Origin of the sequence: Eubacterium aggregans, assembly GCF_900107815.1 — a bacterium.
Classification (GTDB): Bacteria; Bacillota; Clostridia; order Eubacteriales; family Eubacteriaceae; genus Eubacterium_O; species Eubacterium_O aggregans.
Window position 1 is genome coordinate 1 of sequence record NZ_FNRK01000019.1, and the last position, 44,206, is coordinate 44,206.

Annotated in this window: 36 protein-coding genes and 1 tRNA gene; 23 read left to right on the plus strand and 14 right to left on the minus strand. The window is 49.7% G+C overall.

Going from position 1 to position 44,206, the window contains the following annotated elements; genetic code table 11:
• From BLW33_RS10355 to BLW33_RS10375, 5 genes are all read left to right on the plus strand, one after another.
• The coding region (locus BLW33_RS10355) for a VanZ family protein (RefSeq protein WP_176966702.1) at window positions 1-540 on the plus strand (540 nt) is incomplete at its 5' end.
• A gap of 72 nt (window positions 541-612) precedes the next feature.
• A complete protein-coding gene (gene serC / locus BLW33_RS10360; RefSeq protein ID WP_090244990.1) occupies window positions 613-1,701 on the plus strand; it encodes a 3-phosphoserine/phosphohydroxythreonine transaminase in 1,089 nt (362 codons plus the stop codon).
• 120 nt (window positions 1,702-1,821) lie between these two features.
• The gene (locus tag BLW33_RS10365; RefSeq protein WP_090308513.1) at window positions 1,822-2,988 is read left to right on the plus strand and encodes a phosphoglycerate dehydrogenase; all 1,167 of its coding nucleotides are present in this window, start codon (window positions 1,822-1,824) and stop codon (window positions 2,986-2,988) included.
• A gap of 7 nt (window positions 2,989-2,995) precedes the next feature.
• Window positions 2,996-4,237 (plus strand): DUF1015 domain-containing protein, encoded by a 1,242-nt coding sequence (locus tag BLW33_RS10370; protein ID WP_090308516.1) that lies wholly within the window; start codon window positions 2,996-2,998, stop codon window positions 4,235-4,237.
• 102 nt (window positions 4,238-4,339) lie between these two features.
• The gene (locus BLW33_RS10375) at window positions 4,340-6,286 is read left to right on the plus strand and encodes a clostripain-related cysteine peptidase (protein ID WP_090308518.1); all 1,947 of its coding nucleotides are present in this window, start codon (window positions 4,340-4,342) and stop codon (window positions 6,284-6,286) included.
• A 68-nt stretch (window positions 6,287-6,354) separates the two neighbouring features.
• On the opposite strand, the gene BLW33_RS10380 is transcribed toward BLW33_RS10375, so the two are convergent.
• The 3 genes from BLW33_RS10380 to BLW33_RS10390 form a co-directional block, all read right to left on the minus strand.
• Entirely contained in the window at window positions 6,355-6,924 is a 570-nt protein-coding gene (locus BLW33_RS10380; protein ID WP_090308521.1) for a xanthine phosphoribosyltransferase, read from the minus strand.
• A 138-nt stretch (window positions 6,925-7,062) separates the two neighbouring features.
• Window positions 7,063-9,351 (minus strand): SHIRT domain-containing protein, encoded by a 2,289-nt coding sequence (locus BLW33_RS10385; RefSeq protein ID WP_090308524.1) that lies wholly within the window; start codon window positions 9,349-9,351, stop codon window positions 7,063-7,065.
• A 160-nt stretch (window positions 9,352-9,511) separates the two neighbouring features.
• Window positions 9,512-9,587: transfer RNA gene (locus BLW33_RS10390), tRNA-Ala, on the minus strand.
• 153 nt (window positions 9,588-9,740) lie between these two features.
• Here BLW33_RS10390 and BLW33_RS10395 point away from each other — a divergent pair.
• Window positions 9,741-10,514, plus strand: a complete 774-nt coding sequence (locus BLW33_RS10395) for a threonine/serine exporter family protein (RefSeq protein WP_090308526.1) — start codon at window positions 9,741-9,743, stop codon at window positions 10,512-10,514.
• A gap of 1 nt (window position 10,515) precedes the next feature.
• Complete coding sequence (locus BLW33_RS10400) at window positions 10,516-10,974, plus strand: threonine/serine exporter family protein (protein ID WP_242911656.1); 459 nt, start codon at window positions 10,516-10,518, stop codon at window positions 10,972-10,974.
• A 51-nt stretch (window positions 10,975-11,025) separates the two neighbouring features.
• Here BLW33_RS10400 and BLW33_RS10405 read toward each other — a convergent pair whose 3' ends face one another.
• Window positions 11,026-11,913, minus strand: a complete 888-nt coding sequence (locus tag BLW33_RS10405; protein ID WP_090308529.1) for a fructose bisphosphate aldolase — start codon at window positions 11,911-11,913, stop codon at window positions 11,026-11,028.
• Window positions 11,914-12,550: 637 nt separating this feature from the next.
• On the opposite strand from BLW33_RS10405, the gene BLW33_RS10410 reads away from it, so the two are divergent.
• The 7 genes from BLW33_RS10410 to BLW33_RS10440 all read left to right on the plus strand — a co-directional run bounded on the left by BLW33_RS10410 (window position 12,551) and on the right by BLW33_RS10440 (window position 20,776).
• Window positions 12,551-14,671: a glutamine synthetase III family protein gene (locus BLW33_RS10410; protein WP_090308532.1), complete on the plus strand. Its 2,121-nt coding sequence runs from the start codon at window positions 12,551-12,553 to the stop codon at window positions 14,669-14,671.
• 117 nt (window positions 14,672-14,788) lie between these two features.
• Complete coding sequence (locus tag BLW33_RS10415) at window positions 14,789-15,127, plus strand: P-II family nitrogen regulator (RefSeq protein ID WP_090308535.1); 339 nt, start codon at window positions 14,789-14,791, stop codon at window positions 15,125-15,127.
• Window positions 15,128-15,282: 155 nt separating this feature from the next.
• Window positions 15,283-16,530, plus strand: a complete 1,248-nt coding sequence (locus tag BLW33_RS10420) for an ammonium transporter (protein WP_207647827.1) — start codon at window positions 15,283-15,285, stop codon at window positions 16,528-16,530.
• Between the two features lie 136 nt (window positions 16,531-16,666).
• Window positions 16,667-17,149 (plus strand): nucleoside-diphosphate kinase, encoded by a 483-nt coding sequence (locus BLW33_RS10425; RefSeq protein ID WP_090308539.1) that lies wholly within the window; start codon window positions 16,667-16,669, stop codon window positions 17,147-17,149.
• Window position 17,150: 1 nt separating this feature from the next.
• On the plus strand, window positions 17,151-18,326 hold the full coding sequence (locus tag BLW33_RS10430) for an aminoacetone oxidase family FAD-binding enzyme (protein ID WP_090308542.1): 1,176 nt from the start codon (window positions 17,151-17,153) through the stop codon (window positions 18,324-18,326).
• Between the two features lie 11 nt (window positions 18,327-18,337).
• Window positions 18,338-19,912, plus strand: coding sequence for an NAD(P)/FAD-dependent oxidoreductase (locus BLW33_RS10435; RefSeq protein WP_090308545.1), 1,575 nt, complete (start codon window positions 18,338-18,340; stop codon window positions 19,910-19,912).
• A gap of 27 nt (window positions 19,913-19,939) precedes the next feature.
• On the plus strand, window positions 19,940-20,776 hold the full coding sequence (locus BLW33_RS10440; RefSeq protein WP_090308548.1) for an MBL fold metallo-hydrolase: 837 nt from the start codon (window positions 19,940-19,942) through the stop codon (window positions 20,774-20,776).
• A gap of 48 nt (window positions 20,777-20,824) precedes the next feature.
• On the opposite strand, the gene BLW33_RS10445 is transcribed toward BLW33_RS10440, so the two are convergent.
• From BLW33_RS10445 to BLW33_RS10485, 9 genes are all read right to left on the minus strand, one after another.
• Window positions 20,825-21,934 (minus strand): hypothetical protein, encoded by a 1,110-nt coding sequence (locus tag BLW33_RS10445; protein WP_090308551.1) that lies wholly within the window; start codon window positions 21,932-21,934, stop codon window positions 20,825-20,827.
• Window positions 21,935-22,130: 196 nt separating this feature from the next.
• On the minus strand, window positions 22,131-23,336 hold the full coding sequence (locus BLW33_RS10450; RefSeq protein WP_090308554.1) for an iron-containing alcohol dehydrogenase: 1,206 nt from the start codon (window positions 23,334-23,336) through the stop codon (window positions 22,131-22,133).
• 440 nt (window positions 23,337-23,776) lie between these two features.
• On the minus strand, window positions 23,777-24,430 hold the full coding sequence (locus BLW33_RS10455) for a GDSL-type esterase/lipase family protein (RefSeq protein ID WP_242911657.1): 654 nt from the start codon (window positions 24,428-24,430) through the stop codon (window positions 23,777-23,779).
• Window positions 24,431-24,491: 61 nt separating this feature from the next.
• Window positions 24,492-25,982, minus strand: a complete 1,491-nt coding sequence (gene glpK / locus BLW33_RS10460) for a glycerol kinase GlpK (RefSeq protein WP_090308559.1) — start codon at window positions 25,980-25,982, stop codon at window positions 24,492-24,494.
• A 27-nt stretch (window positions 25,983-26,009) separates the two neighbouring features.
• Entirely contained in the window at window positions 26,010-27,560 is a 1,551-nt protein-coding gene (locus tag BLW33_RS10465) for an amidohydrolase (protein WP_090308562.1), read from the minus strand.
• Window positions 27,561-27,710: 150 nt separating this feature from the next.
• A complete protein-coding gene (locus BLW33_RS10470) occupies window positions 27,711-28,376 on the minus strand; it encodes a Yip1 family protein (protein WP_090308564.1) in 666 nt (221 codons plus the stop codon).
• A gap of 155 nt (window positions 28,377-28,531) precedes the next feature.
• On the minus strand, window positions 28,532-29,821 hold the full coding sequence (locus tag BLW33_RS10475) for an ABC transporter permease (protein WP_090308567.1): 1,290 nt from the start codon (window positions 29,819-29,821) through the stop codon (window positions 28,532-28,534).
• A gap of 8 nt (window positions 29,822-29,829) precedes the next feature.
• A complete protein-coding gene (locus BLW33_RS10480) occupies window positions 29,830-30,741 on the minus strand; it encodes a COG1361 family protein (RefSeq protein WP_090308569.1) in 912 nt (303 codons plus the stop codon).
• A 21-nt stretch (window positions 30,742-30,762) separates the two neighbouring features.
• Entirely contained in the window at window positions 30,763-31,443 is a 681-nt protein-coding gene (locus BLW33_RS10485; protein WP_090246017.1) for an ABC transporter ATP-binding protein, read from the minus strand.
• A gap of 230 nt (window positions 31,444-31,673) precedes the next feature.
• On the opposite strand from BLW33_RS10485, the gene BLW33_RS10490 reads away from it, so the two are divergent.
• Together BLW33_RS10490 and ectB are read left to right on the plus strand one after the other, a co-directional pair.
• Window positions 31,674-33,155 carry a Mur ligase family protein gene (locus BLW33_RS10490; RefSeq protein WP_090308572.1) on the plus strand — a complete coding sequence of 494 codons (1,482 nt, stop codon included), beginning with the start codon at window positions 31,674-31,676 and terminating at the stop codon, window positions 33,153-33,155.
• A 34-nt stretch (window positions 33,156-33,189) separates the two neighbouring features.
• Window positions 33,190-34,434, plus strand: a complete 1,245-nt coding sequence (ectB, locus tag BLW33_RS10495) for a diaminobutyrate--2-oxoglutarate transaminase (RefSeq protein ID WP_090308575.1) — start codon at window positions 33,190-33,192, stop codon at window positions 34,432-34,434.
• A 74-nt stretch (window positions 34,435-34,508) separates the two neighbouring features.
• On the opposite strand, the gene BLW33_RS10500 is transcribed toward ectB, so the two are convergent.
• Window positions 34,509-34,850, minus strand: a complete 342-nt coding sequence (locus BLW33_RS10500; RefSeq protein ID WP_090308578.1) for a cupin domain-containing protein — start codon at window positions 34,848-34,850, stop codon at window positions 34,509-34,511.
• 187 nt (window positions 34,851-35,037) lie between these two features.
• On the opposite strand from BLW33_RS10500, the gene BLW33_RS10505 reads away from it, so the two are divergent.
• The 7 genes from BLW33_RS10505 to BLW33_RS10535 form a co-directional block, all read left to right on the plus strand.
• Window positions 35,038-36,309, plus strand: coding sequence for an adenylosuccinate synthase (locus BLW33_RS10505; RefSeq protein ID WP_090308581.1), 1,272 nt, complete (start codon window positions 35,038-35,040; stop codon window positions 36,307-36,309).
• Window positions 36,310-36,615: 306 nt separating this feature from the next.
• Window positions 36,616-37,734 (plus strand): glutamine-hydrolyzing carbamoyl-phosphate synthase small subunit, encoded by a 1,119-nt coding sequence (gene carA / locus BLW33_RS10510; RefSeq protein WP_090308585.1) that lies wholly within the window; start codon window positions 36,616-36,618, stop codon window positions 37,732-37,734.
• On the plus strand, window positions 37,725-40,925 hold the full coding sequence (carB, locus tag BLW33_RS10515; RefSeq protein WP_090308586.1) for a carbamoyl-phosphate synthase large subunit: 3,201 nt from the start codon (window positions 37,725-37,727) through the stop codon (window positions 40,923-40,925). The genes carA and carB overlap by 10 nt, the downstream gene beginning before the upstream one ends.
• A gap of 123 nt (window positions 40,926-41,048) precedes the next feature.
• On the plus strand, window positions 41,049-41,525 hold the full coding sequence (gene greA, locus BLW33_RS10520; RefSeq protein WP_090308589.1) for a transcription elongation factor GreA: 477 nt from the start codon (window positions 41,049-41,051) through the stop codon (window positions 41,523-41,525).
• 9 nt (window positions 41,526-41,534) lie between these two features.
• Complete coding sequence (gene lysS, locus BLW33_RS10525; RefSeq protein ID WP_090308592.1) at window positions 41,535-43,451, plus strand: lysine--tRNA ligase; 1,917 nt, start codon at window positions 41,535-41,537, stop codon at window positions 43,449-43,451.
• 318 nt (window positions 43,452-43,769) lie between these two features.
• On the plus strand, window positions 43,770-43,895 hold the full coding sequence (locus BLW33_RS10530; protein WP_479723644.1) for a helix-turn-helix transcriptional regulator: 126 nt from the start codon (window positions 43,770-43,772) through the stop codon (window positions 43,893-43,895).
• Window positions 43,896-43,958: 63 nt separating this feature from the next.
• Window positions 43,959-44,206: transposase (locus BLW33_RS10535; RefSeq protein ID WP_143032624.1), on the plus strand; the 248-nt coding region annotated here is incomplete at its 3' end.

Below are 44,206 nucleotides of genomic sequence, written 5' to 3' on the forward strand. Positions count from 1 at the left end.
GCGGAAGCCCCCAATGCGAAATGGCTGACTGATATTACCGAGGTTCCATGTTTTGATGGGAAGCTTTATCTTGCAGCGATTCTGGATTGCTATGATGGAACCAAGGTACAGCCCCGGGAACTTGCTGTTTTATTTGTATTGGCGGTTTACGTGGTGGGGGTGCTGTATATCACCCTCCTTTCCCGACGTGCCAAGGATTTGGATTATTATGATTTATCCTATTTGTTTGTCACGGTGTCCCGATCGGCGTATTCGGTGTCCCAGATGGTGGAGAATGTTTTGCTGTTCTTTCCGTTGGGCTGCTTGCTGCCCATGGCCCTGCCCCGGAAGTGGCGTAGGAGCTGGATGGTTGTGGGGGTAGGCTGTTTGTTTAGTATCGCCATCGAGTTAATCCAGCTGGTGACCCACCGGGGCGCCTGCCAAATTTTTGATGTAATGATGAATACTGGTGGAACCTGGGTGGGGTATTTATGCTGGTGGGTACTATGCTCCAAATCCTGCAAAGGATTTTCACCAAAAAACCCCCGGGGGTTCTTGTAAAGTTTCATTCTGTAAATTATAATGGAAACACCCCATAAAGGGGTGTAATTTTTTTCCAAGGAGGAATTAACTGTGGAAAGAGTCTACAATTTTTCTGCCGGCCCATCTGCTTTGCCGGTAGAGGTACTCGAACAAGCTGCGGCTGAAATGGTCAACTATCCTGGTGCGGGCATGTCCGTTATGGAAATGAGCCATCGTTCTGCGGCTTTTGCAGACATCTTGGCGGAAGCCAAGGCACTGTACAAGGAACTTATGGGAGTTCCGGACAATTATGAAATCCTGTTCTTACAGGGCGGGGCATCCACCCAATTCGCCATGGTGCCGCTGAACCTGATGAACAAGAACCACAAAGCGGACTATATCCTGACTGGGAACTGGGCCAAGAAGGCCTTCCAGGAAGGTAGCCGCTACGGGGATGCCCAGGCCATTGCATCGTCTGCGGACAAAACCTTTAGCTACATTCCGAAGTATACCCCGGAAATGCTGCGGAAGGACGCGGATTATCTGCACATCTGTGTGAATAATACCATCTACGGCACACGCTTCCGTCCGGACAATCTGCCGGAAACCGGTGAGATTCCACTGATTGGGGATATGTCTTCCAACATTCTTTCAGAAGTGTACGATGTCAGCAAGTTTGGTGTTATTTACGCTGGAGCCCAGAAGAATATGGGGCCAGCCGGTGTGTGTGCCGTCATCATCCGTAAGGATCTGGTGGGGGACGCCATGGACTTCACACCGACCATGCTGAACTACGCTACCCATGTGGAAAATGATTCCTGCTTCAACACCCCCCCCTGCTACAGCATTTATATCTGTAAGCTGGTGTACGAATGGGTGAAGAAGAATGGCGGCGTGGCCGGCATGGAAGCCATTAACCGTGAAAAGGCGGCGAAGCTCTACAATTACCTGGATAACAGCGCCCTCTTCACCGGGACTGTGGTGGCAGAGGATCGTTCCCTGATGAATGTGCCCTTCATTACGGGCAATGCGGATTTGGATGCGAAGTTTGTGAAGGAATCCAAGGCTGCGGGCTTAGAAAACTTAAAGGGCCACCGCTCTGTTGGTGGGATGCGGGCTTCCATTTATAATGCCATGCCCATGGCTGGAGTGGATACCCTCATCGACTTTATGAAGAAGTTCGAAACAGAAAACAAATAATAACATCAGGCTGAACACCAGGACCGGATGGCCGGTCCACATAATTCGCGCGTAGGAGAGACTGGGTTGTATCGAAGTTGGCCAGATCTGCTGCGGCGTTATGAAAGGATAACTACTAAAATGAATTACAATATTAAGACCCTGAACAATATCTCTAAACGAGGTTTGAAGCTTTTAACGGAAGACTACCAGGTGGGGGATGACATTCAGAATCCCGATGCCATTTTGGTGCGCAGCGCCAAGATGCACGATATGGAGATCCCGGAAACGGTGAAGTTTATCGGACGTGCCGGGGCGGGTGTCAATAACATTCCCCTGGAAAAATGCTCGGAACAGGGCATTGTGGTCTGTAACTCACCGGGGGCCAATGCCAACGCCGTTAAGGAGTTGGTAGCCTGTGGGATGCTCATGTCTTCCCGTAAGGTGGTGGATGGCGTCGAATGGGCCAAGGGCCTGACGGACAGCGAGGATGTCGGTGCTGACGTTGAATCCGGGAAAAAGGCTTTTGCAGGGCCAGAACTGTACGGCAAAAAAATGGGAGTCATCGGCTTGGGTGCCATCGGTGTACTGGTGGCAAATATGGCGGTTGACTTTGGCATGAAGGTGTATGGGTACGACCCCTTTATCTCCATCAAGCATGCCTGGGGGTTAAGCAGAAAAGTAAAACGGTCCTCCAGCATTGAAGCCGTGTTTAAAAATTGTGACTATATTTCCATCCATATCCCATATATGGAACAGACGAAGGGCTTTGTCAATGCCGATTTACTGGCCAATTGCAATAAGAACCTGCGTCTGCTCAACTTTGCCCGTGGCGGCTTGGTGGATAACAAGGCTTTGGCGAAGGCCTTGGAAGAAGGCCGGCTGGCTGCCTACGTAACGGATTTCCCCAGTGCGGAAACCTTGGCGATGAAGAATGTCATCAATGTGCCTCACTTAGGGGCATCGACTCCAGAAAGTGAAGAAAACTGCGCCACCATGGCGGTGGAAGAAATGCGAGATTTCTTAGAAAATGGGAACATCGTCAATTCGGTAAACTACCCGGATTGCACCATGGGTGAATGCAGCAGTGTACACCGCATCACCGTGGCCCATAAAAATATCCCTAATATGATCGGCCAGATTACCACTGTGCTGGCCAAGGAAAATATCAATATTTCGGATATGACCAATAAGAATAAGGGCGAATATGCCTACACCATGATCGATGTGGACAGTGAAGTCACCGATGTGGTGAAGCAGGAGCTGAAAGCCATCGAAGGCGTGACCCGGGTTCGGGTTCTGAAGTAGGCCCATCATGGCGACGATTAAACCCTTTAAGGCCCTTCGGCCTTACCCGGAGAAGGCAGCGGATGTCGCGGCCTTACCCTACGATGTGTATAACCGTGAAGAAGCGGCAGCGGCAGCCCGGGGAAGGTATGACTCCTTCCTCCGGGTGGACCGGCCGGAAACCACCATGGACCCAAGAATGGATCTATACGATCCAGCGGTGTATATCCAGGCGAAGAAGAACCTTCAGAAGCTCTTTGAGCGCAAGGCGATTTTTAAGGACGACGCCCCTTATCTGTACGTGTATGAGCTGACCATGGACGGGCGCAGCCAAACGGGCTTAGTGGCCTGTACCAGTATTGATGAATATCTCAATGATACCATCAAAAAGCATGAGCTCACCCGGGCGGATAAGGAGGCGGACCGCATCCGCCACGTGGATGCCCTGGATGCCAATACGGGCCCGATTTTCTTAACCTACCGCAGCCAGGCGGCCATTAACACCATCATTGATGGGGTGAAGGCGGGGGCACCGGTGTACGATTTTACCGCCGAGGATGGGGTAACCCATCGGGTGTGGGTCATCGACGATACGGATGCCATCACCACCTTGGTGGAAGCCTTTGGCGGGGTGGACAGCCTATATATTGCCGATGGCCATCACCGCAGTGCTTCTGCGGTAAAGGTTGGCCTGAAGCGCCGGGAGGAAAACCCCAATTATACCGGGGATGAGGAGTTTAACTACTTCTTATCCGTCCTCTTTCCGGATGAACAGCTGAAAATTATGGATTATAACCGTGTGGTGGCAGACCTGAACGGCATGACTTCAGAGGAATTTTTGGCGGCCATTTCGAATGCGTTCGAGGTGGAAAAGGTGGGGAAGACCCCGGTTCACCCCAGTGCTAAGGGGACCTTTGGAATGTTCCTGGGAGACACCTGGTACAAGCTGACGGCCAAGGAAGGCAGCTACGATACCGAAGATCCGGTGAAGAGTCTGGATGTGGCTATTTTACAGGATAATCTGCTTATTCCCATTTTGGGGATTGAAGATATCCGGACAGATAAGCGCATCGACTTTGTCGGTGGAATCCGAGGTCTTAGCGAGCTTGAACGCCGGGTAGAAACGGATATGGCCCTGGCCTTTTCCATGTATCCCACAGCCATTTCAGAGCTCATGGCCATTGCGGATGCCGGGTTGCTCATGCCCCCCAAATCCACCTGGTTTGAACCGAAGCTGCGCAGTGGATTGTTTATTCACACCTTATCTTAAGTCTTTTACACCCTTTTATCGTATTTTACGGTGAAAGGGTTTTCTTTTTGTCAGGGGGTCCGGTATAATGTAGAAAATTCAAATGAACAAAAGGGGTATTCGATGAAAAAACGATTAGGAATCTTAGGCAGCCTTCTCCTGCTGGCCGTATTGCTGGCTGGCTGTGGGAGTGGCGGAAGTGGAACCCTCTCCGCCGATGATGTGGGGACCAAAAAGCCCACGGGCGAGAAGAGCAAATGGGCGGTGTATTGGTACTGCTGCGGCAGCGACCTGGAAAGTGAATACGGTGCTGCAACGGCGGATATTGAAGAAATGCTGGGGGCTACCACCTCCGAAGATGTCAAGGTGGTGGTCCAAACCGGTGGGGCGGCCCAGTGGCAAAACGATGTTGTGGATGCCTCTAAAATCGAGCGTTACGAATTTGGAAGCGATGGCCTGAATTTGGTGGATCAGCAGCCCCAGGCAGATATGGGTGAAGCTGGGACCCTCCAGTCCTTTTTATCCTTCTGCCAGAAAAATTATCCGGCGGATAATACCATGCTGTTATTCTGGAACCACGGTGGTGGTAGTGTCTCTGGGGTCAGCTTTGATGAAAACTACGATTATGACAGCTTAACCTTAAAGGAGCTGGATACCGCCATCGGCAGTGTCTACAGCTCTGGGCAGAAGCTCAGCGTCGTTGGGATGGACACTTGTCTGATGGCCACCCTGGACAATGCCAATATCATGAAGAAATACGCCAATTATCTGGTGGCCTCTGAAGAGCTGGAACCTGGCAACGGCTGGGAATATACCAAGTGGCTCTCCGCCCTGGGTGAAAACCCGGATATCAGTGCGGTGGATTTAGGAAAGGCCATTTGTGATGCCTTTGTAGAGGGCTGTGAGGATGCCGGAACCAGCGACGAAATCACCCTATCTGTCACGGATTTAAGTAAGGTAGATGCCTTGGTATCCGCCGTGGACAGTATGGGGACGGAGGTCCTCACCAAAGCGGCAGGAAACAGCAAGGTGGTGGGCCAGTTTGGCCGGAGCGCCCGGGCGGCTGAAAATTACGGCGGTAATAACGACGAGGACGGCTACACCAATATGGTGGATTTAGGGGATCTGATGAAAAACGCCGATGACCTCATTGCCGCCACGGATAAAAACGTGCTTTCTGCCCTGGAATCCGCAGTGGTGTATAAGGTGAACGGCCCTTACCGGAGCCAGGCCTCGGGCTTGTCCACCTACTACTCCTATGACGGGGATACCGACAGCTTAGCGGAGTATGCCCAGGTGGCGGCCAGCCCGAACTACACCCGGTTTATCCAGTACTCCCTGGGTGAGGATGTCTCGGCAGAGGTTTCCCAGTCCACCGGGGTAGCAGATGTTCAGACAGTCCAGGGCTTTAACCAGCAGCTGAATCTGAGTATCGATGGTGATGGCTACATCAATCTGAAGCTGGACCCTGCGGGATTAGATGCCGTATCCAGCGTGACCTTCGACCTCATCTACATGGATGAAGGGGTCAATGAAATGGTGTTTATGGGGACGGATAACGATATTGATGCCAATTGGGATACCGGCGTATTCAAAGACAATTTCCGGGGCGTCTGGGGGGCCATGGACGGCAATTACGCCTATATGGAAATCACCTATGAAGGGGACGACTATAATCTGTACACTGTGCCCATCAAGCTCAATGGGGAAGAAACCAATATGACGGTTTCCTATAGCTTTAAGGATGAAAAATTTAAGATTTTAGGCGTTAGCGACGGGATTGATGAAAATACCGGGATGGCGGAACGAAGCCTGAAAGCGTTGAAAAAAGGGGATGAAATCATCCTGTTGTCCTATGCCATGAGCATGGATGATGGCAATGATGAACTGTATGAATACGAATCGAAGCCCATTAAATACAAGGGCGATACCCAGTTTGAAGAGGTAGAACTGACCAACGGGGATTATGCCTATACCTTTAACGTGAAGGACACTACCGGGAAGACCGTTTCTTCGGATTACGCTTATATCAACTACAATAACGGGGATATTACCTCCTCCCTTGAATAGAAGCGTATCGGATGCAATAAAAAATACCATCGTCCCCTCGAAAGAGGGTGGACGATGGTATTTTTGGTTTACCGAAAGACGATTTCCCCGGAGGACATATCCTCCACAATGGCCAGGGATTCCAGCTGGATGCCCTGTTCACGAATCTTCTTTCCGCCTTCCTGAAATCCCTTTTCAACCACGATGCCAATGCCCTCCAGGGTGGCACCGGCCTGGGCAATGATCTCGATGAGTCCTTCTAAGGCATGGCCAGTGGCTAGAAAATCATCGACGACGAGGATGTGGTCCTCAGGAGATAAGAATTCCCCAGAAACCATAATATCGTAGTTTTTATTCTGGGTGTAGGACATGACCGTGCTTTTATAGACCTGGTCACTGATGTTGGTGCTGCGGTTCTTTTTGGCAAACACCACTGGGGTGCCGAAGTGCTGGGCGACGATACAGGCGATACCGATGCCAGAGGCTTCGATGGTCAGGATTTTATTAATGGGCTTATCCGAAAACCGTTCTTTAAATGCTTCACCGACGTGGTCGAGAAGGGTGACGTCGATCTGGTGGTTTAGAAATTTGTCTACCTTTAAAATATTGCCGGGCTTGACAACGCCATCCTTTAAAATACGGTCTTTAAGTTCTTGCATGAAAATCTCCTTTGGTTCGTGGTATATGTTTATAACATTATATATCATCTTGGGAGATTTTTTTAGTGCTATTTTGAGATTATTACAGATTTTATGTCGTTTAGTGTTTCTTGAGCAGGACAAAGGCTGCTAACGCGGCTAAACCAAGGAGCCCCAGACTGAGGTATAATGTTGGAGTGATTCCGGAATCGATGCCGGTTTGGGACTGAGAACCGGTGGGGCTTCACCGGCGATAGGCGGTGCGGGGTCCACCGATACCGTGGTTTGGGGCGGTAGGGTGGCGCTTTGTGTAAAGGCCCAGTCTCCGACAAAGAGGATATCCAGATCGGTGATGGTGGCTTCCTTGGGGGTCCAGCCCAGGAAGCGCCAAGTTCCGTCGGCCACTTTAAGCTGGGTGGTCCGCAGTGGGCTTGGGGTGACTACGGTCCCCTTGTCCAGATTGGTTTGAGGCCCTGGGATCATATCGATGAGCTCCTGGGGCAGGTTTTTACTCGGTGTTGCACTGGCAAAGCCATGGGTAACGATATATTTTTGTGAGGGCCGTTCTGAAAATTCCCAGGTCCCTGTGAAGGTCACATCGGAATCGACAATGGTTGCCTCGAGGCTGTCCCAGCCCATAAAGTACCATTCACCATCATCCTCAGGGACGACGATTGTTTCGGGTATCATTGGATTAACGACACTTCCCGTTATCTTAGGAACCTCATCCCTGGGATTCAGATTGAGTACGGAGGGCGGAAGGGATTTCCCTTCCGTGCCGCTGACAAAGGTGTAGTGGACATAGTATTCCACAGGTAGGGGTGTTTTGGTGAAAATCCAGGTTCCGGTGAAGGAAAGGTTCTCATTTTCAACGGTGGCACTGGCGGGTTCCCATCCCATAAAGTTCCATGTACCATCAGCCACGATCACCTGATTTTGGGTAAGGGGTGTTGGTGTGACAATGGAACCCTTGGTTTTGCCGGTTTGGTCAGCGGGGAGCAATTCTAAAACGTTTTGGGGTAAAACTTCACCCTCGGTCCCACTGACAAAGTGGTGGGTAAGGGTGTATTCCTTGGCAATAAATTCCCAGGAGCCCGTGAAATTCGTGTCTTGCTCATGGATGACGGCGGTTTCTGGGTCCCATCCTTTAAAATGCCAGGTTCCCTCGTCAAGTTCAACCGCTTTCTGGGCAGGGTCGGTGGGCGTTGCCAGGGTGCCGGTGGGGATGTCGGTTTGATCGGCAGGCAATAGATCGGTTACGCTCTGGGGAAGGGCTGCATTGGGTGTCCCGCTAATAAAGTGGTGCTTTGCATTGTATGTCCGGGGAGCAAAGGCAATGTTTAAGGGCTTGCCCTCGATGACCGGGATGGGGTAGACCATTGACGAGGCCTTGGCGTTTCCGTCGATAAAGCCCTTAAATACCAGGTTATCGCCGGTTTCCGATAGGGTTTGTGCAACGGCCTCTGTAATTTTGAAGTTATTGGGGTTCGTGGTGGATAGAACCATGGGGGCCGCCACCTGCTCTGGGGTTGCGGTCAGGGCATTCACCGGGTTTCCATCGTGGCGAATGGTCACCCGAAGGATAAAGCGGGTGTTTCCCTTTCGATTAAAGGAAAAGGTCGAGGTGGGGCTTCCCGGTACCAGCGACGAACTGATGTTCTCTAAAATATTATAGTTTTCATCTAAAATGTAGGATGGCTTGTACTGATAGCTCGTAAAGGATAAATCGGTCAGGGTATCGGGCATGGTCAGCCGTTCATCCAGCTGAACGTGCAAATCGACATGACTGTAAGAGGCCCCCTTCTTGGGGCCGTCGGACCAAGTCCCGCTGTTGACTAAAATCCCGCCGGGATTCCGATAAACAAGGTTGGCCAGGGTTTTATTGAAATGAAAGCCTGCGGACAAATCCACGTTGTAGGATTCTGTTCCAGGATCGTACCAAAGGTCAACTTTTTTTTCGGCATCAGGCTGATCAAAGCCAGACTGCGCTTTAATGTTTCCCGTTACGGTTTCTGCAGCTGTTTTATCGGGGTTGATCTCCACAAGGCCATTCACATTGGCGAAGTTACTGAGACCAACAAAGATGGCGTACAGCTTTTGGGGTTCCGTTGTGCCCTCAGGAAAGGCTTCGCTAATGGATTGATTTTCGTAGTACAGCTTGGCATTGGGGTTGGTGGTATAATCCCTTTGGTCTGACCAACCAATAAAATACTGTTTGAAAATCCAAAATCCTGTGTCGTACAATCCAAAATTTCCGATTTTTTCATTGGCATCGGTAAAGGTTTTGGTTTGTGCCGGCTGGCTGGCGGCATCCATGTTAAATTCAACGGATGCGGTATAATCAGCGGCTTGAACACCCTGAATGTCCAGATTGCCTAAAATAAAGAGCAGGCTGACCAGAAAGATCAGGGATAAAACCACGGATATCCAGCTTCTACGTTTTTCCATAAATATCTCCTTTTTTCACTGTAATTGAAAAATGCTTAAAATCATTTTAGACGATGGCGTGTATCAAAAGCGTAGACAGTGGAAAGGAGAGGTGAAGAAGGGACTGCTGCAAAAAATAAAAAAAACCGCTGAATTCAGCGGTTTTCGGTATAATCGTTTATGGTGGAGACAGGGGGACTCGAACCCCCGGCCTTCTGAATGCCATTCAGACGCGCTCCCAACTGCGCCATGCCCCCGTAACGACGACTACTATATAATACGAGAATTTGACGTAAATGTCAATAGAAAAATTAAAAAAGTTTTTAAATATTGACTTTCACCATAGCGGTGCATATAATAAAATTCTATCAATAAAGATAAGGAATCTATGACAGCTGAGGAGGTGTGGAATGTACGATCCAGAAAAAGTAGCATTGGCCAATGAATATTTAGCCTGTGCTCTGGATATTGGAGAGCGGATGCTTATTCGGGGTGCTGAAATCCATCGGGTGGAGGATACCATTGAACGCATTGGATTAGCTTACGGAGCAGACCGGGTGGATGTCTTCTCCATTACCTATACCATCGTGGTGACCATGTCCGGTGAGGATTTTGGGGTGCTCACCCAAACCCGACGGATTTCGGGCTTTTCTTACGATTTAAACATGATGGAGAAGCTCAATGATCTTTCCAGGAGTATTTGTGAGAAAAAGCTGAAGCCAAAGGAAATCCAGCGGCGCATGGCGGCGATTTCTGGGTTACCAGCCTATACCCATTGGCAGCTGGGGTTGGCCTATGCCCTGATCTCGGCGGCCTTTGCCATTTTCTTCGGAGGGACGGCCCTGGATGCCGTGGTCGCTGGGGGTATTGGCATCGTCATTAAGATCGTCGAGTATGCTTTAAACCGTCTGGATGTCAATCGGTTCGTGGTCATCTGCCTCTGTGCAGCAGCGGCAGGTTTTTTAGCCATCAGCAGCGCCCGTCTGGGAATCGGAATTTCTGCGGAAAAGGTCAGCATTGGGAATATCATGGTCCTGATTCCCGGGCTGATGTTTACTAACTCGATCCGGGATATGTTTATGGACAACATGATATCCGGGGCTGTGCGGTGTACTGAAGCCATTATCATCGCCCTGGCCATCGCCTTTGGATTCGCACTCATTAATTTTACCTTTGGAGGCTGATATGATCCATGACCTTATTCAGATAATCGCAGCTTTTTTTGGATCCCTGGGCTTTGCCATTCTCTTTAATATTCGAGGGAAGGACTTGTTCTGGACGGCCTTTGGAGGCCTGCTGGATTGGTGGGTTTACGTTCTGGCAGGGCTATGGTGCACCGGAGATGCCTTTCGCTATTTATATGCTGCCCTGTTCCTGGGGATCTATTCCGAATTTATGGCACGAAGACGCAAGGTACCCACCACCGTGTACCTGGTGGTGGGCTTTATCCCCCTGATTCCAGGATCGGCCTTGTTCATGACCATGAATTTTGCCTTTGCAGAAGAGTGGCAGAACTGCGTACATTATGGCCTGGTGGCCATTAATACGGCGGTGGCCATTGCCGGGGGGATTGTGGTCTCCATGGTATTGGTTAATATTTTCTTTTCCATTAAACGAAAGATCAGGGAGCAGGCATCTTCATAAAACCTTATAAAACAGGGCTGTCACAAATTACCCTGTGGCAGCCCTGTTTTATTATGAAATACTGGCGTTATAAATGTTTTGGATGGATTCTTTCAGGCGATAGTTGAATTCAATATCACTCTGATGGATATTCAGGCCCTCGGTGAGGCCCCGGGAGAAGCTGGCGATGAGGCCAGGATTCTGGGCCAGGCGCTTATTGGCATCCTCACGGCTGTAGCCACCGGAGAGGGCGACGCAGCGGAGAACATGGGAATCGGCGATGAGGGTTCCATAGAAATCATTCTGGGAGGGAATGGTCAGCTTGAACATCAGACGGACATCATCGGGCAATTCAGTCAAACGCTTAAAGATCTCTTCTAAGAGGATCACTTCAGCTTCGGCCTTGGTGCTGCTGTGGATATCGACTTCGGGCTCCAGGATGGGCATAAAGCCCTGGCCGATGATATCTAAGCCGACTTCAAACTGCTGTTCTACAATCTTGGCGATGCCGTTGCGGTTGGCCTCGTGGATGACGGAGCGCATTTTAGTGCCGAAAATATGGCGGGCCTTTGCCCGGCTGAGGAGTTCATCAAGCTTGCTCAGGGGCTTCATAAGCTGTACGCCGAATTTATCGGTGTCCAGTCCCTGGTCCACTTTGACAAAGGGAACGATGCCCTTTTCCTTCCACAGATATTCACCCGTATAGACGCCGTCGATTTCCCGGTCCATGGTTTGTTCGAACAGGATGGCTGCCAGGATATGGGTACTGGTAAAGGCTGGGCTTTGAATGATGCGTTTTCGCATATCATGGATTAAATCGAACATCTGGTGTTCACCGTGATAGGCATCATCGGGGATGCCATAAAGACGCAGTGCCTTTGGGGTGCTTCCACCGCTTTGATCCAGTGCGGCGATGAATCCCTTGCCGTCAGCCATACGTGCCAATTGTTCTTTGTTCATTTGATAACCTCCTTATGATGCATGAAACATCTAAATGGGAACGCAATGTACCCGCTTAAATCTATTTTAAACCGCAATGTTCAAGGTGACAAGACTATTTATAAATCCATTATGGACATTATCGATCCAATGAAAAAAGCGACAGCATTGCAAGTAAATGTAAACTGATACCCATTTCATGATGCTTTTTCAAAAAAAGACTTTACAAATCCTTAGGATTCGTCTATAATGAGGTCAACAACTTAAGAGATGCGGCGTGAGCTGCTACAATGAGATAAGCAATGGTGCTTTTGAAGGTGTATAACGCGCTTTTAAATGCGCCATTTTTTTATATATCGTCTCTTGGGTTGCTAACCTAACGATTTCGATACCCATCCTATGACAGTCAACAAAGTTGCACTGTTTAAGACAAGACAGTGCAAGATGCTTCCTTATCTGTTATCTACTGTTTAATTCCTCAGAAGGGATGTGGTGTCGTGATCTGATGCAGGGGTTCCCTCAAGCCCCTGCTTCCTTGAACCGAATCATTGGTCTGGCACATCCTTCACCGGGTGCCAGACGGATGGGTTCATGGATTACATTTAGTATATCATCTTTGTTGATAAAGGAATATATAAATTTACCCAAGGAGGCTGTTATGTCTGAAGAATTAATGGAAATCAAAGATTCGAAAGAGGATGTTATCGAATTGTTCGGTTCCAAGGTGTTTAACATCACGGTGATGCGAAAGCGTTTGCCAAAGCACATTTATAAGAGCATGATGAAAACCATCAAGGAAGATTTGCCACTGGAAGGCGAGGTTGCTGAGGTTGTAGCCAACGCCATGAAGGATTGGGCCATGGAGCAGGGGGCGACACACTTTACTCATTGGTTCCAGCCAATGACAGGCATTACGGCTGAAAAGCACGACGCCTTCATCAGTCCCACCGAAGAGGGCAAGGTCATTATGGAATTCTCTGGCAAAGAGCTCATCAAGGGCGAGCCGGATGCTTCTTCATTCCCATCCGGTGGACTGCGGGCAACCTTTGAAGCCCGGGGCTATACCGCCTGGGACCCCACCTCATTCGCTTTTGTGAAGGGAACCACCTTATACATCCCCACCACCTTTATTTCCTACTCCGGGGAAGTTCTGGATAAAAAGACACCGCTGCTGCGTTCCATGCGGGCCTTATCCGCTGAAGCGGTTCGGGTGCTTAAGCTCTTCGGAAAGGATGTTAAGAAGGTCACCACCACTGTTGGTGCTGAACAGGAATACTTCCTCATCGAACGGGAAATGTTCAAGGCTCGGAAGGACCTCATCTTAACCGGAAGGACCCTCTTTGGCTCCAAGCCGCCAAAGGGACAGGAGATGGAGGATCATTACTTTGGACGCATCCGTGGCCGGGTTTGTAATTTTATGCGGGATGTGGATACTGAGCTGTGGAAGCTGGGGATTCCCTCTAAAACCCGTCACAATGAGGTCGCTCCGGCTCAGCATGAGCTGGCCCCTGTGTTTTCAACGTCTAACCAGGCGACGGACAATAACCATTTGATTATGGAAACCCTCCGTAAGGTAGCCTACCGCCATGATTTGTCCTGTTTGATTAATGAAAAGCCCTTTGGGGGTGTCAATGGATCCGGGAAGCATAACAACTGGGCCATGAGTACCGATACCGGTGAAAACCTCCTTAACCCTGGGGATAATCCGGCAGATAATCTTCAGTTTTTAACCTTCCTGGTGGCGGTTATCGAAGCCGTCGATCGTTATCCGGAGCTGATGCGCGCCACTGTAGCCAGTGCTGGGAACGACCATCGTCTGGGGGCCAACGAAGCACCACCTGCCATTGTATCCATCTTTCTGGGGGATCAGCTGACGGCGGCCCTTAAGTCCCTGGAAACCGGCAAGCCCGTGGAAACGGCTAAGGATTTGGTCATGGATATTGGGGTAGACTCGGTTCCGAATTTTGTGGGAGATGCCACAGATCGGAATCGGACCTCTCCCTTTGCCTTCACAGGGAATAAGTTTGAATTCCGGATGCTGGGCTCCAACCAGTCCATCGCCGGGCCAAATATTGCCCTGAACACTATTGTTGCGGAAGTGCTGGAGCGCTTTGCCGATGCATTGGAAGGCTCTGAAAACTTTGAGGCGGATTGCCGTGAGCTGCTGAAAAATTCCCTTCAGGAACACAAGCGTGTGGTCTTCAATGGCAATAACTACTCCGACGAATGGGTGGAAGAGGCAAAACGCCGGGGCCTGCCGAACCTTCGGACAACGCCGGAAGCCTTCGAGGTTTATGCCAGCAAAAAGAATATGGACCTGATGGAAAAGCACGGGATTTACAGTGCGGCCGAAATGAAAGCTCGGGAAGAAATCCATTTGGAAGAATACTCCAAAACCATTAATATTGAAGCACTCACCATGCTGTCCATGGTGAAGCGCCAGATCACACCGGCCGTCCTGAATTATATCAAGGATTTAACAGCGGTGTTATCCCAGAAGAAAGCCCTGGGGGATCTGATTGATTCCACTGGAGAAGAAACCCAGCTTAGCACCATTTCCAAGCTGTACAGCAGCATGATCAAGAAGATTGACACCTTGGACCGGGTGGTTGTGGAAGCCCAGGATGTTGACGACGCCCTGGCCCAGGCAAAATTCTATCTGGAAAAGGTCATTGCTGCCATGGAAAGCCTCCGGGCAACAGCGGATGAGCTGGAAACCATGGTAGGGGAAAAATATTGGCCTTACCCCATTTACGAAGATCTGCTGTTCTACGTTTAAAGATAAATTGAATCGATCGTTACACTGACTCAAAGACGAGTCCATCGGGAAGCTTTTTCTCATTCCACGCCCCGATGGATTCGTTTTTGTTTTTTAAAAATATATTAGGAGGAAAGTATGAAGAAATTAGAGATTGTGCTGAATCCCAATCTTTTAGAGGATGCCAAGGAGATTCTAAATACCTGTGATATTCAGGGGATGATGATTACCAATATTATGGGGTATGGGAACCAAAAGGGCTTTAAAAAATCCTATCGGGGAACATCCTACACGGTAAACTTCCTGCCAAAGCTTAAGCTTGAAACCATTACCGATGCGGAAACCGCAGAAATCATCATTAAGCTGTTAACTGAAAGGCTGCCCTCTGATGAAATCGGCGGCGGCAAGATCTTTGTGTACGATGTGGCGGATGTCGTTCGTATCCGTACAGGGGAACGCGGTCCAGATGCCATCTAATGGGACGGTGTAGGATTTAAAAAAATAGCGATACAATTATCAATGGGGATAATTATTTTCAATGTAAAACGGTTATTATACCTTTTTTACATGATAGACATTGAAAATAAGGATCCCCTTTATTTTTTGAAAAATAAAGAAAGAGGTATTAACTTATGGATATGCAGCAATATGCAGATATCGTATGGGTGTTCCTGGGAGCTGCCCTGGTTATGTTTATGCAGCCGGGCTTCGCCATGGTGGAAACAGGCTTTACCCGGGCTAAAAACGCCGGGAACATCATTATGAAGAACTTTGTGGATTACATGATTGGTTCAATTCTTTTCCTCTGTGTGGGCTTTGCCGTCATGTTTGGCGGGGATGGTGCCTTCATTGGAACGTCAGGCTTCTTTAATCCGACATCCATCCAGGTGGTGGATAATATTCCCCCAGAACTCTATATATTCTTTCAGACGGTGTTCTGCGCCACCGCGGCAACCATCGTTTCCGGGGCTGTGGCTGGGCGTACAAAGTTTACCGCCTACTGCGCGGTCTCTGCCTTCGTTAGTTTAATCATCTACCCGGTATCCGGACATTGGATCTGGGGTGGCGGCTTCTTAAGCCAGATGGGCTTTGTGGATTTTGCTGGCTCCACCGCCGTCCATTCGGTGGGGGGCTGGGTGGCCCTCATGGGTGCCATTATGGTCGGTCCCCGTATTGGTAAATATAACAAGGATGGCTCGGCCAATGCCATTCCCGGTCACTCTTTGACCCTTGGCGCTTTGGGTGTCTTTATCCTCTGGTTTGCCTGGTTTGGATTTAACTGTGGTTCCACCATTGCGGTGACTGATGAAATTGGACATATCGCAATGACCACCAACCTGGCGGCAGCGGCCGGTGGCCTGACGGTCATGTTCTTTACCTGGTTCCGGTACAAAAAACCAGATGTCTCGATGACCTTAAATGGTGTCCTCGCTGGGCTGGTGGGGATTACCGCTGGCTGCCAGGTCATTACCCTCTGGGGGTCGATCTGGGTTGGTGTTCTTTCTGGCATTGCCGTATCCTTACTGGTTCCCTTTATTGATAGTCAATGCAGGATTGATGATCCTGTTGGTGCCATTTCGGTACACGGTGGCTGTGGGGTTCTCGGCACCCTGTTAGTCGGTCTCTTTGCCAACTATATGCCAGGTACGGAAGATGCCGTCGTCGGTCTGTTCTACGGTGGTGGCTTTAACCTCTTTGGAGTTCAGTTCATTGGTGTCGTCTGTGTCGCCGCCTGGGCACTCATGACCTCGGGGATCTTCTTCCTCATCCTCAAGAAAGCCCACGGCCTGCGTGTTGAACGCATCGTTGAAATTGAAGGCTTAGACGTCCACGAACACGGCTGTGAAGCCTACGCCGACTTCGTTAGCCGGATCCAATAATCAGATAAAATAAATTTGCTCTCCTTCACACCCCCAGTATCCTATTAAGTGGTACAGGGGGTGTTTTTTTAAATCCCTTGTATCCCACCCCCAAATAACGTATACTGAAGAAAAGAAAGCCCAAAAGGAGGACACCATGCAATCATATTGTTTCATTATATTTAAACCCGATGCCCTTGAGCGGCATTTGGTTGGGCCCATTCTAAAGGATTTTAAGGAAGGGGGCTTTATCATCGAATTATTCGACCTTCGGGAGGTCACACCGGAGCTGATCCTTGAACATTATGAAGAGGTGATCCAGAAGCTGGGAGAAGATTTCAAGAAGCAGGTGCTGGACTATTTTGTGGGAAAGACCATGATCCCCGTCATCATCGCCCAGGAGGGGCCGGATGCCATTGCCAACGCCCGGAAGTTAGTGGGGAATACCGATCCCTCCAAGGCTGGAGAGGATACCATTCGGGGCTATTACGGAGTGGATTCCCTGGCAGCGGCAGATGCCGAGGGGCGAATCGCTAAAAATCTTATCCATTGCTGTGACTCGGAAGGTGCCTTTAAACGGGAATCCCGTTTATGGTTTGATGCCGATGTGTTTAACCCAGACGAAATGATGGAAGGCTGAGATGTCTCTGAATATCTACGATTTAATCATCATCGGTGGGGGCGCGGCAGGCATGGCCGCAGCTTTAGAGGCTGTGGGGCAGTACCCCGAGGCCCGGGTGGCTATTTTGGAAAAAAAAGATGCCCTGGGCAAAAAGCTCCGGGCAACGGGAAATGGCCGTTGTAATTTATCCAATGGGGCCATTCCCGGGGTGGATAAAACCATTGCTTTCTTTGAGGATCAGGGCATACCGGTGCGGTCGGATGATACCGGCAGACTCTATCCCTTCTCAGAAAGCGCACCAGGCGTGGCGGAGACCCTGGCCCGGAGAATACAAACGGCTGGTATTCAGGTGTTTACGGAGGCGGCGGTTGTCGCCATGACCCGGAAGGGGGAGGGATTTCATCTTAAAACAGAGGATCAGAGCTACACGGCCCGCCGAGTTCTGCTCGCCACAGGGGGAAAAGCCGGGCCAGCCTATGGGTGCTCTGGGGACGGCTACACCCTGGCCAAGTCCCTGGGACATCAGGTGACCAAAACCCTGCCAGTCTTAACTGGGGTGATCTGTGAGGATCTGCCTAAGGCCCTTAAGGGGGTGCGGGTAAAGGGACGGCTTACCCTTTATTGGGAGGAAGAGCCTGTTTTTGTGGAGGCCGGGGAAGTCCAATTGACGGACTACGGTATCTCGGGGATTTGCGTCTTTAATTTAAGCCGATATCTGGTCTATCGGGATGAAAGACGACTATCCCCCTATACCATCACCCTGGATATTTACCCCGGAGAATCCTTTTATCCCTTCTTGATGAAACAGTACGACTATTTTGGGGAGAGCCATTGTCTTGACCTCCTTGGTGGGATGTTAAAACCGCCCCTAGCCAAGTGGGTGCTCAGCCAATGGGGAATGACGGGGATGCAGCCCCTAAAAGACTGTACCCCAGAGGATTTTGCCCGATTGGAGGAATGTCTCCACGCCCTGGTGATGAAGCCCTCGGGGGTGATGGGCTTTAAGATGGCCCAGTGCACTGCTGGTGGAATCCCTTGGGATGAGGTCAACCCACGCACCCTTGAATCCCGGCTGGTGCCGGGGCTTTATTTTGCTGGAGAAATTTTGGATTATGACGGCCCCTGTGGTGGCTATAATCTGGATTATGCCTTCCGAACCGGACGTCAGGCGGCGGTTGCCGCCCTTTCAAAGTAGATGGAGACACAATGAAAAAGACCCGCTATCGTATCAATAATATCAAACTGAATATCAAAGAAGATTGGTCCCTTATTCCAAGAAAAATAGAAAAGATCTGTGGCCTGCCCCAGGATACCTTGGGCCCAGGGGAGTTCACCGTCAGAAAAGAATCCATTGACGCCCGGGAGCAATCCGATATCCGGCTGGTCTATACCGTGGATTTCAGCACCGCCCTGCCCCTGAGAGGCAAGGGAAAGAAAACTGCCCAGCCCATTAAAAAGCAAAAGAACCCAGCCATTGTGCCCGGGCAGGAACCGCTCACTGGCCGACCGGTGGTGGTGGGGTTTGGTCCCTGCGGCCTTTTTGCCGCCCTGTATTTGGCAGAGGCGGGCTACGCCCCCATCGTCCTGGAACGGGGTGGGGATATGGTCAAGCGGGTAAAGGATGTGGCGGCCTTTTGGACAGAGGGTCACCTCAATCCCGAATCCAACGTCCTCTTTGGGGAGGGCGGTGCGGGCACCTTCTCCGATGGTAAACTCACCACGGGGACCAAGGACCCTCGGATTCGAAGGGTGTTAGAGGCTTTTGTTCAAGCCGGGGCACCGGAAGATATTCTCTATAAGCAAAAGCCCCACATCGGCACGGATGTTCTGAGGGCCGTGGTAGTGACCCTGCGCCGTCGCATTGAGGCGGCTGGGGGTGAGATCCGTTTTAACACAAAGGTGACAGGCCTCCAGGTGACGGATTCCGGGGAGGTCTGCGGGGTAGAAGTCCTCAAAGACGGAAAAGAGAGCAGCCTTTCCAGCAGCAGCGTCATCCTGGCCCTGGGGCACTCCGCACGGGATACCTTCGCCATGCTAAAAGGGGCGAATATCCCCATGGAGCAAAAGCCCTTTTCCATAGGGGTGCGCATGGAGCATCCCCAAGCCCTCATCGATCATTCCCAATATGGGGATACCCAGGGATTACCCGCTGCGGATTATAAGCTGAGCTATCGGGGTGCAAATGGCCGGGGTGTATATTCCTTCTGCATGTGCCCCGGGGGTGAGGTCATTACGGCATCGACCCAACCGGGTCTGGTGTGCGTCAACGGCATGAGCAATCGTGCCAGAAATAGCGGCACCGCCAACGCCGGGATTTTATGCGATGTCCGCCCCTCGGATTTTGAATCCGAGGATGTCCTGGCGGGCATCGCCTTCCAGGAACATTGGGAAGGCCTGGCCTATGAAAATGGCGGAGGGGCCTTTAAAGCACCGACTTGTTCCTGGAAGGATTTTCAGGAAGCGACAGAAGCGGGTCAGCGGGTGAGGGCTTGCCTGCCGGAATTTGCAGTGGAGGGACTATTGGAAGCCATCCCAGTCTTTGGGAAACGCATAGTGGGCTTTGATGGAGAAGAGGCCCGTCTCACGGCAGTGGAAACCCGGAGTTCCTCGCCAGTGCGTATCCTCAGGGGTGGGGATTATCAAAGTACAGTGGGGGGGCTGTATCCTGCCGGAGAAGGGGCGGGGTATGCCGGTGGAATTACCTCCGCGGCCTGTGATGGCCTGCGGGTGGCTGAATCCGTGGTGGCCCGGTTTGCACCTCCGGTTGTGGTCCGAAAATAGCGAAACAAATGGGTGAAGGAGGACAAAATGGAGATTATCACACTCATTGAAAATCATCCTGGAAGGGATAAACGCCTGGCTTTTGAGCACGGCTTTTCCCTGTATATCGATACAGGGACTTCAAAAATTCTCTTTGACACGGGACAATCCGGGGATTTTGTGGAAAATGCTTGGTATTTGGGCGTGGATTTGTCCCAGTTGACCCATATTGTTTTAAGCCATGGCCATTACGATCATAGCGGGGGACTGATGCCCCTTTTAAAGGCCGTGGATATCACGGCGCCCCTTTATTATGGCAAAGGTTATTTTCGTGGAAAATACCGTGGAAAGTTGGATGAGGACGGCCGGGCCAGAAATCCCCGGTTTATTGGAAATGGCTTTACCAAAGAGCAACTTGTGGCAGCTGGGGCAACCCTGATGGAGGTGGATTTCCCGGTGAGGACCATTGCCCCTAATCTCTATCTTTTTCAGCATTTCCCGCTGGTTCAGGGGTACGAACCCCTAGACCAGCGATTTCGGCTGGAGGACGGCAGTGTCGATTCCTTTGGGGATGAAATTGCCCTGGGCATTGGGACTCCCAGCGGACTGATTCTGATTTCAGGATGCGCCCATCGGGGAATTGTCAATATGGTCTCGGCGGCGATAGCGGCGGTGGAGATGCCCCTCCGGGGAATAATCGGGGGAACCCATCTCATTCATTGCAGTCCGGATCGCCTGGATGCTACCATCACAGCACTTTCCGCATTACACCCCCAGTTCATGGCCGTTTCCCACTGCACGGGGGAGGATAACCTGGAGCGGCTGCGCACCGCCTTTGGGGAGTCCTTCATTATGAATGTTACGGGGAATCGGATGCGTTTATAAGGCAATAAAAAGCGGGGCAGTCCAATAAGGATCTGCCCCGCTTTGGATTTACGCGGTAATTTCCACCCGAGTTAAACACAGATGGCGGATTTCGGACATGAATTGATAGGCCTTGCCCATATCCCTCAGGGAGAGGGCGAACACCTGTTTAAAGGCACTTTCTTCCAGACCATTGGCATATTTCTGATACAGAGAGTTGATGGTGGCCGCTTCCCGGGGGGCCAGCTCACCTTTAAAGCACAAAGGGGTCTGGTTTGACTCATGGTAGTGCACCGGGGTGCTGTCGTCGGAAAGTAGCTCGAAAAGCTTGAGGTAATTGGCCCCGAAGTAAGGGTTACCAGGAAAGGCCCCCAGGGTCTCTGGTGTACCGTCAAAATATCGGGCCAGGCTTTCTACCACGGCTAAGTCCTCCTGGAAGGAATGGGAATAATTCAGCCATCGGCCCTGGCAGGCCTTGATACAGGAGTAATGGACGAAGTGAAAAAACTCATGGCGCACCACATCCACGGCATCGGCGCCGTAGGTCAGCAAGGCATCGCTGTAAATCTCGATGGTAGAATATTCTTCCTGAACCAGCTCCTGGGGGAGAAAATTACCCAGGATGGAGGGGGGCAGTACAAAGATTCGATCTAAAACCAGTAGAATGGAAAGCAGGGATTTAAACAAATCCCTGCCCGGATTTTGCTTAAGATGGGCAGCTTGCTCCAGGCTGAAATAGTGGCTGAACTCTGTGCGAATCCGGGTGACGGTGGCAGGGCAAACATCCCCCTGTAAATCCCGAAGTATCTGCTCCAGGGCATCGGGCAGCGATTCCCAGAAGGGGTAATCCGGAAGATGGCGGCTTTTACCTAAAATTGTGGTAATTTGCTGGCAGGCTGAATCGATAGCCTCCAGATACTCGGTGTTGACCTTATCCTGAAGGGGAATGAAGTCCATCCGGCGATATCCGGGAATGAGGACAAAACGAACCTGGCAGCTGCCAAGGGTAATGGTATCCTCATTAAAGGTAATGGCAGACATCTCGGCAGGGAGGGCCTCCCCCAGACGATTAACGAGCATGGGAAAAATGGTACTGGTTAACCAGTGCTCAAAATGGGTATTAAAATCCTGAGCGACCCGATGGGGAACGGCAGGGTCGATGATGAGATAGTTTTTCATGGCTTTTCTCCACTTTATAATTGTTTTTATTATATCATGGAATCATGGCAATAAAAAGGGTTCAGAGTGGCCCTTTTCGGACATTATTTAGCCATGGAAAAAGAGATGGCCATGGGCCTTAACAATCGTGTCTATCGACATTAAAAAAATCATCCAATGAACTAACGGTCATTGGATGATTTTTTTAATGGTATCTCTAATCTGTTAAAAGCTTTCCAAGGATTTCCACGCATTGGTTGTAATTCATAATCCGGGGGACCGGATAGGTCGGGTTGGCCTCAGCTAGGATATGCCGGGCTAAATCCGGGACATCCTCCACCTTCAGGGCGTCAATGGTTCTGGGGATGCCCATATGGATGTTCATTTGCCGAATCTTATCGATGAGAAGCTCCGCCAGTTCAGAATCACTGAGGCTGGCATCGCCTAAACCAGCGGCATAGGCCAGCTCCGCCAGCTTGGCAGAAGCGTTTTCTTTGGAGAAATGAAGGACATGGGGCAGAACTGTGGCACAGAGCTGTCCATGGGGTAAGCCGTAGGCCCCGCCTAAAGCGTGGGCGATGGCATGGGTATAGCCAATGTAAGCCCGGGTGAAGGCCAGACCGGCATTGTGGGATGCCACCAGCAGGCTTTGACGCAGTTCCATGTTATGGCCATCATCATAAGCAGCCTCTAAATCCTCCAGAATGGTTTTAACGGCAGCGGTGGCCTTTTCTTTAACATAAGGTGTATCGTACCAGCCAATATACGCTTCAATGGCGTGGGTGAGGGCGTCCATTCCGCCTTCAGCGGTTAACTGGGGAGAAAGCGCTAAGGTGAGCTCGGCATCCAGCACAGTGGCAAGGGGAATCAGCTTGGTATCGGCAATACTGAATTTATCATGGGTTTGGGCATTGGTGATGACCGCGGCAATGGAGGCTTCACTGCCCGATCCTGCTGTGGTGGGAATAGCAAAGAAAGGGGGGAGCTTATGCCGAAGCTTAAAGAGCCCTTTCATCCGTTCAATGGGGATGTCATTGGTGACCTTTGCGGCAGTAATTTTAGCACAATCTAAAGCGGAACCACCCCCAAAACCGACAATACCATCGCAGCCATCGTGGTAGTATTGGGAAAGGGCCGCGGCAATTTCTTCAAGGGTGGGGTCTGGGCCCCGATCGGTAAAAAGTGAAAAGTTAATACCCTGGGCCAGGAGTCCATCGAGGAAATCATCTAGGACGCCAGCGTCCACCAAGTGCTTTCCACTAATGATGAGAACATTGGATACACCAGTGGTCATCATGACTTCAGGAAAACGACGTACCATACCCAGTCCTATCAAAGCAGGAGGCTCTGGAATTTTAATACTGCCGAGGGCTGTCCGGGTGATAAGATGGTTCGTTCGATATGCGATATCGTGGAATTTCATGGTTGCCTCCTAAATCTTTTTCATCTTATTGTAATTATAACATGAAATATGAAAAAGAAAAGAATAGCGATGGGAATTAAGAATTTCTAATACTTGTAAAACCCCTGGAAACCCCTAAACACAGCGGGTATGGAGCGAATAAAGGATACATAGGCACCACCGGTAATGGTATGGAAGGTTACGGCCATTACAATGACCAGAAAAAGGGTGACGAGGTATAGCTGGAAACGTCGGGAATGGAGAATGACATCCCAAAGACATTGCCAGAATGAGCATTGCGCTGTACATTGCGTTGAATTTGAATGCGTCATAGCATTTCCTCTCTCTAATTTTTATTTAATAATACCTTAAGAATGTGATGGCTGTATGATATTCGAGTGAAATGCTTGTAAAATCTGCGTTTAATTAAAAAAACCGCACGGGGCGGCTTTCTTAATCCATTACCCTAAGATCCGTTTGATCTCAGCGGCCAGGGCTTCACCTAAAATCCGGTGCTGATCATCCTGGAGGTGGAGGCCGTCTTCTGCACTGCTGTGGACGACGATATCGGCATCAAAGTACTCGACGCCGTAGGTGGCAGCAACGCCTTCGTAGAAGGTTCCCAGGTGCTTGGATTTTTCGACATTGCCTTCAAACATATATTGAAACACGCCATTTTCAATGGGACCCAGGGCTGGTGGTCCAATGAGGAGGACCTTGGGGCCGCCAGCACCGAAGGCACCGGCCTGATGCAGGGCCTTATCCACTAGGATGCCCACGCCATTAGCAATATCCTGGGCACTGACGGTATAACGGACCTTTAAGTCATTGGTTCCTACGAAGATAATGACTAAATCCAGTGGTGCAGCGATGTCCATGGCCGGTACAATCTGGTCCTTGCCACAGCGGTATTCTTCGATGGGGTCATCCCACACGGTGGTGCGTCCATTGAGGCCCTGGTTGATGATGTTGTAGCCATCCCCCAAAAGGGCCTGGGCCACACCGGTCCATCGGACATCGTCATCCCAGCGGGTAATGGGGTCCACCAGGTTATTTGCGGGGTTCCAGCCCCAGGTGTTGGAGTCGCCAAATACGAGTACATTCTTTTTCATCATAATCCCCCTGATTATTGTGCAATTAAAATCCGGCCGACGCGCTTGGTCCAATTTATGATGATTACCGCTTAAGCCAGCCCTTGGCATGGTCAATGGCGGCATTCCATCCAGCAATTAATTCTTCCCGCTTTTCTTCAGAAATCTGGGGTTCAAAGCGTTTTTCTACCTTCCAGAATTGGGATAGGGATTCTACACTGTCCCAGTAGCCTACGGCCAGGCCAGCCAGATAGACCGCACCCAGGCAGGTGGTCTCTGTGATAACCGGGCGTTCCACCGGAACCCCTAGAATATCCGCCTGGAACTGAAGCATAAAGTCACTATTGGCACCACCGCCATCGGCCCGGAGCTTGGCCAGCTTCATCCCGGATTTCTTTTCCATAACCTTAAAGGCATCCCGGACCTGGAAGGCCATGGATTCCAGGGCTGCTCGGGCGATGTGGGCCTTGGTGGTTCCCCGGGTAATGCCGAAGATGGTTCCCCGGGCGTAACTATCATAGTAGGGGGCTCCCAAGCCCACAAAGGCAGGGATAAAGTACACACCCATACTGTCCTCCACGGTGAGGGCCAGCTTTTCCGCATCGCCACTTTCTTCGATGATCCCCAGACCATCACGGAGCCATTGAATCACCGCACCAGAGACATCGGCCATGCCCTCCAGGCCATAATCGGTTTTGCCATCAATGGTCCACAGCACCGGGGAGAATACCCCATCAGAGGGGGGGACGTACTGGCCACCGGTGTTCATCACGATGAAGGAACCGGTGCCATAGGTGTTTTTAGCTGTGCCTGGTTCCATACAGCCTTGGCCAAAGGCGGCGGACTGCTGATCGCCGCAGATACCGGCGATGGGAACGCTGGCCCCAAAGAAGGCCTCTGGGGTGGTCTGGGCGTAAATTTCACTGGAGCCACAAATTTTAGGGAGGATTTCCCGGGGAATGTCGAGGAGCTCCAGGGTTTTTTCATCATACTCCAAGGTTCTGGCGTTTTGAAGCAGGGTGACGGAGTTATTGGAGTGGTCCGTTACATGGGCGGCGCCCCCGGATAACTTCCAGATGAGCCAGGTGTCCATGGTGCCGTAAATCAAGCGGCCCTCGGCCACACCCTGGCGGATGGTTTCGTCATTATCCAGAAACCACCGAATCTTTGTGGCGGCATCATTGGGGACGATGATCATCCCGGTGCGTTCTACCATAGCAGGACCATCGGTGGCTTCCAATTCTTCACAGATGGGCAGGGTTCGGCGGTCCTGCCACACCATGGCCCGACAGGCGGGCTTTCCGGTGCTTTTGTCCCAGAAAACCGTGGTTTCCCGCTGATTGGTGATGCCGATGGCGGCAATGGCCGAGGCGGTAATGCCCGCTTCGGCCAGGGCTTTTTTCATCATAGCCTGGGTGGTTTCCCAGATTTCTTCGGCGTCGTGCTCTACCCAACCGTCCTTGGGGAAATACTGGGTGAATTCGCTGTAGGCTTGGGCGATGATGTTGACGTCGGCGTCGAAGATCATTGCCCGGGTTCCGGTGGTTCCCTGATCGATTCCCATAATATACTTCATAAAATTATCCTCCTCTGGATATGTGTTCTACTGCTGAAGCGATTTATTGTAAACCACCGTCCCCCTGACGATGGTCGCTTCGACTTGGATATCCCCAATGGACTTTGGAGAAACGGAAAGTGGATTGTCGGAAAGGATGGTGATATCCCCCAGCTTTCCGGATTTTAGTGAGCCCTTGGAATCTTCCTCAAAGGCGGCGTAGGCGGCATTGGTGGTAAACATGGCCAGGGCTTCCTGGGGTGTGAGAGCGTTCTGGGGGTAGGGTGGGTTGACGGCGGCGTGAATCCCTAAAATAGGATCGATGGGAGTAACGCTGGAATCGGAGCCACCACAGAGCACCAGGCCGGCATCAGTGTAACGCCGAAGACTGTAGGCCTGTTGTTCCCGTTCGTCACCGGTACGGATATTGTACACACTGCCAGGCCCGCCCCGAAGGTAACTAAAGGAAGGCTGAGTGGAAATAACGGCCCCCAGACGTTTGGCTCTGAGAATATCCCGGTCGTCGGGAAATCCAAAATGCTCGATACGGTAGCGATGGTCCGCCACAGGATTTTTTTCCAGGGCGTATTCCAGAGCATCCAGTGCCATACGAATGCCGCATTGCCCAATGGCGTGGAAGCCACTTTGAAGTCCCTTTTCCAACGCACTTTCCACTAAATGGTTGACATCCTCCTGTTTAAAATAGAGGATACCGCAGGTGTTGGGATCATCGGCATAGGGGGTATCAAAGGCAGCCGTTCGGGAGCCGATGGACCCGTCCAGTAGGATATCGGTTCCCATACGGGGATAACCGGCCTCTTCAATAACGGATAAGTCCGGGGTATCCCAATACATCAGGATATCCAAGGGCAGTTCCGCTTGAAGCTGGTTAAAAACGGGGATATCGGCATCGGAGAAGAGTGCCCCCCCTTCCATGGCGTGGATGGTGGTCACCCCCTTGGAAATCGCAAGGTTTGAAACGTATTGAATGGCGGCAATTCGCTGCTCGTCGGACATTTTATCGTTATAATAGGTTTTGGCAACACCATTGGCTTCACCGTGGACCCGGCCCGTTGGACGACCGGAAACATCCCAAAGGATGCCGTCCTCATCCTGAAAGCCAATCTCCTGAAAGGCTTTGGTGTTGAGTTGGGTATAATGGAGGCCTCGGTCCACCAAAAAGACACCACGATTCGGCATGACCGTATCTATTTCGGTGGCGGTTGGGGCACGCTTTTCCTCCAATCGGGATTCGTCCAGACGGGTACCATAAATCCATCCGTCAGGCTGATCCTGTGCGGCCTGACGGATTAAATCTAAAACACCGCGAATATTACCGGCATCATACAAGTCCACTCCAGTAGCCCCAATCCCGGTACCCATAACGTGGACATGACAATCGTGGAGGCCTGGAACGGCGCAACGTCCAGCCAGATTTATGATTTCAATTCCTTTTTCAGTGGCCTGGGTGGTGACGGTTTGGTCATCCCCCAGCAAGGTGATAATCCCGTCTTCCACTAGAATAGCAGAAGCCTCAGGGCCATTGGGCTCCATAGTGATAATCTTGCCCTTCACCAGGGCAATGCTTCCCTTTTTCATAATTGCACCTTCCTTATAAAAAAATCCGCAAAATACAAGGGACTTAAAGCTTCACTTACCTTATATTTTACGGATTTTATCGTTTAATGCTGTATATTTTTCATGATTTAATTATACATGGATTTGATACCGTTGTCAATGCGGCGCTTTTTATTGTCCGCTATTGACGGAGTTCATCACCGAGGCCGTGGAGCTGGCAGACATAAGTCCAGTGACAAGGTTGAAAATAGCCACGATGACTTCCAGGGCAATAATGGGGATGGCTGCTTTTTTATAGCTGAGGCGATGGAGCTTTGCCATGGCGATGATGGTCAGGAAAAGCTGGTAGATGATAAAAAGATTGATGCTTCCGGCCAAGTAGGATACCATATTGAATCCACCGCTTAAATTAAGGCTGACATGACCGGTCAGGGCAATAATGGTATTTAAAATAGCAGGAATCATTAAAGGGAAAGAGGAGATCCCGGTAAAAAACAGGGTGTCGTTCAGCTTGGCTTCGTCGCCGTCACCGGACATTTTTTTAAGGATACCCTGATAGATGAGCCCCTTGATGAGCCAGGCCAGAAGTAAGCCGATGGGGCCGCCGATGATACCGGTGATTATCGCGATGGTTTTGATCATACCGGCTTGATCTTCAGTGAGCATACCGGAGAAGGCACTGACTGCCCCGCCGGCTGAAAGGCCACCGATGATACCGGTGAGTACAAGGATGAGGACGGGAATCCACATGGGGCGCTTTTCCCAGGTCTGGGCTTCTTCAAAAAAGATGACGGGGTGGCGGATGATTTGGAGAATGTGTTTAAATAAGTTTTTCATTGAAGGTTCCTTTTTATTTTAAGTATGATGTTGTCCCCAAACCCGAATTTCCTTATTTAGAAAGAGGGATGAAATTAGGGTTTTGGGACATTCTCTTCGTTACCAGCAGCCATTCGCTTACGCTCATAAGACGGCTGCTTCCCAATTTTGTTTCGTCACTCCGTCCGTATTGCGTCCAGGGAGCTTAGGTTGGCGGCTTTGATGGCGGGGCGGACGCCGGCAATCATTCCGACGATGGCGGAGAAGACCAGGGCGAAGGCCACCAGGCCTAGGGAGATGATGGAGACTTTCTGGTCGGCACTGCTCATGAGACTGGCGATTCCGTTAATGGCGAAGGATACCAGATAGGAGAAGAGGATCCCCACGATTCCCCCTAATAAGCCGATCATGGTGGATTCCACCACAAACATATTACGGATATCGGTGACGGATGCGCCAATAACCTTCATAATGCCGATTTCCTTGGTTCGCTCGTAGATGGACATGGTCATAGTATTGACAATGCCGATACAGGCAACCAGGAGGGCGACGGCACCAATGCCCCCAAGGAGCATTTGGAGGGAGGTAAAAACCGAATCCATGGAATCGAGCATCTGCTTCATGGAAAAGGCCTGGAAGCCCATGTCTGTAATGGCTTGGGTGACGCTGTTGACGGAGTCCGTATCGGCTGCGGTGACCATGGCTTGGGAATAGCCGTCCCGCTTGGTATTAATGGCCACATCACCCGCGGACCATTCGCTTAGCTCCAGGGCTTTTTTGAGATTCATGATGATGTAATAATCATCCATGCCCCCTGTAGAGGAGAGGACACCGACTACTCGGAACTTATAGCTGTTTTTTTCTTCATTACCGTCTTTATCCTTTCGGCTGATGGTAAAGGTGAGGTTATTACCGACTAAATCTTCGCTGTTGATGAGCTTGTCCATGGAAGCACTGGTTCCGCTGCTGTCCATGGAAATCTCGGTAAAGACCTCAGGGCCGATGACAATGGCGTTTTCTTCGGATTGGCGGGGAAGCCGTCCAGCCGATACGGAATACCCCAAGGCAGAAAGGTCATCGTATTCCATCCCCCGGCCGGTCACGGCAAATTCTTCACGGTTGACCTTCGTGGTCATCGACGGTGTGGACTGAATGGGAGAAACGGCCTTTACGCCATCCAGCCGTTTGAATTCTTTGATGGCACTATCGTTAAGCTTTTCGGATTTTGCCGAAGAGACCCCCATGCCCTGGGTCATGCTGTCCGCATTGGGAGAGACGGTAATGGCCGTTACGGATGCTGTGCTGGATAAGGTGCCGATGATGCTTTGTTGGGCACCGTTTCCAATGGAAACCATGATGATGATGGATGCCGTTCCAATGACCACGCCGATAATGGTGAGGATGGTCCGGAATTTCATGCGCCACAGGTTTTCCCAGCATAGGATGATGAGTTCCTGTTTATTCATGGTAGGACCTACACGGTAATGCCAAAGAGCACCTTTGCAATATCGGTTAAGATATTAAGGCCTGTCGATCCGGTACCGTTTGTGCCGCTGCCTGTCTTGTTAGTACTGGTGGCGTTATCAGGCACGGTGATCTTTATATTTTTGGTAATCTTTCGTTCATTATTAAAGCTATCCACGTACCGCAGTTCTGCCGTGAGATCATAATTGCCCGGGGTATCTGCTGTTACAGTGGTGGTAAAGGTGTCGGCATCATCTTTTTCAAAAGTTCCATAATAGGTGGAGGTATCTTTGATGCTCAGGCCGCTGCCGGACAGCTGAAGTTGTACTCCACGGACGGCATTGGTCCCAAGATTGGCCACTTCCATGGAAAGATTGCCCTTGGCGCTGTCCTTGCTGTCTGTGGCCGTCGTTGTGGTGCTATTCTCAGAAGAAACGGTCAATTCGCTGGGAGCCACCAGTGACATAGAGGTGCTTTCATTGACAAAAAGGCCGATGGTTTCTGGATAACTGTAGCTGTTGCCGTCACCATCCACCGTATCAATTTGGATGTTGAGGTTGTAGTTCTTAGCCGTTGCAACAGGGGAGACCGCCATGTGCAGGGTCGCACTGGTGGCACCAAAGCTGTCCACTTGGCCAACGTAGACATGGTTGCCGCTGCCGGACATGGAGAAAACATCCAGATCGCTCGTTTTGGAGCCTGAGATATTGAGTACCGAAATATTGGTGTTGTAGGCATTATAATTACCGTTATTGACGATGGTTAAGAAGACGTCGAAATTGTCCCCCGGGGAGACGGCTTCAGGATAGGTACTCACTGAGGTGATTTGGAGCAGGGGCTGATTCGGTGCGGCCGCTACAGGGGCGGTGAAAAAGCAAGCAGTCATTGCGACAATCGTCAGGATAGAGAGTAATTTCTTCATTGGTTTCCTACTTTCTTAGGTCTATTCTAAATATTCAATGATACCGTCCTTCATGTGGACGATTTTGGAACAATACTGGGCAGCATCCGGGTCGTGGGTGACAATGACAAAGGTTTGATTGGCCTCTTCATTCAGGCGGGTAATCATATCCATGATGTCGGTACTTGTTTTGGAATCCAGATTTCCGGTGGGTTCATCCGCTAAAATGATTTCTGGGTGATTGACCAATGCTCGGGCGATACTTACCCGCTGCTGTTGTCCCCCGGAAAGTTCGCTTGGTTTATGATCGATCCGGTCAGCCAGTCCAACGATTTCCAGTACTTCAAGCGCCCGCTCCCGGCGTTCCTTCCGGGGGACACCGGCAAAGGTGAGGGAGAGGGCCACATTATCAGCAGCCGTCATACTGGATATAAGATTATAGCTTTGAAAGATAAAGCCTAAATGGGCCCGCCTAAAAAGGCATAGCTCGTTTTCTGTCATGGTTCCCAGCTCGTGGTCACGGATTTTAACCGATCCAGAGGTAGCAGGAAGCAAGCCGCCAAGAATATTGAGAAAGGTTGATTTTCCCGAACCCGATGGGCCTAATAAGGCGACCATTTCACCCTGGGGTATGTCGATGTTAATCCCCTTAAGAATAGGAATTTCCTCTTTTCCCAGCTGGAAGCTCTTTCGTAAATCGCGAATACTTATGAATTCTGACATGTTTTTCTCCTTGTGTTGAGAATATCTTATCCTTTAATAATATAAAGTACAAGGATATTTTAGAAAAGTGAAAGCGTAAAAATATAAATTTTAAGGATGAAAAGATTCATTGTCATGAAAAATTTACAATTTAGACACGGCAAGATTTTGCTTTTGAAAAAACTTTGTGATATATTAATACAGGTAAAATTTTATGGATATATTTGATGAGTAAAATTTAGGAGGGAAGTATGGAATTCAAGATCACTGGACAGGCCATCGTTGATATTCTGAAAGCGAATGATCTTTTTATCAGCTCTGATTCAGATTTCGGTGGTAAAATTTTTCAGTCGATTACTTTTAATTCGAAGGACGCCCAATCGGGCACCCTCTTCATTTGTAAAGGCATGGGCTTCAAAAAGGAGTATCTGGAGGATGCCATCACCCATGGAGCGGAAGGTTTCCTGTCAGAAGAACCAATGTCTGTTTCTGTTCCTGGTGTTATTACCAGCAATGTCCGCCGGGCAATGGCCTTGGTGGCCAAGGCATTTTATGGCTATCAGCCAGGGGCTTTTAATCTCTTCGGTGTGACGGGAACAAAGGGAAAAAGCACAACCGTCTATTATCTTAAGAACATTTTAGAATACGCCACGGGTAAAAAGCCGGCATTTTTGACCACCGTGGATATCTTTGATGGGGTGGAGTTTGCAGAAGCAACCCTGACCACTCCAGAGGCCCCTACAACTTATGCGTATTTCGCCAAAGCCGTTGCCAACGGCTGTGATAATGTGGTGATGGAGCTATCCAGCCAGGCGGATAAAATGGAGCGACTGGTGGGGATGGAGTATCAGTATGGTATTTACATCAACATTTCCGATGACCATATTGCCCCCAATGAGCACCAGGATTTTGAAGAATATCTGGGCTGTAAGATGAACATCGTTGCCCGGTATCAAAAAGCGGTTATCAATTTAGATGATGCCCATAGCGACTGTGCGCTCAAAGCGGCAGATGGGGCCGAGCAGGTGCTAACCTATTCCGTCCATGAGGATACCGGGGCAGATGTGTATGCCAAGGATATCCGCCGGGATGGACATAAAACCCGGTTTACAGCCGTTACCCCGGATTGGGAGTATCCTATGGAAATTATCATTCCCGGGGTGTTCAATGTGGGTAACGCCCTCGGAGCGACTGCGGTTGCCTACATGATGGGGCTGGAACCGGAAAAAATTGCCAAAGCCGTTGCGGTGACCCAGGTGGATGGACGCATGAATATTTACGAAAAGGATGGCTATATCGCCATTGTAGATTATGCCCATAATCAAGCCAGTATCCATGCCGCCTACGAGGCGCTGCGTGATTATTATCCCGACCGTAAAATCCAGGTGGTGTTCGGCTGCCCCGGATGTAAAGCCTTCCAGCGGCGGCGGGCCATGGCTGAAGAGAGTGCCGATTTTTGCGATTATATCTATATTACAGCGGAAGACCCCTCTTACAAAGATCCCATGGAGGTCTCCAAAGAAATCGAAGAATATGCGGTGGCGGCCGGCGGACGATGTGAAATCATCATCGATCGGAAGGAAGCCATCGAGACAGCCATTTCACGGCTTAAAAAGGATGAGATCCTGATTATTGCTGGAAAGGGATCTGAGCATTACCAGGTTGTGAATGGTATTGCTGAGCCCTATGAAGGGGATACCGTTTTAGCCAAGCGGTACATCGCCCAAAAATAAAGATTACCCGTAGCCGGGAGAAAGAAGAGTTAGAATGACGATTTTTGAAAAACGTGAAAGTCAGGTCCGTTCCTATTGCCGGAATTTCCCCAGTGTTTTCGCTAAAGCTCGGGGGGCTGAACAATATAATAAAGCAGGCGAACGCTATATCGATTTTTTTGCAGGTGCTGGTGCGTTAAACTACGGCCATAATAATCCTTATATTAAAGAAAAGGTCATGGATTATCTGGCAGAGGATAATGTCATCCATGCCCTGGATTTTTTCACCGAGGCCAAGGAAGAATTTCTGAAGACCTTTGATGAAAAAATCTTAACCCCCAAGGGAATGGATTATAAAGTAATGTTCTGCGGACCCACGGGAGCTAATTCGGTGGAATCCGCCATTAAGCTGGCCCGTAAAAATACCGGTCGAATGAATATCATGGCCTTCCACGGTGCCTTCCATGGCATGTCCGAAGGGGCCCTAAGTGTGACCGGCGCATCCCATTGCCGGGAAAATGTAGCCCATGCCCTCACCCATACGACCTTTATGCCCTATGGTTTTGACGAAAAATTTGATACCCTGGGTTATCTCCGTGACGTTCTTTCCGATCCCTCATCCGGTATTGAAAAGCCAGCGGCCATCATTCTGGAAACGGTCCAGGCAGAAGGGGGCGTATGCCCGGCACCCATCGAGTGGCTGCAGGGGCTGCGTGCCATTTGTGATGAATTCGGCATCATTATGATTATTGACGATATTCAGGTGGGATGCGGCCGTGCCGGCGGTGGATTTTTCTCCTTCGAGCAGGCAGGTATCCAGCCGGATATGGTCACATTATCCAAATCCATCTCGGGTTTTGGTGTCCCCATGGCCTTGCTTTTGGTGAAGCCGGAGTTGGATACCTACCATCCCGGAGAGCATAATGGGACTTATCGGGGATTCCAGCTTTCCTTTGTTGGTGCCAAGGCTGGGATTGAATATTTCTGTGAACAGGATATTCCCGCACAGGTTGAAAAAAAGCATCAGATGATTGCCGATTATGTGGCAAAGGAAATTTTGCCATTGGATCCCAGCTTTAGTGCCCGGGGAAGGGGCCTTATTTATGGGGTTAATGTACAGGATGGTGACTTTGCAAAAGCCATTGGAGACCAGTGCTTTAAAAACGGCCTCATTCTTGAACGGGCAGGACGAAAGGATGAAATCTTAAAGATTATGCCACCTTTGGTCATTGAAGAGGATGTTCTTCTGGAAGGCTTGGGTATCTTAAAGAAATCCATCCAGGAAGTCATGCAAAGATAAGTCATATTAATGAAGCCACGGTTTCACCCCAATGGGATGAATGCCGTGGCTTTTGTGCGGATGATGGCAAGGGATTAATCGTTAGCGATTTTGTCCGCGTGGTCCAAATAAGGATTGGTAACAACAATAAAACGCGCGGGAAGATCCCCGGGGTTGGAAAGCGTATGGACCTCACCGGAATCGAGGTGGATAAAGTCTCCCGGGGCATAAATATGGGGATTGCCATCAATGGTGATGGTTACCTGACCTTCTAAAATATAGAAGTTTTCTTCCATAACGGCATGGTGATGGGGTGAAACCTGATCACCAGGGCGAAGGCGGACGATGCCAAAATTGCTTTTAGGGCCCATCATTAGATATTTGGGGCCGTGGTCACCGTGGCGGTAGTCGTGCTCTGTTTCATGAGTATAATACATTTGAGTGTTTCCTTTTTTCTAGTATTATATCATGGGAGAATGGGATGGAAAAGGCACTTCTGCAAAATTAGAAAACATTTTCATTCGGTACAGGCTATCGGAGTGGGACATGGATATGATATAATAATTCTGGTTAAAACAGATAATAATACCAGGAGCTTTCAGCCCTTGGGAAAGGATTTTAATAATGTCGATTACTGTATTAGTAGGTGCCCAATGGGGCGACGAAGGCAAAGGAAAGATCATTGATTATTTATCAGAGAAGCAGGACCTCATCGTCCGCTTTCAGGGAGGCGATAATGCAGGACACACCGTCATTAACGATTATGGTGTGTTCAAGCTCCATCTGATTCCCAGTGGGATTTTCAATAAAAATGGCGAAAGCCTCATTGGTACCGGCACCGTGGTCAACCCCGATGTTCTGGAGGAGGAAATTGCCCAGATTGAAGGTGCTGGTGTGGACATGAGCGGCCTTAAGATTTCAGGAAAGGCACATATCCTCATGCCTTACCATCAGAAGCTGGATGAGCTGATGGAAGCTAAGGGCGGCATTGGCACCACAAAACGTGGGATTGGTGTGGCTTACTCTTATAAGGCGTTGCGGAAGAATCTGCGGATGGAAGATCTGTTGGATCTTGAGCGGACCCGGGAAAAGCTTTCGGATATCGTAGATGTTATCAATAATCAGATGGAGGCTTATGGTGCACCGACCTACAGCCTGGATGAGTTAATGGAAAAATGCACCGTCTGGGCCAAGCGTTTTGGCCATATGATTGTAGAACCCATCAGCTATTTACACAATTATATCGATGCTGGAAAAAACATTTTGTTTGAAGGTCAGCTGGCAGCTATGAAGGATATTGATCTGGGGATTTATCCCTATGTTACGTCTTCCAACCCCATTGCTGGGTATGCCGCTGTTTCCGGAGGATTTTCCCCTAAGAAAATCGACCGCATCATCGGGGTGGCCAAAGCCTTTTCAAGTGCCGTTGGAGCAGGTCCCTTCCCCACCGAAGACCCTGACGATCCTCAAATCGCCATTATCCGTGGCGATGGCTCTAAGGCGGATGATGAATTTGGGGCTCGTACCGGTCGTTCCCGTCGTTTAGGCTGGTTAGATATTCCTATTCTTAAATATACCACCTTAATCAATGGCTTTGACACCATTGCCTTATGTAAAATCGACAAGCTGGACGATTTGGATGAAATCAAGATTGGCGTGGGATATGAACTGGACGGTAAGGTTTTGGATCGTTTCCCCAATACTGATGAGCTGTTCCGCGTCACACCGATTTATGAAACCCTCCCAGGTTGGAAAACATCGACCCGGGATATCCGGAAAATTGCTGAGCTTCCAGAAAATGCACAGAATTATATCCGGTTTATTGAAGAGCGGGTTGGTGCCCCCATCGATTTCGTTGGTGTCGGCCCAGACCGCGAAGAATTAGCAACACGATAGACCATTGCCCTCCCTGACTAAGGGAGGGATTTTTAGAGTATTAGAAGTAGCGACTAATCATTGGGAATAGAGAGTTTATAAAAGAAAAGAGAGGTCAAAATGTCATATTTGCCGCGCAAGCAAACAGCCATGCGCGGATGTCTGTGGAAAAAGACGTTGAAAGCAAGCTTTCAAAAGGATTTTTATACAGATAGCCCCATAGGGCGCAGCCCGTGCATGAGCGCAGGGAGCAAAGCGAGCGGAGCGAATAGGCATGGCGACTAATCATTGGGAATAGAGAGTTTATAAAAGAAAAGAGAGGTCAAAATGTCATATTTCAAACGGGATAAACGTGCGTATATCCTGCTGGCGGATGGCACCGTGTACGAAGGCTATAGCTTCGGCTGTGAAGGAACGACCATCGGAGAAATTGTGTTTACCACCGGAATGACCGGTTATCAGGAGGTCCTGACGGACCCCTCTTATTACGGTCAAATCGTCTTGCAGACCTACCCCTTAATTGGGAATTATGGGGTTAACAATGACGATATGGAAAGTGAAAAGAGCTGGGTTAATGGGTATATCGTCAAGGAATGGTGTGAAGAACCCTCCAACTTCCGGACGACGGATACCATCAACGATTTCCTTGTCGCCCAGGGCAAAATTGGGATCTGGGATATTGATACCCGGGCCCTGACCCGCAGAATTCGGGTCCATGGGACCATGAATGGCTGCATTACCACCGAGGATGTTTACGCTAAAAAGGATGAACTTCTGGAGCAGATTAAGGCTTACAAGGTGGTCAACCCTGTTCAAATCGTCACCAGTCAGAAGAAGGGGTGGTACTATTCCCGGGAAAATCGGGCCAACCATGTGGCCCTGATGGATTACGGCTATAAGCATAATATTCTTCGAATGCTCCTTCAAAATGGCTGCAATGTGACGGTAATGCCGGCCAATGCGACCTTAGAGGATATCCGCCGATTGAATCCCGATGGCATTATGCTTTCCAACGGACCGGGGGACCCGGCTGAAAATGTAGAAATCATCAAAAACATCAAGGATTTTATCAGCTATGGCAAACCGATTTTTGGCATTTGCCTGGGCCATCAGCTTTTGGCGTTGGCCATGGGGGCCAAGACCCGAAAAATGCGTTTTGGACACCGGGGAATGAATCAGCCGGTAAAGGACTTAACTCGGGATCGGGTGTATATTACCAGCCAGAACCATGGCTATGCCGTTATATCTGAGAGTGTTCCCAAGGATATCGGAGAGGTCACTCACGTTAATATGAATGATGATTCCTGTGAGGGGATTGCCTACAAGGATATCCATGCCTTCACTGTTCAGTTCCACCCGGAAGCCAGCGCAGGCCCAAACGACACGGGGTATTTGTTTGAAAAATTCACAGATATGATGGAAAGGGGACAACAGGGATGCCTTTAAGAAGTGATTTGAAACGAGTGTTGGTCATCGGCAGTGGTCCCATTGTTATCGGACAGGCCGCAGAATTTGATTATGCTGGAACCCAGGCCTGTAAGGCCTTACAGCAGGTCGGTTTAGAGGTTATTCTCATAAACTCCAACCCGGCAACCATTATGACCGATAAGGCCATGGCTGATAAAATTTATATCGAGCCCCTAACTTTGGATGTGGTTAAGCGCATCATTCTGGAAGAAAAACCCGACGGCATCCTCTCCACTCTGGGAGGACAGACAGGTCTGAATCTTTCCATGGAATTGGCTAAAGAAGGATTTTTAGATGAGCATGGGGTACTCCTTTTGGGTGCAAATGTGGAAACCATCGATAAAGCTGAGGATCGCCAGTCCTTTAAGGATACCATGCGGGAGATTGGAGAACCTACGATTCCCTCTAAGGTGGTGGAGTCCGTGGACGATGCCCTAGAATTTGCCCATAGCATCGGTTATCCTGTGATTGTACGTCCAGCATTTACCCTTGGAGGAACCGGCGGCGGGATTGCGGATAACGCGGAAGAACTCCACGATATTGCCACCCGTGGCCTGCGGTTATCTCCCATCCATCAGATTTTGGTGGAACGGGGCATTGCCGGCTGGAAGGAAATCGAATTTGAAGTCATGCGGGACAGTAAGGGGAATGTCATTACCGTTTGTTCCATGGAAAACTTCGACCCCGTGGGCATCCACACCGGGGATTCCATTGTGGTGGCCCCCTGCCAGACCTTATCGGATAAAGAATACCAGATGCTGCGGACTTCAGCCCTGAAGATTATCTCGGCCCTGGGGGTAGAAGGGGGCTGTAACTGCCAGTTCGCCCTGGATCCAGAGAACTTCAACTACGCGGTTATCGAGGTCAATCCTCGGGTATCCCGTTCCTCTGCTTTGGCCTCCAAGGCCACGGGCTATCCCATTGCGAAAATGGCCGCCCTCATTGCGGTTGGTTTCTCCCTGGATGAGATTGTCAACGATATTACCGGAAAGACTACGGCCTGCTTTGAGCCGGTAATTGACTATATTGTGGTTAAATTCCCACGCTGGCCCTTTGATAAATTTGTCTATGCCAAGCGGACCTTGGGGACCCAGATGAAGGCCACTGGGGAAATCATGTCCATTGGGAATTCCTTTGAACATGCCATGATGAAGGCGGTGCGTTCCATCGAGCTGGGCTTTGATACCCTGTCTGTTGAGAAATATCGGGAAGCATCAGACGAAGAAATTACAGAAGCCCTGGGGCGGAAGGATGATGAACGCTGCTTTGTTGTCTATGAAGCTTTGTACCGGGGCGTCCCCTTGGAAGAAATCTGGGAGATTACCCAGATTGATATGTGGTTTTTAGATAAGTTGCGCCACCTAGCCGTGATGGAACGGGATTTACAGGAAAAAGGCCTCTCCGATGACCGCGGGGAAGAACGCCTCGCCGTGGCCAGAGAGCTGGGCTTTATGGATTCTACCATTGAACGCCTCACCGGGGAATCTGTAGAGCGGAAGTATGCGTCCTTCAAAATGGTGGATACCTGCGCCGGTGAATTTGAGGCGGCAACTCCTTACTTCTACTCGACCATGGATGCTGAGAATGAAGCTGAGGAATTTCTGGAAGCGCACCGTACCGGAAAAAAACGGATCATCGTCTTTGGCTCGGGCCCCATTCGTATTGGCCAGGGTATCGAATTTGATTATTGCTGTGTTCATTGTGCCTGGGCGTTGAAGGAAATGGGCTACGAAGCCATTATCATCAATAACAATCCGGAAACGGTGTCCACGGACTTCGATACCTCCGATCGTTTGTATTTTGAACCACTGACCGCTGAGGATGTCCGTGCCGTGGTGGAAACCGAAAAGCCTGACGGCGCCATCGTTCAGTTTGGGGGCCAAACGGCCATTAAGCTGACCCAGCATCTGGAAGAAATTGCGGTGCCGATTTTAGGAACCGACCCCGAATATATTGATGCGGCAGAGGACCGGGAACGTTTTGATGCGGTACTGGAGGAATGTGGTATTCCAAGACCCCAGGGCGATACGGTATATACCACCGAGGACGCTCTTAAGGTTGCCGGAAACCTGGGCTATCCTGTTTTGCTGCGCCCCTCCTATGTGTTAGGTGGGCAGAATATGATTATTGCCTACTCCGACGAGGATGTGGACGAGTATATGGGGATCATCACCGAGCATGAGATTAAAAATCCGGTACTGGTGGATAAATATCTCCAGGGAACAGAAGTTGAGGTCGATGCTATCTGTGATGGGACGGATTACCTCATCCCCGGTATTATGGAACATATCGAAAAAGCAGGGGTTCACTCCGGAGACTCGATCTCGGTTTACCCACCCCAAACCCTGTCCCAGGAGGTTCAGGATACCATCATCGACTACACCGGTAAGCTGGCCAAGGCCCTTCGTGTCATCGGCCTGGTGAATATCCAGTACGTGGTCATGGATGGACAGGTTTATGTCATCGAGGTTAACCCCCGGTCATCCCGGACGGTGCCGTATATTTCCAAGGTAACCGATATTCCTATGGTGGATATGGCGACTAAGATTATGTTTGGTGAAACCCTTAAGGGCATGGGCTACACTCCGGGACTGCATCCCGTGAAGGACCATGTGGCCGTTAAGGTTCCGGTGTTTTCCTTCTCCAAACTGGCGGACGTGGATACCCAATTGGGACCAGAAATGAAATCCACCGGGGAAGTCCTCGGAGTGGCCACCAACTTTGCCGATGCTGTCTATAAAGGGCTAGTCGCATCAGGCAATCAAATGGATCGTAAGGGTGGTGTACTCCTGACCGTGCGAAACCGGGATAAGGAAGAAGCCGTGGATATCGGACGTCGTTTCCACGATTTAGGATTTAAAATCCATGCTACCGTCGGAACGGCTAAGGTACTGCGGGAAAACGGCATTCCAGTCAACGTGGTGCGCCGTCTCAGTGAGGCCAAGCCCAACATCGGGGATCTCCTGGAACAGCGGGAGGTCAATTATGTTATCAATACATCCAGTAAAGGCCGTCAGCCTGGAATGGATGAGGTCAAGATGCGCCGTAAGGCTGTGGAAAGCTCCATTTGCCTCTTGACTTCCCTGGATACAGTGCGGGCACTGCTAGGCTGTCTGGAATCCGATAAAACCATGGCAGATATTCCTATGGTGGACATCAATACGATTTAATGGTGGGATGGTTGACTTGACAATGGGTCCCAAAAACCATATAATGTAAAACTGTATAAAAAGACTTATACCGGGGCGGCCTAAACAGGTGGCCCCGGTCATTAAATTAAAGGGGAAAACGCAATGAGTAATACAGAATTGATCATGACCCAGGAGGGCCTTGATAAATTAAATGAGCGTCTGGAATATTTAAAAACCGTCAAACGATATGAGGTCGCTGCCCGGATTAAAACGGCTCGTGAATACGGGGATCTGAGTGAAAATGCCGAATACGATGAAGCCAAAAGTGAACAGGGCTTTGTGGAAGGTGAAATCAGCGAGCTGGAAGCTAAAATTAAAAAAGTCAAGGTCATTAATGATACAGAAATCCATACCGAGGATGTTGGTGTCGGTAGCTACGTCAAAGTCCACGATATCGAATTTGATGAAGAGGTAGAATACCAGATTGTGGGTTCGGCGGAATCGGATATTGCTAAAAATAAATTATCTAATGAATCCCCTGTTGGGAAAGGCCTGATTGGAGCAAAGGTAGGGGAAATTGTTACCATTGCCGTACCCGCCGGTGAAGCTCGTTTTGAAATTTTGGATATCCATAGATAGGAGATTAAATTGGCAGAACAAAATTTAAGTGAAGTGCTGGCAGTCCGCCGGGAAAAACTTGCGGATTTACAGGAAGCCGGTCAGAATCCCTTTGAAATAACACGGTACGATGTGGATGCTTACGCTAAGGAGATTAACGAGGGCTATGAAGCCTATGAAGAAAAGCCCGTCTCCATGGCAGGGCGCATCATGTCGAAGCGGGGACAAGGTAAGGTTGGATTTTATGATATGCAGGACAGCACCGGGCGCATCCAGCTATTCCTTAAGAAGGATCTGCTGGAAAATTACGATGAGATTAAGAAAACAGACATTGGCGATATTGTCGGCGTTAAGGGTGAAGTCTTTAAAACCAAGATGGGACAGATTTCTATCCGTGTAAAATCCTTTGTGCTCCTATCCAAATCACTTCAGATCCTTCCAGAAAAATTCCATGGCTTAAAGGATACGGAAATCCGTTATCGTCAGCGCTATGTGGATTTGATTGTGAATCCCGAGGTGCGGGATGTCTTCGTCGTCCGTTCTAAAATCATTCGGAAGATCCGGGAATTCTTAGATAATCGTGGATTTTTAGAGGTAGAGACCCCTGTTTTAAATAACTTGGCAGGAGGGGCCAATGCCCGTCCCTTCGTTACCCACCACAATACCCTGGATATTGATATGTACATGCGTATCGCCCTGGAGCTGCCCTTAAAGCGCTTGATTGTCGGCGGGTTTGATAAGGTTTATGAATTGAGTCGGGTTTTCCGGAATGAAGGAATGGATGCCACCCATAATCCAGAATTCACCCTCCTTGAAACCTATGAAGCCTATGCGGATTTCAACGATGTCATGGATATGGTGGAAGCACTATACAACTATTTGGCAGAGGAAATCAACAATGGCCCCACCGTGGAATACGAAGGCTACCAGATTAAGCTGGGAGAACCCTTCCGTCGTGCCCGGATGGTAGATCTGGTCACCGAACACACCGGGGTGAACTTTGATGTCATCACTGACGTGGAAGTCGCTCGTGCCGAAGCCGAAAAGCTGCACGTGGACGTGAAAGACCTCCACAGTGTTGGAGAAATCATGGCAGAAGTCTTTGATGAATACTGCGAAGACAAGCTGATCCAGCCCACCTTTGTCACCATGCATCCCGTGGAAATCTCCCCTTTATCCAAAAAAGAACCCACGGATCCCCGGTATACCCAGCGTTTTGAGCTGTACATCAACGGGGCAGAATGTGCCAACGCCTTCTCCGAGCTCAACGATCCCATCGACCAAAAGGAACGTTTCGAAGCCCAGGTCGCTAAAAAAGCAGACGGTGACGATGAAGCCCATCCCTACGATGCCGACTTCATCAACGCCCTGGAAGTAGGCCTTCCCCCCACCGGCGGCCTCGGTATCGGCATCGACCGCCTCGTCATGCTCTTCACCGGCCAACACAGCATCCGAGACGTCATCCTCTTCCCGGCAATGAAGTCCTTAGATGGTGTAAATAAGAAAAATGATGTAAATAATACAGCTTCTGAAGCACCTGAAAAAAATGTAAAAACTGAGTCTGAAAAGATTGATTTTTCTAAGGTAAAGATTGAGCCTTTGTTTGAGGAAATGGTAGACTTTGATACATTTAGCAAGTCAGATTTCCGTGCAGTAAAAGTTAAAGAGTGTGTTGCAGTACCGAAGTCAAAGAAGCTTCTGAAGTTTACATTAGATGACGGAGAACGCAAAGACCGTGTGATTTTAAGCGGTATTCACGAGTATTATGAGCCGGAAGAACTGGTTGGTAAGACAGCAATCGCTATCGTGAACCTGCCACCGAGAAAGATGATGGGAATTGATTCCGAGGGTATGCTGATTTCAGCAGTACATGAGGAAGACGGTCATGAAGGACTGAACCTTCTGATGGTAGATGACCACATTCCAGCAGGTGCAAAGCTCTATTAAGATGATGTAAAGATGTACCGTTTTACCAAATAGACGGGACGTACTTCATTTGATAAAAAACTGAAAAAACAGCGATTTACATCAAACTTACATCAATTGATGCAGAAATCGGTGCAAGCAAGAAAAAATCGCATAATTAGTGCAATGAGTGGGCAATTCCAATCGGAGTTGCCCATTTTCTAAAATGAATAGAAATGCAAATCAGGATTTGACAGTATGTAAAAGACTTTTGACACGCTTAAAAGCCTTGATGTCAATGCTCTTTGATAGCGAGAATACGATTTTTTGATTAGAATGAGTATGCAAGGAGGTGACAAGATGGAACTTGGAAAACAGATAAAATTGCATCGTCAGGAAGCACAACTATCCCAAGAGGAGTTAGCCAATCGTGTTTATGTTTCGAGGCAAACAATTTCAAATTGGGAAAATGGAGTGTTATCATAAAAGTACAGTCAAAACGACAAGGAAATGATAAAATAAAGAAAACAGAGAGGACTGTACACCCAAATGGCAAAAAAATACACACCCGAATTCAGAGCAGAGGCTGTCAAGCTATCTCAAGAAATTGGCGCACGGCCAGCATCTGAACGCCTCAACATCAATCTTGATACAATGTATACCTGGATTAGCAAGGCGAAGCATCATCAAAGCGAAGTTGATGCCTTAATCCAGAAAAAAGGTGGTACGGTCGCCCTGGCCGATGAAAACAATCAACTAAGGCGTAGACTTCGGGAACGTGAAGAAGAAATCGAAAT

Coding starts and splice junctions, on each gene's coding strand:
- BLW33_RS10410 (WP_090308532.1), top strand. CDS start 12,551: ATGTCTGAAGAATTAATGGAAATCAAAGATTCGAAAGAGGATGTTATC.
- glpK (WP_090308559.1), bottom strand. CDS start 25,982: ATGAAGTATATTATGGGAATCGATCAGGGAACCACCGGAACCCGGGCA.
- BLW33_RS10485 (WP_090246017.1), bottom strand. CDS start 31,443: ATGTCAGAATTCATAAGTATTCGCGATTTACGAAAGAGCTTCCAGCTG.
- BLW33_RS10465 (WP_090308562.1), bottom strand. CDS start 27,560: ATGAAAAAGGGAAGCATTGCCCTGGTGAAGGGCAAGATTATCACTATG.
- BLW33_RS10365 (WP_090308513.1), top strand. CDS start 1,822: ATGAATTACAATATTAAGACCCTGAACAATATCTCTAAACGAGGTTTG.
- BLW33_RS10490 (WP_090308572.1), top strand. CDS start 31,674: ATGGAATTCAAGATCACTGGACAGGCCATCGTTGATATTCTGAAAGCG.
- BLW33_RS10505 (WP_090308581.1), top strand. CDS start 35,038: ATGTCGATTACTGTATTAGTAGGTGCCCAATGGGGCGACGAAGGCAAA.
- BLW33_RS10440 (WP_090308548.1), top strand. CDS start 19,940: ATGGAGATTATCACACTCATTGAAAATCATCCTGGAAGGGATAAACGC.
- BLW33_RS10430 (WP_090308542.1), top strand. CDS start 17,151: ATGTCTCTGAATATCTACGATTTAATCATCATCGGTGGGGGCGCGGCA.
- BLW33_RS10500 (WP_090308578.1), bottom strand. CDS start 34,850: ATGTATTATACTCATGAAACAGAGCACGACTACCGCCACGGTGACCAC.
- BLW33_RS10480 (WP_090308569.1), bottom strand. CDS start 30,741: ATGAAGAAATTACTCTCTATCCTGACGATTGTCGCAATGACTGCTTGC.
- greA (WP_090308589.1), top strand. CDS start 41,049: ATGAGTAATACAGAATTGATCATGACCCAGGAGGGCCTTGATAAATTA.
- BLW33_RS10420 (WP_207647827.1), top strand. CDS start 15,283: ATGGATATGCAGCAATATGCAGATATCGTATGGGTGTTCCTGGGAGCT.
- BLW33_RS10470 (WP_090308564.1), bottom strand. CDS start 28,376: ATGAAAAACTTATTTAAACACATTCTCCAAATCATCCGCCACCCCGTC.
- BLW33_RS10395 (WP_090308526.1), top strand. CDS start 9,741: ATGTACGATCCAGAAAAAGTAGCATTGGCCAATGAATATTTAGCCTGT.
- BLW33_RS10435 (WP_090308545.1), top strand. CDS start 18,338: ATGAAAAAGACCCGCTATCGTATCAATAATATCAAACTGAATATCAAA.
- BLW33_RS10530 (WP_479723644.1), top strand. CDS start 43,770: ATGGAACTTGGAAAACAGATAAAATTGCATCGTCAGGAAGCACAACTA.
- BLW33_RS10370 (WP_090308516.1), top strand. CDS start 2,996: ATGGCGACGATTAAACCCTTTAAGGCCCTTCGGCCTTACCCGGAGAAG.
- BLW33_RS10415 (WP_090308535.1), top strand. CDS start 14,789: ATGAAGAAATTAGAGATTGTGCTGAATCCCAATCTTTTAGAGGATGCC.
- BLW33_RS10475 (WP_090308567.1), bottom strand. CDS start 29,821: ATGAATAAACAGGAACTCATCATCCTATGCTGGGAAAACCTGTGGCGC.
- carB (WP_090308586.1), top strand. CDS start 37,725: ATGCCTTTAAGAAGTGATTTGAAACGAGTGTTGGTCATCGGCAGTGGT.
- BLW33_RS10405 (WP_090308529.1), bottom strand. CDS start 11,913: ATGAACAAAGAACAATTGGCACGTATGGCTGACGGCAAGGGATTCATC.
- BLW33_RS10385 (WP_090308524.1), bottom strand. CDS start 9,351: ATGGAAAAACGTAGAAGCTGGATATCCGTGGTTTTATCCCTGATCTTT.
- ectB (WP_090308575.1), top strand. CDS start 33,190: ATGACGATTTTTGAAAAACGTGAAAGTCAGGTCCGTTCCTATTGCCGG.
- carA (WP_090308585.1), top strand. CDS start 36,616: ATGTCATATTTCAAACGGGATAAACGTGCGTATATCCTGCTGGCGGAT.
- BLW33_RS10400 (WP_242911656.1), top strand. CDS start 10,516: ATGATCCATGACCTTATTCAGATAATCGCAGCTTTTTTTGGATCCCTG.
- BLW33_RS10450 (WP_090308554.1), bottom strand. CDS start 23,336: ATGAAATTCCACGATATCGCATATCGAACGAACCATCTTATCACCCGG.
- BLW33_RS10375 (WP_090308518.1), top strand. CDS start 4,340: ATGAAAAAACGATTAGGAATCTTAGGCAGCCTTCTCCTGCTGGCCGTA.
- BLW33_RS10380 (WP_090308521.1), bottom strand. CDS start 6,924: ATGCAAGAACTTAAAGACCGTATTTTAAAGGATGGCGTTGTCAAGCCC.
- BLW33_RS10445 (WP_090308551.1), bottom strand. CDS start 21,934: ATGAAAAACTATCTCATCATCGACCCTGCCGTTCCCCATCGGGTCGCT.
- BLW33_RS10425 (WP_090308539.1), top strand. CDS start 16,667: ATGCAATCATATTGTTTCATTATATTTAAACCCGATGCCCTTGAGCGG.
- BLW33_RS10455 (WP_242911657.1), bottom strand. CDS start 24,430: ATGATGAAAAAGAATGTACTCGTATTTGGCGACTCCAACACCTGGGGC.